Origin of the sequence: Scytonema hankhaensis NUACC26, from assembly GCF_045865695.1 — a bacterium.
GTDB lineage: Bacteria > Cyanobacteriota > Cyanobacteriia > Cyanobacteriales > Nostocaceae > Scytonema.
On the sequence record NZ_BAACAP010000234.1, the window covers coordinates 57672 to 110946 of the forward strand.

Genomic DNA, 53275 nt, shown 5'->3' on the forward strand with positions numbered 1-53275 from the left:
TGTAGATGACAACAATTTTCCAAAACTGATTCATCGAGTTACAGAAAGTGGAGAACGTATAGTAATTGAACAACAAGGAAAAGCAACAGCTGCAATTATTATCTATGATGATTTAAAACGACTTGAAGCATTAGAAGCTGCCATACTCAAAAAAGCAGAACTAGAAGAATATGAATTGCTAACAGTAGCAATGAAAAATTCAGCTTTTGATTTTCTTAAAGACCAAGAAGAAGATATTTACACCTTAGCTGATGGAAAACCATTTCACGATCTAGAATATACTCAATCGGTAGTAAGTGAACCAGATTTCTGTTCCATAACAGAGCCAGAAGAAGATATTTACACCTTAGCTGATGGAAAACCATTTCATGATAAAGGGTAAGCAATTTCGGATCTTCAGTCTTGTTTGTCACTTTCAGGTAATTTGGCATTATAGGTAAAAAATTATACTTTTAGAGAACTTAGTTTGTATTGATAATTTTCCTACTCTAGATAGATTTAAATAATATATTTTAGTTGAAGTGTTTTAAATTAGTTATAGTCAAGAGAATCCTTCCTTTGACTAAACGTAAAGTGGTAGAGTCGCAAAAATCCATTTGTTATAACGCTAAAAAACTACCATCATACTCAGATTGCCTACCTTTAAGTATCTACAGTGTACACAAAAATTGAATTTACCCCCCTTAGTCCCCCTTTGGTAAGGGGAGAAACAAGAAATTTAGTTCCTTCCTTTCCAAGGGAAAAAACAGACCTTTCCAAGGGAAGAAACAGAAAATCTAATTCCCTCCCCAATCCATCGGGGCTACGGTGTACACACAAGTTTCCTAAAGTGCCTTCTTGCAGTTTCGATCCCCCTAGCCCCCCTTAAAAAGGGGGGAAATCTTAAAAGTCCCCCTTTTTAAGGGGATTTAGGGGGATCTTGAAAGTGTGTACACCGCAGAATCCATCGGGGAGGGTTAGGGTGGGGTAAAACCAAGCTCAAATTCAGATTGACAAGCTATTTCCAACTCATACATACACATTAGTATTTAAGTATAATAACTCACTGGTCACTGTTCACTGCTCACTGCAATAATTATGGTTACAGAATTAACAACTAAAGAAAGCGATAACTTAGATCTCAGACAGCTATTGAAAACACTCTCGGCTGTTAAAAAAGGAGATTTTTCTGCTCGCATGCCCATAGATCAAACGGGTATAGCAGGAAAGATAGCTGATGCACTCAATGACATAATCGAACAAAACGAGCGATTAACGGAAGAATTACAACGTATTAGTAATGTTGTAGGGAAAGAAGGTAAAATTACCGAGCGAGCCACCCTTGGGAATGTACGGGGTTCTTGGTCAGCTTGTGTTGATTCTGTCAATACTCTAATTACAGATTTGGTTCAGCCAACGGCGGAAACTGCGCGTGTTATCCGGGCTGTGGCGAATGGTGACTTATCCCAAACGATCGCACCAGAAATTGAAGGTAGACCCCTGAAAGGAGAGTTCTTGCAAACTGCCCAAATGGTCAATACAATGGTGGGACAGTTAAACTCCTTTGCGTCTGAGGTGACGCGGGTTGCTCGTGAGGTGGGTACTGAAGGGAAACTAGGTGTTTTAGCTGAGGTCAAAGGTGTTGCGGGGACTTGGAAGGATTTAACCGAGTCTGTGAATATGATGGCGGGAAATCTAACCGCCCAGGTACGTAATATTGCGGAAGTGACAACGGCGGTGGCAAATGGCGATTTGTCGAAGAAAATCACCGTTAATGTAAAAGGGGAAATTTTAGAGTTGAAGAATACGGTTAACATTATGGTTGACCAACTCAACTCTTTTGCGTCGGAGGTGACTAGGGTTGCAAGGGAAGTCGGCGCTGAAGGAAAACTGGGGGGTCAAGCTCAAGTCCCTGGGGTTGCAGGGACTTGGAAGGATTTGACGGATAGCGTGAATTTTATGGCAGGAAGTTTAACCGCCCAGGTACGTAATATTGCGGAAGTAACAACGGCGGTGGCAAATGGCGACTTGTCAAAGAAAATTACTGTGGATGTAAAAGGGGAAATTTTAGAACTGAAGAACACTATCAACACGATGGTGGATCAATTGAATTCTTTTGCATCGGAGGTGACGCGGGTTGCGCGAGAAGTGGGTACGGAAGGGAAACTCGGCGTACAAGCAGAAGTACAGGGAGTTGCAGGGACTTGGAAGGATTTGACCGATAGCGTCAATATGATGGCAGGAAATTTGACAGGGCAGGTGCGTAATATTGCGGAGGTAGCAACTGCGATCGCAAACGGTGACTTGTCGAAGAAAATTACTGTGGATGTCAAAGGGGAGATTTATGAACTCAAAAACACCATCAACATTATGGTGGATCAACTCAGTTCTTTTGCATCGGAGGTCACGAGGGTGGCTCGTGAAGTGGGTTCGGAAGGAAAACTCGGCGTACAAGCAGATGTGAGGGGAGTTGCAGGTACGTGGAAGGACTTGACGGACAGCGTGAACTTTATGGCGGGAAGTTTAACCGCCCAAGTGCGGAATATTGCAGAAGTGACAACGGCGGTAGCAAACGGCGACCTGTCCAAGAAAATCACTGTGGATGTGAGAGGAGAAATTTTAGAGTTAAAAAATACCATCAACACCATGGTGGATCAACTCAACTCCTTTGCAGGTGAAGTCACGAGGGTGGCTCGTGAAGTGGGTGCTGAAGGAAAACTGGGCGTACAAGCTGAGGTCAAGGGTGTTGCGGGAACCTGGAAGGATTTGACCGATAGCGTGAATTTTATGGCTGGAAATTTGACAGCCCAGGTACGTAACATTGCGGAAGTCACAACGGCGGTGGCAAACGGTGACCTGTCGAAGAAAATTACCGTCGATGTGAAAGGGGAAATTTTGGAGTTGAAGAACACCATTAACATCATGGTGGATCAGTTGAGTTCCTTTGCTTCTGAAGTTACCAGGGTGGCTCGTGAGGTGGGTACGGAAGGGAAATTGGGCGTACAAGCGGAAGTGAAAGGCGTTGCAGGGACTTGGAAAGACCTGACGGGTGCGGTAAATATGATGGCAGGAAACCTGACAGACCAGGTACGTAATATTGCGGAAGTGGCAACTGCGATCGCAAACGGCGACCTTTCTAAGAAAATTACAGTACAGGTGAAAGGTGAGATATATGAACTTAAAAACACCATGAACATTATGGTGGATCAGTTGAACTCCTTTGCATCAGAAGTCACTAGGGTGGCGCGAGAAGTTGGTTCCGAAGGAAAACTCGGCGTACAAGCGGATGTGAGGGGAGTCGCCGGAACTTGGAAGGACTTGACCGACAGCGTAAACTTTATGGCGGGAAGCTTAACCGCTCAAGTACGAAACATCGCCGCAGTGACGACAGCCGTCGCAAACGGTGACTTGTCCAAGAAAATTACCGTTGATGTCAAAGGCGAGATCTTAGAACTCAAAAACACCATCAACACAATGGTGGATCAGTTAAACTCCTTTGCTTCTGAAGTTACCAGGGTGGCTCGTGAGGTGGGTACCGAAGGGAAACTCGGCGTACAAGCCAAAGTACCGGGAATTGCAGGGACGTGGAAGGATTTGACCGACTCGGTAAACTCAATGGCGGGAAGCTTAACTTCCCAAGTGAGGAACATTGCGGAAGTGACGACAGCAGTGGCAAATGGTGACTTATCGAAGAAAATCACCGTTGATGTGAAAGGCGAGATATTAGAACTCAAAGATACCATCAACACAATGGTGGATCAGTTAAACTCCTTTGCATCTGAAGTTACCAGGGTGGCTCGTGAAGTGGGTACGGAAGGTAAACTTGGCGCACAAGCTTACGTGAAAGGCGTTGCAGGAACTTGGAAGGACTTGACCGACAACGTAAACTCAATGGCGGGTAACTTGACAGCCCAGGTGCGAAATATTGCGGAAGTGACAAAAGCGGTGGCAAACGGTGACTTATCTAAGAAAATTACCGTTGATGTGAGAGGTGAAATTCTCGATTTGAAAAACACTATCAACACAATGGTGGATCAATTGAGTTCCTTTGCATCTGAGGTCACCAGGGTGGCTCGTGAAGTGGGTACGGAAGGTAAACTCGGAGGTCAAGCACAAGTCACTGGTGTTGCGGGAACTTGGAAAGACTTGACCGATAATGTGAACTCAATGGCGGGGAACTTAACAGCACAAGTGCGCGGGATTGCGCGAGTTGTGACAGCAGTTGCTAACGGTGACTTGAAACGCAAACTGATGCTTGATGCTAAGGGGGAAATTGAAACCCTAGCAGAAACCATTAACGAAATGATTGACACCCTAGCAACCTTTGCCAATCAGGTAACTACCGTAGCCCGTGAAGTGGGGATTGAAGGAAAATTGGGAGGTCAAGCGAAGGTACCTGGTGCGGCTGGTACGTGGAAAGATTTGACAGATAATGTCAATGAACTGGCTGCAACTCTGACAACTCAGTTAAGAGCGATCGCAGAAGTCGCAACAGCAGTAACGAAAGGTGACTTAACACGTTCGATTTCCGTGGAAGTACTGGGTGAGGTCGCAATCTTAAAGGACAACATCAACCAGATGATTGCTAACCTGAGAGAAACAACCCAGAAAAACACCGAACAAGACTGGTTGAAGACGAACCTTGCTAAGTTCACCCGAATGTTACAGGGTCAGCGAGACCTAGAGACAGTTTCCAAGTTAATTCTCTCAGAGTTAGCGCCACTGGTAGGAGCATCTCACGGCGTCTTCTATATTATGGATGGCATAGAAGACAATCCATTCTTAAAGCTATTAAGTAGTTATGCTTACCGGGAACGCAAGCACCTTGCCAACCGCTTCCACCTTGGTGAAGGTTTGGTAGGACAGTGCGCTTTGGAAAAAGAACGCATTCTGCTGACAGAAATACCTTACGATTATATTAAAATTGGTTCTGGGTTGGGAGAAGCAGTGCCACTCAACGTTGTGGTTTTGCCCGTCCTATTTGAAGGACAAGTCACAGCAGTGATTGAACTGGCATCATTCCGACGCTTCAATGAAATTCACCTGACTTTCTTTGACCAACTCACCGAAAGCATTGCAATTGTATTAAATACCATTGCAGCTAGTATGCGGACTGAAGAGTTACTCAAGCAATCGCAGTCCTTAGCACAGGAGTTACAAGCACAGCAAAACGAACTTAGAGAAACAAACAAGCGCTTGGAACAACAAGCCAAAACCCTAAAAGCTTCTGAAGAATTATTGAAGAAGCAGCAAGAAGAGTTACAACAAACTAACGCTGAACTCGAAGAAAAAGCAGAGTTGTTGGCGTTACAGAACAAAGAAGTCGAGCGTAAAAATCAAGAGATTGAATACGCGAGACGTTCTTTGGAAGAAAAAGCAGAACAACTCGCCCTTTCCTCAAAATACAAATCCGAGTTTTTAGCAAATATGTCCCATGAATTGCGGACGCCACTCAATAGCTTGTTAATTTTGGCGAAGCTACTATCAGATAATGTAGGAGGCAATTTAACTGACAAACAAGTCGAGTACAGCCGAACAATTTTCTCCTCTGGAAATGACTTGTTAGCGTTAATCAACGACATTTTGGATCTAGCGAAAATTGAATCCGGTACTATGTCAATTGATATAGACCAAATGTTGTTTACAGAATTGCACCAACATATCGATCGTACCTTCCGGCAAATTGCTGCTGACAAAAACCTTAGTTTCCACATCGAACTTGCTGCTGACCTTCCCAGAAGCATTCATACAGATGCCAAACGCTTGCAGCAAGTGCTAAAAAACCTGCTAGCCAACGCATTCAAGTTTACTGAACGTGGAGAAGTCCGCTTGCGGATGTTTGTCGCAACTCAGGGATGGTCTCACCACCACGAATCTTTAAATCGCGCCCTCACTGTTATCGGCTTTGCTGTTAGCGATACAGGTATTGGCATTGCTAACGAGAAACAAAAGATAATTTTTGAAGCGTTTCAACAAGCTGATGGCACAACTAGTCGTAAGTATGGCGGTACGGGATTGGGCTTGTCAATTAGCCGAGAAATCACCCGTTTGTTAGGTGGAGAAATTAAACTGGTTAGCCACTTAGGTGAAGGAAGCACCTTTACGCTTTACTTACCCCAAGCTAGAGGATATGAGGACTCGTTGATATGGCGACACGGAGACAGAGTTTCTTCATTGTCTCCTTCTGAAATGACTAGTCAATCTCATTCCTCACCGCAAAGCGACTTATCCCATCCTCCTCTCTCCCCATCCCCCACTCCCCCCATCCCCCCATCTCCCAACTCCACCCCTTGGGAACTCCCTGATATCCCAACTCCCACTTCTACTTTATCTACTAATCTCAACACTCATTCATTCCCAACTCCCAATACCCCAATTGCCAATCCCTTGATTGACGACCGGGGAAATATTGAACAAGGCGATCGCTTGCTGCTGATTATTGAAGATGACTTGAATTTTGGGCGCATTCTGTTAGACTTGGCACGGCAACAAGGATTTAAATGTATCGTTGCTACCAACGGTAGTACGGGGTTAGCTTTAGCACAGCAATTTCAGCCTGCTGCTGTCATTTTAGATATCCGCTTACCGGGTATGGATGGTTGGACGGTACTCGACCGCTTGAAGCATGACCTCAAAACCCGTCATATTCCAGTTCATATTATGACAGTTGAGGAAGGGCGGCAACGTGGTTTGCAATCAGGTGCAATTGCTTACTTACAAAAACCAGTTAGCAGCGAAGCGTTGCATCAAGCGTTAAACAAGATCAAAGGTTTCGTCGAACGTCGAGTCAAGAGTTTGTTGGTAGTAGAAGATGATGATACCCAACGACAGAGCATTGTAGAATTAATTGGTAACAGTGACGTTGCTACCACTGCCGTTAAAAGTGGTACTGAAGCGTTAGCAGCTATACAAGACAAACATTTTGATTGCCTCGTTCTCGATTTGGGATTACCCGATATGACTGGGTTTGAACTCATCGAAAAAATCAAGCAACATCCCAATGGTGAAGCACTGCCAATTATTGTTTATACAGCAAGAGAGTTAACGCGACCAGAAGAAACTCAACTTCGACGCTTGGCAGAGACAATTATTGTTAAAGATGTACGTTCTCCAGAACGTCTTCTGGATGAAACTGCTTTGTTCCTGCATAGAGTTCAAGCTGAATTGCCACCACCAACGCAACAAATACTGGAAAAATTGCAAAGTTCCGATCCGGTGCTTGTAAGCAAAAAAGTTCTCATTATAGATGACGATGTACGCAATATTTTTGCTCTTACCAGTATGTTAGAACGCTATGAGATGCAGGTTCTATATGCTGAAAATGGTAGAGATGGCATCGAACTTTTACAAAAAACACCAGATATTGATGTTGTGTTAATGGATGTCATGATGCCTGGGATGGATGGTTATGAAACAACTCGCTTGATTCGTCAAGACAGTAAATTTAAATCTCTACCCATTGTGGCGTTGACGGCTAAAGCAATGCAAGGTGACAGAGAAAAATGTATTGAAGCTGGTGCATCAGATTACATTACCAAACCAGTCGATACCGAGCAATTGCTCTCACTACTGCGCGTGTGGTTGTATAGGTAGCAGTGACCAGTGACTAGTGACCAGTTTTCCTCGTTCCCAGGCTCTGCCTGGGAACGAGAGGAATCCAAAATCTAAATTATTATTATTTGCTAAAAAATGTTTTCTAATCTAAGAATTGGCTACAAGATAGGCGCAAGTTTTGCATTAGGGTTAGCAATTCTCGGTACTGTTGGATTCATTGCATACCGCACTACAAATAATCTCATTGAAAATTCTCGCTGGCAAACCCATACTTATGAGGTGCTTGGAAAGTTAAATGATTTAGTTTCTCAGCTTAAAGATTCTGAAACAGGACAACGCGCTTACCTACTGACTGGGGACAGGCGTTATTTGGAGCCTTACAACACTTCACTTTCAGTTATTGACAAGACAGTCAAAAATCTTCGTGACTTAACAGCAGATAATCCCAATCAGCAGCGTAGGATAGATGCCTTAAAACCAGTAATTGACCGGAAATTAGTTAACATTCAAAACTCGATTTTCTTACAAGAAAAACAAGGGATTGAATCTGTAAGGCAATTCTTAAGAACAGATAATGGCAAAACGTTGATGGATGAAATCAGTCGCATAATTACTGAGATGGAAACTGAGGAGCGTAAATTATTAGAACAGCGTTCTCTCTCAACTCAATTAGCTACCAAACAAGCAATTGATACTCTTGTTTATGGTATTCCTTTATCTTTTCTATTTTTAACTTTAATTGCTATTTATCTCAATAGAAATATTTCTAAACCTTTGCAAGAAATCTCTCAAGTAACTCAAAAGTTGGCAACAGGAGATTTATCACTGAGTGTATCTACCGGAAAGCGCCAAGATGAAATTGGAGTGTTAGCGCAAGCGTTTAACCAAATGATTATCAATTTACGGGAGACAACTCTTAAAAATAATCAAGAAAATTGGCTGAAATCCAATCTAGCTAAATTTAGCCAAATATTGCAAGGTCAAAGAAGTCGGGAAACGGTTTCTGGAATGGTTCTTAGAGAGCTTGCACTGTTAGTAGGCGCACAACAAGGCGTTTTCTATGCGATGGATTCTGTTGATAAGCAGCCAATACTGAAGCTTCTAGGTAGTTATGCTTACCAGCAACGCAAGCACCTATCTAACCAATTCCGTCTAGGGGAAGGATTGGTTGGACAATGTGCTCTAGAAAAGCAAAAAATTATACTAACAGATGTACCGAGTGATTACATCAGTATTGTTTCTGGTTTGGGAGAAGCTAAACCGTTGAATATCATCGTACTACCTGTACTGTTTGAAAATCAAGTCATAGCAGCGATCGAGCTAGCCTCTTTTCAACGTTTTCAAGACATTCATCTAACATTCCTAGACCAAGTGACTGAAACTATTGGTGTCGTATTAAATACGATTAATTCTGATACTCGTACTCAACAACTGCTGCAACAGTCTCAAACTTTAGCGCAACAGTTGCAAACTCAGCAAGAAGAACTCAAGCAGAGTAACGAACGATTGGAACAACAAGCGGCTGAGTTACAAGCATCGGAAGAACTTCTGATTCAACAGCAGCATGAGTTACAGCAATCTAACGAAGAATTGCAGCAGTTAAACGCTGAACTTGAAGAAAAGACAGAGTTACTGTCCGCAGAAAAAAAAGAAGTCGAACGCAAGAATCAAGAAATTGAATACGCAAGATGGTCTTTGGAAGAAAAAGCAGGACAACTGGCGCTTTCGTCACAATACAAGTCTGAGTTTTTGGCAAATATGTCTCACGAATTGCGGACACCGCTAAACAGTTTGCTAATTCTGGCTAAATTGCTAGCAGATAACGTAGATGGTAATCTAACTGAGAAGCAAGTCCAATATTGTAGCACAATTTACTCGTCGGGTAAAGATCTTTTAGCATTAATCAATGACATTCTTAACTTAGCTAAAATCGAATCGGGAACGATGTCAATTGACATAGACAAAGTTTTGATTGGGGAATTATACGAGCAGATTGAACGTACCTTCAGACAAGTTGCTGTTGAGAAAGAACTCAATTTCGTCATTGAATTAGCTCCCGATCTCCCAAGAAGTCTTCAAACTGATGCCAAACGTTTGCAACAAGTGTTGAAAAATCTCCTTTCCAATGCTTTTAAATTTACAGAGCGTGGCGAAGTCCGCTTACGGATCTTTGTCGCAACACAGGGATGGAGTCTCGATCGCGAAACTTTAAATCGCGCTCAAATTGTCATTGGTTTTGCTGTCAGCGATACAGGTATTGGCATTGCACCTGAGAAACAGAAAATCATTTTTGAGGCGTTCCAACAAGCAGATGGTACGACTAGTCGTAAGTATGGTGGTACGGGCTTGGGTTTGTCCATTAGCCGCGAAATTACCCGCCTGCTAGGTGGAGAAATTAAGCTTGTCAGTCGCCTAGGTGAGGGTAGTACGTTTACACTTTACTTACCTCAATTCGGACAAGACAATTCAAAATTACCCCTTCAAAATTCAAAAATTCCAACTTCCCCCACTCTCCCCGTCTCCCCCTCCTCTCCTCTCCCACTCCCTCCCACTCCCCTTATTGATGACAGGGGTAACCTCGAAGAGGGCGATCGCGTACTTCTCATTGTGGAAGATGACTTAAATTTTGCCCGCATCCTTTTAGATCGGGCGCAACAGATGGAATTCAAGTGCATTGTTGCTCATAATGGTAGTACGGGTTTGGCACTCGCACAGCAATTTCAACCTTCAGCGATGGTTCTTGATATCCGTTTACCAGGAATGGATGGTTGGACGGTACTCGATCGCTTGAAGCACGATGCGAAGACCCGTCACATCCCAGTGCATATCATGACTGTGGAAGATGGAAGGCAACGCGGCTTGCAACTAGGTGCAATTGCTTACCAGAAAAAACCGCTCGGTAGTGAGGAGTTGCATCAAGCGTTGACTAAGATTAAAAGTTTTGTTGAGCGTCGGGTGAAAAATCTGCTGGTTGTAGAAGACGATGAGACTCAGAGGTATAGCATTGTAGAATTGATTGGCAATAGTGATGTTGTTACCACTGCTGTAAGTACTGGTGCTAAAGCCCTAGAAGCGATACGCAATCAGCGTTTTGATTGTGTAGTTCTGGATTTGGGCTTACCCGATATGAATGGGTTTGAACTCATCGAGCACATCAAGCAACATCCCAATGGTGAAGCACTGCCGATCGTTGTCTATACTGCAAGGGAGTTGACTAGAACAGAGGACATTCAACTGCAACGCTTAGCAGAAACAATTATTGTCAAAGGTGTACGTTCTCCAGAACGCCTCCTTGACGAAACAGCCTTGTTCTTACATAGAGTTCAAGCAGAATTACCCGCACCCAAGCGACAAATATTGGAACAGTTGCATACTACCGATCCCGTACTTGTGGGCAAAAAAGCTCTCATTATCGATGATGATGTACGTAATATCTTTGCTCTGACAAGTATGTTAGAGCGCTATCAAATACAGGTTTTATACGCAGAGAATGGTAAAGATGGCATTAATGTTTTGGAAAACACACCAGCTATTGATGTGGTTTTAATGGATGTGATGATGCCTGAAATGGATGGTTATGAAACAACACGTCAAATTCGCAAGCACAGTAAATTTAAATCTTTACCAATCATCGCATTAACTGCCAAGGCAATGCAAGGCGACAGAGAAAAATGCATTGAAGCTGGTGCATCAGATTACATTCCCAAACCAGTAGACACCGAGCAATTACTCTCACTGTTGCGGGTGTGGTTGTACAGGTAAGGGACTGGGGATTAGGGACTGGGGACTGGGTACAAGAAGGGGCGAGTCACAGTATACAATCCCCAATAGACATCTCCAGAAATTAATTATGCATTACCTGAGAGTCTTGGTAGGGGCGCAATGCCTTGCGCCCCTACATCTTTTTCACGCCTAGGTCTAATCGCTAATCGCCAATCCCCAATCTACTAAATCACGATCTTTCCAAAGCGCTTTAATGCTCTCAACACGTTGTACAGATCGTCACCACGATTTAACGATAATGTATAAGATAAAGCGTATTTTGGTTTATCTTGTTTGGTCAATTTAAGAAATTGGAATTCTCTGCCATTGGTTACAAAACCAAACACAGGTTTTTCAGAGTCAGGATTACCTAACATATATGCCAGTGCTTGAGGAATTGCAGCCTCTAGAGAGTATTGTGCTCGTTTTGCTTCAACTGTAATAATCCAGAAACGAGGATGAAATACCAAAATGTCAATTTGCCCGCGTACAATTGTACCCTCATCTTTGGATGCAATCTCTATCCCCTTTTCAGCAGCAATGTAAAAAGGTGGACGATAAAAACCTGCTAACCTTAATAAAGGTGACAGCACAACCATTTTGACGACAGGTTCCAGTATTTCATATTGTGATAAATGAAGAAACTCGTACCTAACTTCGTCGAGAAGTTGCTTCTCCAAGTCACTAAGTTCCGGCAAATTATCTTGCCATTCTCGAAAAAACTGCTCGTCCTCTATACGTTCTAACCCAAATATTTCTCCTAATTGAGCTAGATTAATATCTTTTGCCTGTATCGTTTGAACCATAATTTCTTTGATATATTTAGACTTTAGTACTATACTACTCAACGTAGTATAAAAATACTAGTTTGTAGCGATCGCAATCTTACCTCAATTAATGACTAATCCCCAATCGCTATTGCCCCTTATCCCCAGAGGGGACCCCGAGTTCCCCAATCGCCAATCCCCTACTTACGATTGGATTGTTGTTGGTGCTGGTATTGCGGGTGCTGCACTTGCTTACGAACTTGTGAAAAAGGGGTATGCAGTATTGCTGCTAGAACAACACGCAACGCCACAAAATGCCACTAAATATAGTTATGGTGGAATCGCGTTTTGGTCTGGTACAACTCCACTAACTAAACAATTATGTGCTGAAGGCATTGCACGCCATCAAATTCTGTCAGAAGAATTAGATTTTGATACTGAATTTCGAGAATTAGATTTACTTTTAACGATTCCTGCTGACACCAATCCTGAAGAGGTGGCGGCGTCTTACACTCGCTTTGCCATTCCTCCAACATTACTCAACGTTAAAGAAGCGTGCGAACTAGAACCTTTATTAAACCCAAATGCGATCGCAGGTGCTTTAACTGTCAAACACGGTCACATTCATCCAGAAAAAACAGCCCAAGCTTATATTACAGCTTTTTTGCGTGCTGGAGGCGAAATAAAGTTTGAGCGGGCGATAAATCTCCAATCTTTATACTTGGAGGGGCGCAAGGCATTGCGCCCCTACTCCTCAAATTCATCAAACTTTACTGAAGTACGGACTACTACAGAAACGTACTATGGTGGGAACACTGTTGTTTGCGTGGGTGGTTTCAGCCGACAATTATTTCAGTCATCTAACGTTTCTATTAAGCTGTATTTCACTCATGCGGAAATGCTCAAAACCCCACCTGTAGAGAATTTGCAGTTGCGTACATTAGTTATGCCCGCACATCTCAATCGGTTTCAATTGGAAACTGTATCTTCTAAAAGCGATCGAGTGTGGACGCAACCAGATTGTGAAGTTGTACCCCCTATTCTCGATACAGGTGCTGTTCAATTTAAGGATGGTAGCTTCCGATTCGGCCAAATCAGTCGCGCATTAACAAACCCCTTCGCTCATATTGATTCGGCAGAAAGCGAAACAACAATGCGCCAGGGGTTGAAAAAAATACTGCCAATTTTGGGCGATTTGCCGGGAACTTGGCATCGCTGTTTGGTGTCATTCAGTCATGATGCACTTCCTGTAATCGGTCTTATTTCAGGACATGAAGGTCTTTACGTTTTTTCTGGCTTCAGTAATCCCCTCGCGATCGTACCGCCCTCGGCTCAACGTTTTGCTAACTGGGTGTCTGGAGAAAAAGACGAAATAATTCTTAAATTGTGTCCCCAACGCTTGCAAAATTTTCGCTAAGAGGAGCTATAATAAAAACTAATAGCTTTCTTAGACAAAAGTATCCACATTAACAAGATATACCATTCTAGCATTCGCGGTTGTGAATGTAAACCCTATTAATGCCATTTGCCGGAACAATTTCTTGTTCCTCCAAAACAGCTTTAACAGCATCGGATGCAGCAAGAGCTTTCACTCCTGCAGCCGATATCTCAATAGGAATTGAACCCAAGGCGTCGGGTCTTTCCGCTAATTCCTGGCCGCCAAAATCCTGAATAATCTTCTTTATGTAACTGAGAGCTTGCGTGGCTGAGTTACGAATACCTTCCATTGTGGCTCGCCGTTCGGCTCTAGATAAGCGTGGATTAACTGGGTTGTCAGAACGATCGTCCAGTTTTAGAAACACAATCACGCTTACTTTTTGTTGGGGGGCCAGGTGGCCCAACCGATATGCGAACTCAGAACTGATTTTGTTTTTCTTTAAAGTCGTGTTATTTGAGTACATGATGCACTTTCCTGGAGGCCTTCAACTACTAAGAGCATTTAACGCTTCCACGGGTTGCACCACTCCCCATCCCCAACGGTTGTCAGGGCGACGGTCGTTTCCGTTTGGATGTTTTGCCGTCTCCTTCAGTGCAGTCATAATCTCCGTTACAGGTGCCGTTGGCTTAGCTGCCATTAATAGCGCTGCCGCACCCGCAATATGTGGGGTTGCCATAGAAGTGCCATCCATATAGTTATACTCGTAGGTTCCGTTTGGTGTTTTCGTCGGTGGTATGCAAGAGTAGACCTGAGCACCTGGGGCAACAACATCTGGCTTTGTTACCAAACTGTTTGATTCGTCTCCAGGAAACACAAGGCTTGCTCCGCTACTAAAGAAAGCGACATCAACCCTGTCGTCTGGCAGTTTTTCTATTGCACCCACACTGAAGGCATTGTATGCATTACCTGGTGAGCTAGTATTACCGTGGTTTTCGTTGCCGATCGCTACTACTGGTAAAATACCATACTGATTCAAGAGGATGTCAAGTACCTCCGCGAACAGAGGTTCGTAGTAGCTTAAACCCAAAGACATATTTATAATATCAGCCCCTCGTTCTATAGCCCAAGAGATACCTTCCAATAAAGTCCTGAGAGTGGTATCGCCAATTAACACCCCAGCAACTAGTAAATTCGCTTGCGGTGCAACGCCAATAGATAAACCTCTAGCAGTTTGTCCTCCGGCGATCGTTCCACAAACATGAGTTCCATGCTGTCCGCAATCAAAAGCAGGAGACGCATTAATTCGCCTCCCTAGGGGATCGATGACAACAAATTCTTTAACTCGTTTTTGGAGTGCTGGATGAGCCGCATACACGCCCGTATCTAAAACAGCGACGTTGATGTTTTCTCCAGTAGTCTTGTCCCATAAGCTGGGAATATCCAGATGTCTGAGTCCCCAGGTAAAGTTTTCTCTACTTTCCTCAGCGAATAACTCAGAATATTCAATTTTTCGTGGCTGAATCAGGTGGATTTTTTGATTTGGCAAAATAGCAACAACATTAGGTTGTTCTACCAAAGCCTCCAACGTTTTGGGAGTGACTTCAACCGTTGCTACTGGCAATGCACCGGAACCAATAGTAGAGAATTCCAGAGGTTCGTTGTGATATCCTTTGTCCAGAGTGGCTTCTTGGTAATCATCAAAGATTTCAGCCGCCACTTGAATAGTTGCTTGCTCTTGAACCTGGAGCAACCGCTTTTTTAGTTCGCGCAAACGCCCTCTTGGTGGTAAGCCCTCACTAGGCGGCGCTTCGTAGATCACAATCGCATCCCGTTTGTCATCTTCTCCCATTTCAGCAAGAAATGGTTCAAAAGCTGGTGAAATTTTGTTTTCTGGATTCATTGCGATCTACCTCTTACTTAATTAAGTGTTGTTAGCTTAGTAGTTGTCTATAGTAAAACTGCGGATTTTTCATTCTGAGTTCGGTATTGATTGACAGCAAATCAATCGACACCTTTATCATCTTGCTAAAGAATCATATTTACGTTTTTCTTTGGTAGAGCAATTCCCAATTTATATAGGTGGGTATCTTGATGGGGGACGAATTAAGCGTTTAAAAGTCCCCAGATGCTTTTAAAAATAGCAAAAAATTTAATTTATTATGAACTTTTTGCGTACCATTGGACATTCCGATAAAAAATGTGGTAATCCGTCTTGCCCAACAGGTTAAATAGACTCAGCATTTAATATATAAATCTAGCTTATATCATTTTCATTCTTTAAACCAATAGGATTATGTACTATTCAAATCCTTTTGATACTAAAGCAATAAAAATATACTTTACATACATTTCATATATTATTTGTTAAAAATACACATTAACCTTAAGTCTTTGTAAAGACGGGAACTTTTTAGATTTTGAATTGCTTACTAGTTACTGGTCACCGGTCACTGGTCACTGGTCACTGGTCACTGGTCACTGATTCCCAAAATTTCCGCGACTTCCTGTAAAAGCTTGTTCTGTTCTTTTTGAATTTCCTCTAAGCGAATGGAAATATCTGATAATCTTTGCTGCTTATCCTGGAAAACTGGTTTAGCCTTTTCAGGTAGTAAAGATGGTGTATAGTGACTCATTTGAGTACTTGTCATTTGTTTTGCACCCGAAGCCCTAATTTTGCCAAACGATTGAAGTCCCATTTTGACGAGAAGCTGAAGCCCTCTCCATGGGAGTTGTAAAAGTGACAGACATACAGTTTCAATAAACTTACTGATAGCTTTGACAAAACTAGAGAGTATGGAAACAGTGAAAAGCAGGAGAATTACACTGATAATTGGATGATGAGCCGCTACATCAAGAAGTTGTACTATCCTCGATAGTATTGGGTGTTGCTCAAACCAGTTATTTAGAGACGAAGATATAGCAGTTTGAACTGTTTGTGATGTTGTATTCTTGATTTGTTCTACAGACTGTAGTGTCTGTTCTAAGTTGAAAGTAGGTAGTGACGGTAAGGCGAGGGAAGGAGACATAGGAGACACAAGGGAGATCTACTAATAAATATTACTAATGCCCAATGCCCAATGCCCAATCCCTAATCCCCAATCTCATGCCAAGATTCCCTAACGTGGAGTCTAGAACGGTAACTCTACTAATATGAGTTAAGTCACACTTAACTCATACTTAAGGTTTCGCTCGCGATCGCCCCTAAGTAGGAAGAACATTGCCTGCTGAACTGTTCGGGAATACGCTGTCGCGATTAAGGGTTCACTAACTACTCCTATTGGTGGTGGCATTCGCTCCCTGAATGCAGTGTTGCATCAAGTTTTTGACCTCTATGCCTATGTACGCCCTTGCCAATATTACCTAGGGACAGTAATCCCAGTACCTAGGAGGGTAAATTCTCAATGCCCAATCCCTAATCCCCAACCTTATGCCAAGATTTCATAACAAGGATTGTTACAGACAAATAGTGAATCAGCATATATTTTCGGACTGATGTATGATGAATGTGTAAGCTTTTAATAAAAACAACACTCTGAAGGTTAGTAAACTACTATGAGGTTAATACTCAAATCGATGAGTGTAGGCTACGGCAGTGACTCTGCTGAGTGAGTTAAGGCATTTCCAACAAATAAATTATCTATCTTGTGGAACGGGCGTCCTCGCCCGTTCTATATCGGCTGCGGAGCGAGCTAACGAACGATCGGGCTATGTAAAATGCCTTCTCTCCACCCACTTTGAAGCAGTCATTAAGCAGAGTGTATCTACCTTTGCCTGTAGGTAAAGCCTAATTCTTGTGGGAGGTTATTAAAAATGTTTTGGCGATAGTATTCGTTCTCTTAACGTAGCATGGCGTTAAGCTTTCGACTTATATACCTGTGTACGCTCTTCTTGTCGATACACCTAGGGACAGCAATCCCAATCCCTGTTCAGAAGACCAGAAAGGAACTAAATAACCTCTGATTGATTGGTACTCAATCAAAGGTTACTAAAAAACACAAAAGATCGCTTTTTTGGCTGAATGCTAGTCAGCCAAGAAATTGTCACAACTCAACATTTAAATCATGACAAAACACAAACACAGCGCCTTAAATGTATTATCTTTTGGCGCACTCCCTTCTATTCTAATTATTTTGGTGTTAGGTTCTCTTGGTTTAGCAGTTATTGATGAAAAGAATCGACCTGCTTACTTTGATATCGTCAAGGTTGCAGTGGATTACTCCTTTGGTGCAATGAAGCTTCAAGACAATGAAAATTCAGAGGCTCTTAGTGAAGAGGACGCTGAAGATTCTTTAGAACAAGAGTAATTTGGGTAATGGGGGTAGGGTAAGGGAGGGAGACATAGGAAACATGGAGGTGCAGTACAGGTAATGTAGGGGTGCAGGGGAGATAACTACTCCCTGGGCGTGCTCTTATGATTACCTAAACACTTAGGGTGGGTACTGCTCACCATTTGCTCTTTGGTAGGCAGTACCCACCCTACAAAGATCGGTAATTTTAGAGATCGAAGGGAGTAAGTACTCGATGGTCGATCCCCAATCCCTAATCCCCAATCTCATGCCAAGATTCCCTAACATGGACTAGAACGGTAACTCTACTAATATGAGTTAAGTGTGACTTAACTCATACTTAAGGTTTCGATCGCGATCGCCCCTAAGTAGGAAGAACATTGCCTGCTGAACTGTTCGGGAATACGATCTCGCGATTAAGGGTTCACTAAATACTTCTATTGGTGGTGGCATTCGCTCCCTGAATGCAGTATTGCATCAAGTTTTTGACCTCTCTGCCTATGTACGTCCTTGCCGATATTACCTAAAGACAGTAATCCCAATACCTAGAAGGGTAAATTTTCAATGCCCAATCCCTAATCCCCAACCTTATGCCAAGATTTCATAACAAGGATTGTTACAGACAAATAATGAATCAGCATATATTTTCGGACTGATGTATGATGAGTATGTAAGAATTTTGTAAAAACAACACTCTGAGAACCAGTAAGTTACTGTAAAGCTAATATTCAGACTAATGAGTGTAGGCTAGAACGGTGACTCTACTAAATATGGGTTAAGTCATACTTAACTCATACTTAAGATTTCGATCGCAATCGCCCCTAAGTAGGAAGAACATTGCCTGCTGAACTGTTAAAAATAAGACAAAGCTCAAGCTAATTCAGCCTTCGAGCTATAAAACTAAAGTGCCTTCTCCCACCCATTATGAAGCAGGCATAAAGCAGAGTGCATCTACTTTACACCCTTTGGCAAAGCCTAATTCTCATGGGAGGTTAATTTTAAAAAACGTTGTGTAAAAAATAATTTAAGCAACAAACCCGTACCAACAGGACAACAAAAACAACGAACGATTTAGGAAAATTTTACCTGGTGGATTTCTAAAATCCTATGGCTAGGTTGGGCGATCGCATAAACCCGTTAAACATATTAAGTCGTAAGCTAGCTTTTTGTCAATACAAGAACTAGCTCGCGCAAACCTCTGACTTGATATCTCAACAGAGGAAAATCAACTCTTTCAAAACGGGCACGTCTACCCATCTGCCCCAGTTTGTTTGCCAAGTATAGAAACGTAAATCTTATGAATACACTCGCTCATTTATTAAGTGTATGTGCTCTCTCCGTATCTGCGTGGACTGTTATGTCTGCTGTCAGTAACGCACAGGATACACCATTACCTACAACTCCAACTAAGCCCACCAATACAAATACTACACCATTACCTGTAACTCCAACCAAGCCCACCAATACAAATACTACACCATTACCTGCAACTCCAACCAAGCCCACCAATACAAATACTGCACCATTACCTGCAACTCCAACTAAGCCCACCAATACAAATACTACAAGTCCCCAACAGCAGAATACAAATAGTACAAATGTGCAACAGATTTGCTCGTATAACACTGTTGAGGGTTTGTTACCTCCAGCATCAAATCAGCAGAAAAATTCTCCACTTTCCTACTTAGCACAGCAAGGTTTTGTGCAAAATGCAGAGGGAGCTTGGGTATGTTATGCCAATGACAAACAAAAACCAGGGCGCTACTATACCCTTTTCAAAGTACAACAAATCAATGGAGCGCTGGTAGCAACATCTTTTCTAGACCAAGGGACGCCGATCCAAGAACAAGGCGAGCGTACCGTTGATTTGTTTATGAAGCTCATCCAGAATCATACAAAAGCAAATACACAAAATCAACAAAGTATACAAAGATACTTATCATCCTTTGTTTCCTTAGTTGAGCAAGGTAAAGTACAGCCTTCCAGACGAGGTTATCTGTTCGATCAACCAAGTCGTGGACTCGTTTTATACCATCCTGTAACAGGAGGAGACCTCCAAGGTACGGGAATAACCATAAATATTAACGCACCGCAGAACTTAGTTGCGTCTCCTACGTCATAACACCTACGCACCGAGTTTTGTTCGTTAAAACCATATAAAAATCGCAAACCAGACTAAGGAAGAGTGGAGGTTGAGTTTGTTTAAATCCCGTATAGTAAAAACTACAATTGCGTTTATGTCTTATACGGCAGCGCTGATTACTGCACCACAGCAAGTATTAGCGCAACTGAATATAGGGCGTTATGGAATCCAACCAGGGTTAGAGCCAAATTATCTTCAATACCAATTGTCCGGGCGGGATTTAACCCAACTGCGCGGTATCCCCGCCTGTAGTGTAGGCTTTGGTGCGGGCTGTGATAAGTCTGCAACAATACTCCAACAAATAGTAGAATCCAATAACGGTCCAACTTACCAAGAGTTAATTATCCGTGCAGCAGGTGGGCAAGCAAACTATCAGAATTTTGCCGCTTTCTACGGCAATAACCCCAATCTTTCGTTAGTACCTTTATCCTCATTTTGGGCAAACGACGACCCAAATATTTTAGATGGATATAGATATACTCTAGGACAGCCAGTTAGTAGAACACCCGTGCAAGGTTTGGGACAGGTGACGAAAAACTTCTACTGGTCGCCAGAGAGAAGTGGAGCCTCCGAAAGCTTGCGCGACGGATTGCTCGATCTAAAATACTCCTACGGACGTTTGCTACTAGAAGAAGCTGCAAAAATTCCCAATGTTCGACAACAAATCCAGGCTTTAAATCTCCCGTCAGAAGTTAAACAATTTTATGCAGGTCAGTTTTCTGAAGGAGCGCGTTCATTAAAGAGTGGCAATCAAGCACAACTCCAAAGCGACGTTCTTGAGGTACTGTCACTGCCGTTCAACAATAGTAATGCAGAGTACAACCGTCCTCCGCTTGGTATTCCTGAAGAGTATGCTGCAATAACCGGGATCGATCTACAACCAGACTCTTTTCTTGCTGCTGTACCAGCAGATTTACCAGTTGGAGAATCTTCTAGCCTAGTTCCTCCTTTTTTACTTGAAGACAGCGCTGTATCCCAGACAGTTCCAGGGGGTGCTAGTCGTGGGGCTGGATTCCCCTTTTGGGTACTTGGTGCTATTCCCCTAGCAGTTTTACCTTTTGCCTTTGGTGGTGGTGGTGGAGATGATGATAATTCCTCAAGAGCACAAAATGTACCACCCGTAACTCCACCAGGAGAACAGCCACCCGGAACTCCTCCAGTGACTCCACCAGGAGAACAGCCACCCGGAACTCCTCCAGTGACTCCACCAGGAGAACAGCCACCCGGAACTCCTCCGGTAACTCCACCAGGAGAACAACCACCCGGAACTCCTCCGGTAACTCCACCAGGAGAACAACCACCCGGAACTCCTCCGGTAACTCCACCAGGAGAACAACCACCCGGAACTCCTCCGGTAACTCCACCAGGAGAACAGCCACCCGGAACTCCTCCCACTAAACCACCGGTAAAGATACCTGAGTCATCAACGTTAACACCTCTGTTGGTACTCTCACTGGTAATGTCTCTATTTGGTTATAAGAAGTGGCGCGTGCGTAAAAGTTAGAAAAAGCAACACGCGAGTCAGGGCGAAAAGTTAACGCCAACTCCTAGCTTCTGGCTAGGAGTGTGGCTCAAAATGAAACTTATTGGGTTTTACCAACCTATCGCAAATACTGATTATTACAGTATTCTTGCGTAGGTGTTACAGAAACCAGTTCTACTTCTACCGATTTTCCGGGTTCTGGATTAATGAGGAATTCACTAGCCCCTACGTGAGGTTTTTGAGGATTCCCCCAATCATAGGTGTAACCCAAACCCGTCCAAGGATAACGATCGCCATTACCTTCATAAGAATTTTTATATATCTTTTGTAAGTTAGAATGACTATCGGGTACGGGGACAGGTAATACTTGACAACTAGAGTCATTGATTTCTGGATCGATACAAGGTCTGCTTAAATCTTCAGCTTTGACCCACATTTCTACAAAATGTGTTTTATTAGAGTTTTTATTTAAAATCAATCCTAAATACTGTTGCAATCTCAGCGAAAGCATAATATTTCCAGGAATATTTATACCTAAACCTTTACAGGTATTACAAAATTCTTTAACTTGATTGGATACTGTTAACCAAGTCTGATTATTTATTTGTTTTAAACCGGGCTTCCAATCCTCATTTGGGTTTTTGACATATTTCCAACTTGCCATAAGAAACTCTAGTTTACCATTGTTTATTCTTGTCTTAATTCTAGAATTATTGATTGATAATTCCCAAAGGTTATTAACCACTTTTTCTCGATCTGGTCTTTTTGCATTTTCAATAGCTTCATTTAATTTATTTTTGAGAAAGTTGTAACTTCCAGGCTTATTGTTTTGTAAATATTTACTGACATCAAGATTGCTATCCGATTGCGCTAACAATCTTTGATTTAAGTTGAGTTGTTGAGAAGTTTCTTTAGCTAGTAAATTAGAAGAACTAAGGAATAAACAACTTCCTATTAAGGCTACTAAAAATTGACTATTCTGTGATTTCATTATCATATATAATTAATTGACAGCAAGACAATATTCTACCTAAAACTTGTGGGTAAAGCCCGCTTACGATCGCATTTTACGCTAATACTGTAGATTAAATTTAGAAATTATTTATCAAAATCTTAAGTCTTGTAATTATATAATAATTTAAGTAAATAGAGGATAATACTAATATTAACTTTGTAGTTACGACATCCTTAAAAGATAGCACAACTACGAACTATAGCATTTCTTAGTCTGTTGAGATATAAATTTATCTGAATCCATCTGCTACAGGCTGCGATTCATTCTTTCTTACTGTACCTTACAAATGTGGGAATCGCTAGAATGAATTTATAAGTTAGCTCTAAATACGCTCTGAAATCCTTCTATAAAATTAGATTAGACAAGCTGCAAGTTAAACAATTAACTTATCTCTCAATAGATTCACTGGTGATTTCTTGTAAAATTGCATCAACATCTGCTTTTTTTAACAAAATTCCATCGACTTCTTCAAAAATCCTAATAGCTTCTTGGTAGGAATCTCCAGAATCGTATTGATCCTCAAAGTATTCTCCATTTTTATAACCGTATAAAATTAAATTAGAATCAATTTTTTTAACAAAGTTTTGAGGTGAAATAATATCTTTCATAGTTTGAAAATATTCAGTTATATAACTATAAAAGTAATTTAAAAAGCAATTAATTTCTTGACGAGAAAACTCTAATTCAAACGGTTCTCGCAATCTTTGAGTTTCATAACCATATATACTATTTTCTATGATTCTATAAAGACTAAAATAAACAGAACCTCTCCGGTCATAAAGATTGATTAAGTAATATAGACGTCCTATCTCTTTCTTAACTACAAGTAATACAGGAAAACAGAAAGACCCTTTCCAGTCATCAAATAAACTACTACTCTCTCCAAAAATCCATTCTAAAATGACGAATGTTTCAGCTAAATTGAGTCTATCATCTCGCTTGCGATCGCTAAGATAAAGCTCCAGATAGAAGCGAAAATCATCTGCTATTGGGAGGCTATTGTCTCTTAACTTTTCATACTCTGACCGATCTAACCTCCAAAGCTGATACCCTATACCAGCATGGTATAGATCGAGCTTGCATCGCTTTTTGAGCTGCTTAATGACTTGCCTCATAAGTACCCTAAAATTGAGAGTTGACTTTCCGTATCAGATAGAATCTCCTGACTGTACAGGCAAAACCTGTAAGACGAGGGTTTCAAAATTCTCAACGTTGATTTTTATCCCTTCTTTCATAGTATATTAGTACTACGAAAGAAAACAATATTTCTTTCTTTATCTCTATGTATTTATGTCCCAAGGAAAGAAACAGCTTAGCCACGAACAACAAGCCCTAATGTCGATTATCCAAAATGAATGGATAAGAATTGCTTTGGACACTTCACCTACAGATAAACAACAAGCGGAAACTGCCATCGTGTTAGCCTATGAATCTGCCGAACTAGAACCGCCCCAACATATTATCTGGTTTGATAATCCACTAGTAGCAGTTTCTTGGATAGTTTTAAATAAAAATTTTGTAGGACGTTTTTTTTACTACCCAGTACTGAAGTTTAAGAAAGCTTTAAATGCTGCGAGCGAGAAACTTGTCGATCCTGCTGTTCTGGAAGACTTACAATTTGGATATTTTTATACAATCGGCGAACAATTAACAAGCATTTCTTCGATTTTAGATGCTACACAAGAAATCGTTGCTGAAGCACTGTTGAAGCGTTTTGGTGACAACTACAGTCCAGTATGGACAGACATTATCGAAGCTAAACATTGTGGCTTTTGGTGGTGTTTCAAAGATTTGGCTGTTGTCACTCCCAAACCTTCAGCAATTCATTTAGACACAGAGGACAGATTGCACGCTGAGGGAGTACCTGCTGTTGTTTACCGAGGTTTTGAAATATATGCCGAGCATGGGGTAAGACTTTCTGAAAAATATGATTAAGTACCCACAAATCAGCAGTCAATTGTATAGCTTTTGGAAAAAGATAACTGGTAAACAATAAGAAGTGTATATTTCATAATTCATAACTCTTGTGGAACGGGCGTCTCGCCCGTTTCTTGCGGGCAGGATGCCCGCACCACAAGAAATGTTAGCAGGACAAGGAAATGTTAGCAGGACAAGGAAATGTTAGCAGGACAAGGAAATGTTAGCAGGACAAGGAAATGTTAGCAGAACAAGAAAATGTTAGCAGGACAAGAAAATGTTAACAGATTTTTATTTGAATTTTTTATTTGAAAGTCTTTAGTACAAATGCAAAAGCAGCCCAACAAATATAGAGCGTTGACGCTTGGGCTGAAATTGATGACTTGGTTAGTTGTTAGTTGTTAGTGGTTAGTTGTCCTACCAACTACTAACCACTAACCACTAATAATCTATGAAGCTGATTCTCTGGTAGCTGCGCTAGAACCTAATTTCTTTGGCAGCCCGGAGGATTCGCGATTGGAAGATTCGCGACGCCCGCTACCACCTGTCCGAAGTTTGGGTTTGGGAGTCCGTCTGTCTCCATCTTGGTTACCACCTTCTGTCCAGGAAGAACGATGCCGATCGCGATCCCCACTACGATTTGACCGCAATCTGGGTTTGGGAGTTGGAGGTACGAGATCTTCTTCTGAAACATCTTCGGTTTGCAACCAAGCAGGACGAGTTTGATCGTAGGTGATTTGTAATGCAGCTGCTGCGATCGCTTGAGGATCGTATTTTTCGCTCAACTCATTGACAATTGGCAAGAATGATGCCAAACGCTCGCCTGCTAATGCTTCCCGTACTTGAACTTGCAGTTTATCTAACTGTTTTGCTTCAATTTGCGCCCGTGTTGGAATTGAGAGAACTTGCCAATTTTGCTTGATGTGACGTTCAAACAGTTGTTGCTTGCGACGTTCAAAAGGCTGCACTAAAGTAATCGCTGTTCCTTCTTTTCCTGCACGTCCTGTACGACCAATTCTGTGGACGTAAGTTTCTACGCTATCAGGTAAATCGAAGTTGATGACGTGAGACAACTGGTCAACGTCCAAACCTCGTGCAGCAATATCTGTTGCTACCACCCAACGGACTTGACGATTGCGGAATCTCGTTAACAACCGTTCCCGTGCTTGCTGGGACAAATCGCCATGATATTCATCTACACTATGACCTGCTGACTGAAGTTGGTTAGTCAGCTCGGCTGCAGTACGTCTAGTGCGAACAAAAATCAAAGCTGTTTCTGGATCTTCCATTTCCAGAATTGGTTGTAAAGCTTTTGCTTTTGTCCAGTGACGAGGAACTACATAAGCCACCTGATTAATTTTATTAGGAGCAGCTTTAGGTTGTTCAACAGTTATTGTCACTGGAGAATTCAAAAATCTATTTACCAGTTGACGGATTGATGGCGGCATTGTTGCTGAGAACAAAGCTGTTTGACGTTCTTCTGGAGCTTGGGACAGAATTTTTTCCACATCATCGATAAAGCCCATGCTCAACATTTCATCAGCTTCATCCAACACCATCCACTTAACTCTATCAAGTTTCAGGCATCCTCTTTCCAGCAAATCTATAACTCGACCTGGGGTTCCCACAACAATATGAACACCACGCTTGAGCTGTAAAATTTGACGGTCAATAGATTGACCTCCATAGATAGCTAGAGCTTTCAATCCTTGAGTGCCAATAAATTCACTCACAGCATCGTGAACCTGAATTGCCAATTCACGAGTTGGAGTCAAAATCAGAGCTTGCACTGCTTTTTGACTGATATCAATTCTTTCTAGAATCGGTAGTGAAAATGCAGCCGTTTTTCCCGTACCTGTTTGGGATTGACCGACAACATCACGACCCGACAAAAGATGTGGAATTGCTTGTGCTTGAATGTTAGTTGGTGCGGTAAAACCCAATTTTTCTAACTGCTCAATGCGCTCAGTGGAAAGCCCTAAATCTAGAAACGAAAGGTTCATTAATTCTCCTACTTTTTAGTTATTTGTCATTAGTTATTGGTCATTGGTCATTGGTCTTTAGTCATTAGTCATTAATCATTTGTATTAGAACAAAGGACAAATGACAAAGGACGAAGGACAAATGACAACTTAGTTATTGACAATTTGACCATAAAGGTCATAAGCATCAGCATTTTGGATAGTCACTGGTACGATTGACCCTAACCGGGCATTTCCTTTAACAAACACCTGTCCATCGACTTCCGGTGCAAATCTACCAGAACGACCCGCTAATTCTCCTGTTTGAGGATGTTCTTGCTCAATCAGAACGTCTACGACTTTGCCAATTTCTTGCTGATTTTTCTTGAGAGAAATTGGCTGCTGAAGTTCCATCACCGCGTTTCGTCGCTCATCCATGACTTCTTGAGAAATCTGATTTGGTAAGTTGTAAGCGGATGTTCCTTCCTCTGGCGAAAAAGTAAAGACACCTACATGATCGAATTCATGGCGTTTGACGAATTGCAACAGATGCTCAAAATGCTCATCACTTTCACCTGGAAACCCAACGATAAACGTTGTTCGCAGCACAGCTTCCGGCAGTTCATCCTTGATACGTTCAATAATCGCATCATTTACTCTTCCTTGCCAAGGACGATTCATGGCACGGAGAATTTCTGGATGGGAGTGTTGTAAAGGTAAATCCAGGTAGGGTAAGACATTATTGTTTTGTTTAATTACCGCTATCACATCGGGAGTGAGACCAGTAGGATAAGCATAGTGCATGCGTATCCATGGAACATCAACCTTCCCCAAAGCACGAAGTAGTTCGGCTAACTTCGGCTTGCCATAAATATCTGTACCGTAATTGGTGGTAATTTGGGAAATCAATATAATTTCCTGTACCCCTTGACTGGCTAATTGCTCAGCCTCGGTAACTATTGATTCTATAGATCGAGAACGTTGGTTTCCACGTAGATGAGGAATAATGCAAAACGCGCAGCGATAATCGCATCCTTCCGCAACTCGTAAATAAGCTACGCCCTCAGTTGTGGTACGGTAACGGGGTGTTGTTTCATCAGCAATATAGGTCGGTTGTTCGCTTACGAACTTAACCCGATGACCTTGTTCTACTTTCTGAATCACATCGACTATCTTATGATAATCTCCCGTTCCCACGACTGCTACGGCTTCTGGCAACTCTTCCAATAACTGTCCTTGGAAATGTTGCGCCATACAGCCTGTGATAACGATTTTTTTATCTGCTTCTGCCAATTCTACTAGAGTTCTGACAGATTCTTCTCTTGCTGCTTCAATAAAACTACACGTATTAACTATAACGTATTCTGCTAACTCTTCATTAGTATCTACGCTGTATCCTGCTTCTACAAGCAGTCCTAGCATATGTTCTGTGTCAATTCTATTTTTCTCGCATCCTAGGTGAGAAATGGCTATTGTTGGCTTATCACCCATATCATAAAAGAGCCTTGAGGTTTTCCTTCTATATCGTTAGTTTTTTCAAGCGAGTGCCAGCTTCTGATTCTCTGACACTTGCCTTTCTATTAAGTCATTACACGCAACAACCTGTTCGGTCATGCCTACCTAACAGGAGCAATGACCTAAAAACTGGAAGTTCATGCTATGATATCTTCGAGAAACTGTTTTCCGGAAAAAAACAAACAGTCTTTAGAAAATTTTGACAATATCGCTCAATCTTCCTTAACAAATGCCCTCTGGTATTTTACATTACCGCAACGCGCCTATAAATAGTTTACCTGTTGGGGAGCCGCCCTCTACTACGATTTTGATGAGAACGACAATTGATTTGCTCGATCTCGCCGCAACCAAGTAGGTGTGGCTTATTTCGAGAAGTCGCTACCCAAAGGAAACAGCGCATAACTACGCCATTATAACGGTAATGCGACCTCATGTGTTGAGGTTCAGCCTGCAATTTTGACAAGCAGACACTTCCCTAAGGGGAATATACCTCGCCTTTGCTGAGTGGCAAACTCCTCTGTATATAACTGTCATCTTAACATATCTTAGAGAACGTTTAACGCTAAGTTACATCTTCTGACAGAAGAAATATTATTTTTTTTTAAGGGAATAGGTCAGTGACCACCTGACCAGGAATCAGTGACCAATGACCAGTGACCACCTGACCAATGACCAGTGACCAGGAATCAGTGAATGGGGAAAAAGAATTTGGTGAATTCGCAAGCAGTTAATAGTCAACGGTCGATGGTCAATGGTAATAATAGCTAATGATTAGTTTCAGAGACTAGTTAACTCTCAGCCGGTTACTGGTTACTGCTCACTGGTCACTGGTTACTGGTCAGGTGGTCACTGATTACTGGTCACTGGTCACTGGTCAGGTGGTCACTGATTACTGGTCACTGATTAAGGTTAAGAACGTGGACTTATATCAGCTATTTAAAACCCGAACACCGATTATTGGCGTAGTTCACTTACTACCGTTACCGACTTCACCCCGTTGGGGCGGTAGCCTCAAAGCCGCGATCGACCGAGCCGAACAAGAAGCAACCGCTCTGGCAAGTGGAGGGGTTGACGGTATCATTGTGGAAAACTTTTTTGATGCTCCATTTACGAAACATCAGGTAGATCCGGCAGTCGTAAGTGCTATGACTGTGGTGACACAGCGAATACAAAATATGGTTACCATACCTGTAGGTATTAATGTTTTACGGAATGACGGCAGAAGTGCAATGGCGATCGCCACTTGTGTAAAAGCCCAGTTTATTCGCGTGAACGTGCTAACAGGCGTCATGGCAACCGATCAAGGTATCATTGAAGGAGACGCTTATCAACTCCTACGCTATCGGCGGGAGTTAGGTAGCGATGTCAAAATTTTCGCCGATGTGCTAGTCAAACACGCCAATCCATTAAGTGCGGTGAATCTCACCACTGCTGTTGAGGATACGATTGAACGTGGTTTGGCGGATGCTGTCATTTTGTCCGGCTGGTCTACGGGTAGCCCGACTAATTTAAAAGATTTAGAAGTAGCTAGTGCAGTTGCCAATGAAACCCCCGTATTCATAGGCAGTGGAGCTTCGTGGGAAAATATTGCTACACTGTTACAGGCAGCAGATGGTGTCATTGTTTCCAGTTCTCTCAAACGCCACGGTCGCCGCGAACAACCTATAGACCCAAATCGGGTGAGTCAGTTTGTGGAAGCCGCACGCAAAGGCTGGAACTCCAAAGGAGAATCTAAATCTATTTCAGATAAGGGATTGGGGATTGGCTACTAGGGAATGGGCAGTAATTCATAGAACAATTGTCTCACCTAAATTCCCAATACCCAGTCCCTAGTCCCTAGTCCCTATGTAATTACATTTTATGAATCGCCGCCGTTCTACTCCCTGGATTCACAGATGGTCGCGCGTACTCATAGGAGCGATCGCAATTCTTGGTGCAATAATAACAGCTTATTTGACTGTCGTAAAATTTACACAAGGAAGTACTGCCTGTCCCACCAAAAGTTGCGATTTAGTTCTGTCAAGCGAGTACGCTACAGTATTTGGTCTACCCCTCGCCTTGTTTGGCTTCATTGCTTATGCTGGTATGGCGACTTGTGCTCTAGCACCACTTGCATTCGCTCCAGCACAGAAGAAAGATATCCGTACCAAACTAGAAAGCACAACTTGGTTGCTATTGTTGGCTGGTGCGATCGCAATGTCTATTTTCAGTGGCTACTTAATGTACCTGCTGTTTTTCAAAATCCAAGCAGTTTGTATTTACTGCCTCGCTTCGGCATTGTTTTCTATTAGTATGTTAGTTCTGACCCTCATCGGTCGTAACTGGGAAGACATCGGGCAAATTTTCTTCACCGCCATTGTAGTTGGCATGGTGACCTTAATTGGAACCTTGGGTGTTTACGCTAATGTCAACAACCCTGTAGCTAACGCTAATTCAAATACTCCCACGATATCGCCAACAGGTCAACCAAAACCTGGTGTTGGTTGGGATATTACCACCACTTCTGGGGAAGCAGAAATTCAATTAGCACGTCACCTGGCTAAAGTTGGAACCAAGGAATACGTAGCTTGGTGGTGTCCCCACTGTCACGAACAGAAGCAACTCTTTGGTAAAGAAGCGTACAAGGAAATTAACGCCATAGAATGCGATCCCCAAGGGCAAAAAAATCCCCGTCCGGATTTATGCCAAGCAGCGGGGATTCAGGGTTTTCCGACTTGGCAAATCAACGGAAAGCTTTATCCCAACGTACAACCGTTAGAGAAATTAGCTCAAATTTCTGGTTACAAAGGTCCTCGAAATTTTAAAAACTTTCCCCAAGCTTTTCAAAAGTAGCTGAAAGGATAAATGATGAATTATGAGTTATGAATGATGAATTATGAAGGATATAATTCATAATTTATAATTCATAATTCATTAGTGATAGTAATGGACAAGCAGGTAAGCGAACATCTACTCAAGTCTGTATTAGCGGTAAAAAAAAGACTTTACAAGGCAGGCAAAAAATCGTTAACAGCCATCAGCGTGACAGCGTTTATTTTATTGTTACGCTCCCTTGGATTCTTGCAATCCTCAGAATGGACAGCATTAGACTATTTTTTTCAGTTGCGCCCCTCTGAATCATTACCAGAGCGCATTACGATTGTAGCGATTGATGAAGCTTCTCTACGAGAAGCTGATTCGTGGCCAATTCCGGATCGCGATCTTGCCGAACTCATACAAAAAATACAACAACACCGACCTCGAGCTATTGGCTTGGATATTTACCGCGATTTACCTGTAGAACCAGGTCATCAAGAATTACTCAATACGTTTAGATCGATATCAAATCTAGTTGGCATCGAACTCTTGTCAAATGATGATAAAAATACTAGCGTTGCACCCCCTCTAATACTCCATCAGCAGGACAAAGTAGGTTTTAATAACGTCTTATATGATGCGGATGGAAAAGTCCGTCGTAATATTTTATACTGGCACATTAAAGATGTACCACACGTAAGTTTTTCCTTAAAACTTGCTTTACTCTACTTAAAGCCTGAAGGTATTACTCCCAAAAAAGCGGACAGTGACGGTAAGTCTTTGCAGTTGGGCAATGCAGTATTTAACCGTTTTCAGTCTCACGATGGCGGGTACGTAGGGGCAGACGATCGCGGCTACCAAATTATATCAAACTTTCCCAAAGCTAAATGCAAAAATTCAAAAGAATATGATTGTCATTTTCCAACAGTATCAATGCGTGATGTCTTAAACAAGAACGTGTCAGAAAGTTTATTCAAAGACCGCATTGTACTGATTGGTTCCACAGCAGCTAGCGTCCCAGATTCGGCTTTAATTCCTTACTCTAGCCGTTTGATAGGTACGGCAAAACCAGTTGCAGGTGTTGAACTGCAAGCTTATTTTATCAGCGAGTTACTTTCGGCAGCACTCGATCGCCGACCTTTACTCAAAGTTTGGACTGACTTTGTAGAATATGCGTGGATTTTCGCTTGCGCTTACGTTGGCATCCTCACTAAACAGCGAATGCAACGTACAAGTATAAGTTTCTTAATGATTCTATTATCAGCAATTGTACTGACAGGCACTGCCGATCTTGCATTGTTTTTTGGTTGGTGGATACCAATAGTACCTGGATTGTTCGCTTTATGTGGTTCTGCTACTGCCATGACTTATCAGATGGCACATCGTCAAGAAGAGTTAAAACGTTCTAAAGAGTTTTTGCATCAAGTCATCAACACGATACCAGACCCGATTTTCGTCAAAAATGAAAAACATCAGTGGATTGTCCTCAACGAAGCATACTGTAAATTTATTGGTCATCCCAAAGAAGCATTATTAGAAAAGTCTGACTATGACTTTTTCCCCAAACATGAAGCTGATGTTTTTCGAGCCTCAGATGAGTTAATCTTTCAAAATCAGAAACCTCAAGAAAGCGAAGAAGAATTTACAGATGCCAGTGGAAATACCCATACCATTGCTACTAAACGCTCTCTTCACAAAGATGCGGCTGGTAATTTCTTTTTGGTAGGAGTGATTCGAGACATTACCAAGCGCAAACTCATCGAAGAAGAATTGCGACGGTCTGCTACAGAATTATTCCGTATCAACCAAGAATTAAAAGTGAAAGAAGACAGTTTGCGTTACATGGCATATCACGACCCTCTTACTGGTCTGCCAAATCGCAAGTTTTTTCTCGAACAGCTTCAGGAATCTTTAGAATGGGCGCGAAACAACAACTTATTACTGGGGCTGCTCTTTATCGATCTAGATGGTTTTAAGCAAATCAACGATACCTTGGGACATGACATGGGCGATCGTCTTTTAGTGACTGTAGCCCAACGGTTAAACAACACCCTACGCAGTGGCGATACTGTTGCTCGTTTGGGAGGAGATGAATTTACGGTTATTGTACGAGCCATCCCAAAAGTCCAGGCTACAGCAAGAGTTGCTGAAAAGATTTTGGCAATTCTCACCGAGCCAATTGTCTTGGAAGGTCATATCACCACAATTTCTGCCAGTATAGGTATCAGTATTTACCCTAATGACAGTCACGATAGTGAAACACTAATCGGACAAGCAGACACTGCCATGTATCGTGCCAAGCTTCTTGGAAAAAATCGTTATGAATTTGTGTAAATATACTGAATTAGAATTTGTGAAAGAAGTAAAAGACACATATTAACTTTATCGATTAAATCCAACATCAGACTTTAGATAGTTTTGTTCGTGGTACTTTTTAGTTATAAGTCACCCTTTTGGAGGATGTGAATAACTGCACTTAAGTAATAAAAATTAATTAAGAAATACAAAAATGAGAATTACTTCACCATCAGGTGCTAACTGCAAGCATCTGTCAGTGAGCTAAGTCTTTCTAATTATAAAAGAATAAGTTTTTATAAAGTCGAAAATCTGAGTCTAATTGACAGTATCAATTGAGGCTCAATAGACCAAACAGAAGAGGGATCTACTGAGACTTATGGGAAACAGCTTAAGACTCGCAAGCATTGCATTGATTTTAATTGTGTCGAATTTGACAATGCCTAAAATTGTCGAAACAGCAGCAGCCTTTAACACAGTCGAACTGAAAAGCTCTGAAATGGCAGTCGGAGACCGCCTTGTTGACGATGCTTCAGAAGCCTATGTTTCAGAAAACACTACATACAAAGTTGTCACAAACAATTATTACGAACCACCAAATTACGGTGGTCCAGACAGTAAATACGGTAGCGGAACTAGATAAGCAATTTTAGTGGTCACTGGTCACTGGTCACTGGTCACTGGTCACTGGTCACTGAATTACCGACGATTTCCACCATTTATCGTGCTGTACGAGTGTATGTACCTGCCAACTGGGGTCTGAGTGAGGATAATCGCAACGGTAATGTCCTCCCCGACTTTCAGTTCTAAAGGCAGCACTTTTAAGAATTAAATAGCCAATATCCAGTAGATTGTTAGTTTCTGCCCACAATCGTATTTGCCGCTCAACATCCGGTAAATTTAAGGTAGCTGATTGTGTCGGCTGTAAAGATTTTAAGAATTTACTGATTGATAAAGTAGCAATTTCCCTTTGCCAAGATTCAACAGTAGCGATCGCAGCCTCCATCCCAGACTGTTCCCGACATATGCCAGCATTTTCCCATACCAAACGCGGCAGTTTTTGTCGCACTTCTTCCAAACATTCTTGCTGAGACACCCATTCACTGTTGGAAGGGGTAAAGGATAAAGAGTGAAGGATAAAATCGGATTCTTGAAGTTCATTCTTTTTGATGTCATTCTTCACTTGACCCATTTGTGCGCCAAACACTATACATTCCAACAGGGAATTACTAGCAAGACGATTTGCTCCATGAACTCCGGTACTTGCAGTTTCTCCTACAGCAAACAAACCTGGAATATTTGTTCGGTTCGCCAAATCAGTGACAATACCACCCATCCAATAATGAGCAGCAGGAGCAACGGGGACTGGTTCTGAGAAAACATCAATGCCCCAATGCTGGCAAACCTTAATAATATTTGGGAAACGATGGCGAATCTTTTCAGCAGGAATTGGACGCATATCTAACCACACGCTAGCCGTTGCCAAATCCTCTGAAGTGCGTTGCAAGTGAGTAAAAATTGCACGACTGACAACATCTCTAGGAGCCAGTTCGCCAGATGGGTGATAGTCAAATGCAAAACGGCGTCCTTCACGATCGATTAGATATGCGCCTTCACCACGAACAGCTTCGCTGATGAGAAAGCGTCCGGGTTTGGTAAGGGCGGTGGGATGAAACTGGACAAACTCTAAATCTCGAAGAATAGCCCCAACCCGCCACGCCATTGCTACCCCATCTCCCGTGCTGACAGCAGGATTTGTCGTTTGAGCAAAAACCTGACCCCCACCACCTGTGGCTAAAACCACAGCAGATGCTTTCACCCAAGTCACTCTACCTTGATAAAAAAGACTAATTCCCTGACACCGTTTTGTCTCGGGTTCCAGCCACAAATTCAAAGCCAAAGCTTGTTGAATAACTTGAATGTTTGGGCGTTGCAGAACTTGGTTTGTCAGAGTTGTAATAACTTCTCTACCTGTTGTATCCGCAGAATGAAGAACGCGATTGTGGGAATGGGCAGCTTCCAAAGTCAATGCTAGTTCGTTACCACGACGATCGAACGCAACACCTAATTCGATCAGAGATTGGATGCAGCTAGAGGCTTTGTTAGCAAGAAATTCTACAGCTTCGCGATCGCACAAACCCACACCCGCCCACATGGTATCCTCAACGTGAAAAGAAGGAGAATCTTGGGGTGAGATGGCTGCAGCAATACCTCCTTGCGCCCAATCACTAGCTGATAGAGACAGTGTTTCTTTAGTAATTAAACCTATTTTCAAATCGGCAGGTATACAAAGTGCTGTATATAATCCAGCAGCGCCAGCACCGACCACTATAATATCAAATTCGCTCTTTGAGTTAGTCGTCACAAATTGTCATTTGTCATTGGTCATTTGTCATTGGTCATTTGTCATTAGTGAGTCCAGTCCTGTAGGAGGGTCTCCCGAGACCACAGGAACTGGCGAACCCGAACGCGAGTGCGTCTGGGCGCTTGAGATAGGGTCATTTGTCATCGCTCTAGAAAGTAGAGTGGGCAATGCCTACCATTATCAAACGGTGGAGAATGCCCACCCTACTAACTTCCCAGTCGCCAATCCCTAGTCCCCTGTCCCTTTTTTATCTGTAGATACCGTTGTTATAGCGATCGTCTCCCTCTGTGAATACAGCGTCAGCCTCAGTCACAGTGAAGTTATCAAAATTAGCTTGTAGGATTTGTTTTTGGCGATCGCTCAATCCCTCGATGCTCAAAATATCCTCTACCCTTTGATAAGGAGCATTTTTGATAATTTTCTTGGCAAGAGTAGGATATAACCCTGGATACTTTTGGAAAGCTCGAACGTTGGTATTATTCAGATCGATTCTTTTCCCATACACATCTGCCAGCTTAGCGTCTGCGCGGTTGCGTAAACTTTGAGTTCCCTCTACTGCCAAAACTGGAGTGGAATGAAAACTAACACCATTAAAACTAGCGGCTTGGGCTATTTGTGGCATTCCCAACCATCCCCAGCATCCCAACAACAAGCTAAAAACAGTTAATAAACGCACCAATCCTTTCACGATTTTTTTACCTCTTTCCATCCAATAACATAAGAACTTTAAGCCAAAGAGACTTCATTGGTTATTTGTCAAGAGCTATTTGCCTCAAATTTAGGAGAGCAAAGAACTAAGAACAAAAACACCAGAGCCAATAGCTTAATCAACACAGCACTATCAGAAACTAATATACCGCTTATTAACACCCACAAGATTTGCGGATACTAGTACTCGATCGCATTAATTGTAAAGATCTGCAACATCCCCTGGTCACTGGTCACTGGTCACTGGTCACTGGTCAGGTGACTACGCAAGAACAGCAGCAACCAGAAATAAGCAATCTACCAAGATTGTACTTAACACAGCTCCGCTAAAAGCGTACCAATGTCGTTGCTTTTGAGGTAAAGGCAAAACACCAACAGACAGTAGAACTAAAGCCAGTGCGATCGCCCACACTTGTCCCCAAGGAGTTTTTACCTGAGCCACAGCACTTTGCAGAATTAGCGATACATCAGTAGGCTCTACCTGCATAATTTGACGCCAAAAAGGTATTAAATCTACTAAATAAAAATATACATCTGTTAAAACCGTACCAAATAGAGAGCCTAAGTAAAAAAAGTTTCCTACTTTACCCCAATTCCGGCTCAGACACCATAGGGCAAAAGGTAAACCAATAGACTCTACAGGCAAATGCCATAGGGGTTCCCAACGCAACCAACCCCAGTAGATTGAGCCTGCTAGCCAACTCCAACTAAACCCTAATAACAGATCGCCCCAAACATATGTTGCGGAGCGTGACATTAATTTAAGACTCAGCCAAACCCAACCACCCGTTAAAGCTAAGCTCAACCAAGGTAGCATTCGTACCAATGGGGCTTCGATAAAAACTGGTACAGACACTAAAAAGACTGCAGCCGCAAAGACTGAGGATGCTGGTTGAGTGACAACTTTCCACATCAACGGAATCTCAGCATTTTTATTTTGCTGTGCGGCTTGAACTGAGGCAGTAGAAGCAGCGTAGTATGACAAAGTATTATTAACCAACGTTTTTAATAATTGTTACTTAACTTTATTTTACTTAAGATACCACAATCTTTATCCCCCCTAGGGGCATTTAAATTGTAAACTATAGGGAAGATGAAGTGTAAAGTATAAAGTGTACTTAACTGGTCACTGGTCAGGTGTCACTTGTCACTGAATTATGACGATCGCTATTCAACTCAATACCGAGTGTATTAACTCCCTAAATCTCTCTCCCGCCGTGTCAGTCATTGAAAAACTAGTGCAAGAGGGAGCGATCGCGACTCAGGAGCAGCAGTTGTGCTTTGATATTAATTACCCCCTAGAACAAGGAGATCCGAGGGAACTATCTGAAGTTCCAGAAATTCGATTATGGTTTATCCGATTGGATACTCGCTATCCCTGGTTACCTTTTTTACTAGATTGGAAAGCAGGAGAATTAGTCCGTTACACAGCCATGCTCGTACCGCATCAATTCAGTAGGAGAGAAGGAATTCAATATAATCCTGAAGCATTAGAAATTTTTCTCATGCACAAACTGTTTTTTCTAACTGATTGGCTGAAAGAACAAGGTATCCCCAGTAAAGCTCGTTTACAGTCTATGGCTCAACTTTTAGGTTATGAGCTAGATGATACTTTATTTGAATTTGTTAGTAGTTAGTGGTAACTGGTCACTGTTTAACCACTAACAATCAAAGTAAGTGCTTTCTGAAAAGCGTATTCAACAGCTTTGGATTGGCTAGGTAATGCTGATTGCCAAATCCGATAATCGTTATATTCTAGAATTAAATTTGCAATATCATCGCTCTTTATTTTTTTCAAGACTTCGTGTTGAGCTAATTCAAAATCTTGGAGAGTACCACCTCGTTCTAAGATTTTGTAGGCAACTTCAATAAAGCCATCTAAAACGGCTTTCATGTATTCTACACCTGTACGTTCTGCAAAAATCGATGATAACTCAAACGCTTTCTGCTCCTCCAATATTAGATTTGCGATCGCTTGTCCTTTGCGAGTTCTCCACTTTTCAGGTAATTGTACTTCTATGTATTCATCTTGATGAGATTGATATATAAGATACTCATTTATATTAATTGTTTCTTGAACTAGTTTGTGTCCTGTCAATAGTTGTAACAGAGGGATTGCACTTGTATTAATTGAGGAATCGAGAAAGACTTGTTCTTCGTCTTCCGGACATTGATAGACAAGATAAGTCCAAATTCCCGATTGGGCCAATTCAGAAGTTGTGGCGGCTTCGTAGAAAGTTATTGTGCCATCTTCCTCACACTCGAAACATACATTTTTGACATCTCTAGCATTTTTTAAATGTATGAGTCTTTTAAAAATATTAGTGATGTGTGATGGTTGGCTCTCTACTTGGATGTAACGCTTACCACTACTAACGTAGCTATGTAACCGAATCGCCATTTGTTTTTCCTTTGAATATTTTCGTCACACTCTGTTTCGATGCACCAGCCTGACAGCAATAGGGAAGTTGAGGAACACATATATGTAGCCTAGTAAACCAACTGTAAAAATAAAAATTCAGCAAAAGTTACAGCTAATACTCATATGGAAAAGCTGAGTGAATGTTTGCTAGATTACATATATAAATAGCTGCTCTAAACAAATTTACCTAAAATTTTTAATTTCTGCCAACTTTTACCGAAAAATATTTTTTTCTCTAAATGCCTAACATATACGAATTTCGTACTCTTTTGTAATATAAGACAATAAAATCCGCCTTTAGTTAGAAAATGTCTGAAAAGTTTTGGGCGAACAGAATTCACCCAGGGGTGAATTCTGTTCGCTAGGTAGCGAACCTCAACCTCCCCAAATCTTCTCTAAGATAACTGAGTGAGAAATGTCCTCCATTTTCCCGGTAGGAGATTTAATGGCAAGGAACTTTTCGCTTTTAGGAAGCAGCTTAGAAGGATCTGTTGAACCAAATAAGGCAATGGTATAAGTCTGAACAGCCACACTTAAGTGCATTGGCGCACTATCAGTACATAACATTAAATTAGACCCAGCAATCATAGCTGCTAGCTTGCCGATGTCATCGGGAGAACTGATTTTAATGTCAGGTGCAGACTCTTTCAGACGGCGTACAAACTGTTCGTCTTCGGAACCTCGGATCGCAACCACAGGCATATCGGGTTGTTTTTGTTGGAAATCTTGAATAATTTTCAGCCAGTTCTCAACAGGGTAAATTTTATCAAAACCTTTAGCTTGTGATAATTCGCTAGCACCTCCATGAATTAAAACGTAGCCAGTTTCCTTGACTCCCAACCGTTGTTGTTCTGCATTTGCCCAATCAATATCTTGTTTTGGGACATTGACTGACAACTCCGGGCATGGAGATTTAATATTTAAACCTTGTAACAAATCGTGGTACATATAAGCAGCATACTGCCCTGTTTTAAGAGCAACTGGGTTGGTGAGAAAAACAGACCCTTTGCCGCGATAACCAACACGAGTAGGAATTCCAGTCAACCAAAGCAAAAGACCCACCAACCAGCTTTGCCCGAGAGCAATAGCTATATCGTATTCGCGATCGCGAATTGTACCAACCAAGTTACCCCAATCTGCCAGACTGTTACGGTCTTTGAAATCAAAAGCCAGGACATCACTCACTGACTTACTGACTCGGTAAGCAGTCTTTGACCGAGGTTCCACGACGACATCTATTTGAGCTTTCGGTAAATTCCGCTTTAGATCGTCTAAAGTCGGAAAGAAAAGAATTTGATCGCCAATTCCGCCAGGAACAAGGGCTACTATTCGCATAAGATATTTTGACGCTCATTCGCTCCTTATTTTAGGGGAATATAGGGGTTAGGGATTAGGGATTGGGGATTGGGGATTAGGAATGTTACTAATTCCCAGTCCCTAGTTCCCAGTCGCCAGTCCCTAGATTGAGGAATCTCATGCATTTATTAATTCCAGCAGCAGGTTCGGGAAAAAGAATGGGAAGTCCCCGTAATAAACTCCTTTTGACGGTGCAGTCTCGTCCGATCGTTGCTTGGACTCTCCTAGCGGCAGAGGCTGCGGATCGAATTGAGTGGATGGGAATTATTTCTCAGCCTCATGATTGGCAAGATTTTAAAACGATTATTGCCAGTTTAAAGCTGACTAAGCCTGTGGAACTGATTCAAGGAGGGGCAACCCGTCAAGAATCAGTTCATAATGGGTTGCTAGCGTTACCAAGCTCTGCAAAACAAGTTTTGATTCATGATGGAGCTCGATGTTTGGCAACGCCAGATTTATTCAACAGGTGTGCTGAAGTTATTCGCCATTGCCCTGGTTTGATTGCTGCCGTACCAGTTAAGGACACCATTAAGGTTGTCGGCACGAATGGCATAATTCAAAGTACTCCCAACCGCGAGCAACTGTGGGCAGCACAAACTCCCCAAGGTTTTGATGTTAATTTATTAAAACAGTGTCATGCTGAAGGTGTTCGTCAAGGTTGGGAAGTCACCGACGATGCAGCTCTGTTTGAGAGGTGTGGCATTGAAGTCAGGATTGTTCAAGGAGAAGAAACCAATTTGAAGCTAACAACCCCACAGGATTTGGCAATTGCGGAATTTATTCTTAAAACTAGACAGAGCGAGAGCTGAAGTAAGCTATAACAGGAAATTGGATAATCTCATACCAATTCAAAAAATGTTTGCGATATGTAGTTGAGTAGAATCCAGTTCGAGTGAGGCTTTTTCAATCTAAAATCTAAAATCCAAAATCTAAAATGGTATTGAGATATAATATTCCGGGCTTAGTAAAAAAGTCTTGACTTGTTCTAAATATTATGGTAGTCTCCCAAACACTTGTTATTTGTTCTTTGTCGTTTGTCCTTTGTCAATGACTAATGACCAATGACTAATGACCAATGACTAAATGACTAACAAATTTTGACCGATGAATGCAGCGACGAAAATAGAAGCAATTCTCTATTTAAAGGGTAAGCCCCTGTCTATCAGCGAACTTTCCGAGTATGCCGCATGCGATCGCGCTACAGTAGAGGAAGGCATAATCGATCTGATCGACGAATATGCCCGAAGAGATAGCGCCTTGGAAATCGTAGAAACTTCAGATGGTTATAGTTTGCAACTGCGATCTGATTTTCACGATTTGGTGCAAACTCTCATTCCAGTAGAATTGGGAGTAGGGGCGTTGCGGACTCTGGCAGCAATTGCCTTACACAGCCCAATCCTTCAAAGCGACTTGATAAACTTGCGCGGTTCGGGCGCGTATCAACAAGTCCAAGAACTGGTTGAACTCGGTTTTGTGAAAAAACGCCGAGATAGCGAGTCGCGATCGTACTCTCTACAAGTTACTTCAAAATTTCACCAGTATTTTCAAATTGAGCAACTCCCCCAACCATTCTCTAACGGTCAAGAGCAAAGACAACTAGAGTTAGAACTGCAAGCGGAAGCTTAAATCAATGGAGTTCTACCTTCAGAATTAATGCTCTTTACTCCTGACAGAGGGCTGTCCTTTCTAGTATGGTTTAGAGTAGAATAAGCAACTCAGCTAAAAAATTTGCCAATGGTGTTTGATCCAAACTTTTTGAACGACTACCCTGAGGAACACCCCAGCCAACTTCTGAATGAGGGCTTAGAGGATAATCCCAATAAGTTGCTCAAGTATCTGCAGCATCAGCCGCCCGAAGTTTTGGCACGTGTCGCCCAATCAGTGAGCCCTGAAATTAAACAAATTATTTCTCAGAACGTCCAAGGGCTTGTTGGGATGTTACCATCCGAGAATTTTAACGTGCAAATCACAACGGACAGGGATAATCTGGCTGGACTGTTGGCATCTGCCATGATGACTGGGTATTTCCTCCGTCAAATGGAACAGAGAATGCAGTTAGATCATTTATCCAACGGTCATTAGTCACCTAACCAGTGACCACCTGACCACCTGACCAGTGACCACCTGACCATTGACAAATGACTTCTAACGGGGATAAGTACCCAATTGTACTTTCAGATTTTGATTCTTCCCGTTACGGTTGACCTCTATTTCTAAAATGTCGCCAACAACACTGGATTCTACCTGTCTCTGTAATTGAGCAGCTATTTTGACTGATTTTCCGTTGATTTTTTGAATCAAATCACCAGGGCGAAGTCCTCCCCGTTGTGCTGGAGAGTTTTCTACAATGCCCTTAATTGCAACGCCAGCGCTTTGTTTAATGCTCAAGTTGTACTCTTGATTGAGCTGCTGTTGTTTGGCAGGAGTTAAATCCACCATTTCAATTCCCAAGAAGGGGTGTTGCACTCGTCCTTTGGTGAAAAGTTCATTTGCAATACGAGCAGCAGTTTCGATAGGAATGGCAAAACCTAATCCTTGTGCATCGGCGCGAATAGCAGTATTTACACCGATAACTTCTCCTTGAGCATTTAGTAAGGGACCACCTGAATTACCAGGGTTAATCGCAGCATCAGTTTGGATGAAACTCACTCGCTTGTCAGGAACACCAACTTGAGCGCTAGTACGATCTGTGGCACTGATAATGCCGATGGTAACTGTATTATCTAATCCTAGAGGATTGCCAATTGCGATCGCCCATTGCCCTGGTATTAAATTTTGTGAATGACCCAGTGTCACTGTTGGCAGTTCGTTTGCAGAAATTTTGACAACAGCTACATCTGTCACTCCATCAACTCCCATCACATGTCCTTCATAAGTTCTACCGTCTTTAAGAGTGACTAGTACGGTATCTGTATCCGAAACGACGTGAGCATTCGTTAAAATTTGTCCGTTCTTGCTCAAAATAAATCCAGATCCCGTACCTCTCTCTATTCGCTGACTAGGGAATGGTTGTTCTTCTTCTCCAAAAAAGCGCCGCAGGAGAGGATTTTTTAAAGCATTTGAAATGGGATTTGCGACTTTACGGGTGGCATTAATTCGCACGACTGCTGGTCCAGTTCTTTGAACAGCAGATGCAATAAAATTCACATTATCGCTATTAGGCACTCCAACCGGCGTTCCAACAGGATTTGAAACAGAGGTTTCTGAGGGCATAGAAACTGTAACATTTCTTAACTCGCGAAATAAGCGATTTTGCGACGGGAGATATAAACTACCTAATAAACCTGCACCGCCACCAACACATAGAAGGGATAAATAAATAGTTAGTTGCTTTAAGGATAATTTCATAAATGAATAGGGACTGGGGATTAGGGACTGGGGAACTCGGGGTTCCCTCTGGGGATAAGGGGTAGGCAATGGGGATTAGTAGTTTGGGCAAATGACAAATGACAAATGACAAACAACCTTTCCTCTGCTTTTGCCGTCTAAAATTTAAAGTTGAGTGCCTCCTTTATATACATGACTTTTCCTTATCGTCTACTGGTTTTCAGTACAATAATCGCTAACATTTTTGGAGCAGTGTCGATCCACTCATACCCATCATTAGCACAGACACAAGGAACGGGTTGCCAAACCCCAGCATTAGAACGCTTTAGGCGTCATACTGTGGTTGCAGGAGAAACTTTGGCAAGTATAGCTCAACGCTACAATCTCACCCCAACAACTATTATTGCCATGAATCCAGCCTTACAGAACAGCAAGGTGAGTGTTGGAAGTGAAATTCAAATTCCTCCCTATAACGGAATTGTAGTTGAAGTTCCTCGCGGACAAACTTGGCGACAAATTGCAGCAAGATATAAAATTCGTCCCGATGCGCTGTTTGAAGCTAACGGTTGTCAGAAAAATCCTAGAGTTGTGTTTGTTCCGTCCAAGCGATCGCCTGATTCTGTGATAACGGACACTCCAAATTCTAATTTAACTCCAAGTAAATTACTCGGTTATCCACTACCGGAACCGGCAAAAGTTCTAGTCTCTTACGGTTGGCAAACAAGTCCTACCAACGGTGACGTATTTTTTCACAGTGGGATAGATTTGTCAGCAGAAAAAGGAACTCCCGTGCAAGCCATTGGCGATGGCACTGTTGCCTTTGCCAAAGAACAAGGTACTTATGGTAATTTAGTCATTATTAATCACAGTGGTGGGTTGCAAAGCCGTTATGCCCATCTCGACAGCATCAAAGTTTCTGTAGGTCAGTCTGTGAAAAAAGGAGATTTAGTGGGGACTGTGGGTACAACTGGAAAACCTACACTCAACCAATCTCACCTTCATTTTGAAGTGCGTTCCAGTTCTTCCTTGGGTTGGAAGGCTCAAGATCCCCAAGCGTATTTACAAAGGTAATTGCGCCAGAAGCTAAGGGACTTCCAAATAAAAAAATATCTAACTTTCTCTTGTGGTGCGGGCGTCTCGCCCGCCACTCAGATAGGACGGGCGAGGACGCCCGTTCCACAAAATGGATAATTTATTTCTTGGATATCCCTAATTCAATTGCATCGGGTTGTAGATAAAGTTCAATCGCTTCTTTCACATTTTCCAACGCTTCTTCTTGCGTCTCACCGGCTGAAGTACAACCAGGTAGCTCGGGACACCAAGCAGCCCAATCGTTTGTTTCTGGATCTTGTTTAAGGATGACTCGCCATTTCATCACAAAAAACCTCTGAGTAGAAATGTTTATGAGATACCAGATCTTCGACTTTTTAAAGAAGTCAAAGATCTAAACCAAATTAAAAGATAACATCAGTTGATTGAATCCGATGCATACCAGCAGCAGCAAACCGTTCAAATGCAGCATTAGCTACTTCCGTATAATCGACTACATGAGGAACGACAACAGAGGAAGTACAATCTTCTAGAAGATAAACTTTTTTTGCTAAATTAGGATCTATCTGCTGAATTTCTGTTAATAAGTCCGTAATTGTCCAAGCTACACAATGGCTTTTCGCTTGACCAGTAATAATTACAGTATCAAATTTTAATAATTGCTGAACTAAACGAGTATTTTTTTTAGCAATAGGGTGTTTATCAAAACCTTCTAAAACTTCTGGGCTTAAAACAGAATAATTTTCTGTTAAAGGATTATCACCTTTTAATTCAAATTGAGTCTGACTGTTACGAGCAACACAATGGAAAAAGATTGCTTCTTCTACAGATGAAACTAAAGCATGCCCGATACCACCTAACATGGAGTGATAAGACCAAACTGTAAGTGGATACTTACCGCCTTGACTTAACTGTTGAACGTAGTGATAGGCGTGTTTTTCCAGTAATTCATATTCGTATCCAAGGCTGTAAGCTACTCCAGGGTTAACTTTCCAAATTCCTTTCTTTAGATCGGTAGGAGTGATATGAGTAGCAGTAGGGATGGGATGTTCTCCTTCTTGGTTAACCCAGAAAATAGGATGGAAAATTTGCATTGCCGTGTGAGTGTCCATAGTCGGTATAATTGTTGCGATCGCACCCAAATTCCGATATATAAACTCACACAAACGGATATTATCATCAATAGCTCCCTTCCCAGATTTGCCACCTACAAATAATTCAAAATTAGGTAGGCAAAAAGTATTTTGCACATCGATTAAAAGTAGGCAAATTCTATTTTTGTCTTCAAAAGCAGGTTGTATGTTGTGTTTTTTTGACCAATCTCTCGCTTCTTCTGCACGTTGTTGGTAGGGAACTCGCCAGACTTCACTGACTTTTTGTGGATTAAAGTGAGGTGGAATTGGTAATTGGGTTGAGGTTGAGGTGTTCATGATTATATTTTTTTAGTTTTGAGTACTTGTTACTGTTACATAAGTTGGAACTTTTATGCGATACTTACGGGTAGAGCGCTCAAACTCAAGGAAATCCATACCTTGGTCGAAAAGAAATTTATAGCGTTTACTACCTTCAGATTTAACTTCTAGTAACCGTGCGTGGTCAAAATAGTCTTGACAACGAGAAGATTGAACTTCAATATTTAAAGCGACTCCTAAATTTTCAAGTTTTCTAAAAGCTCTTTTTAATTCTTCTCTACGTATGGTAGCAGGTTGATGATTCCGTTTTTCTAAAACTTTAATTTTGATGTTAGAGGATGGTGTTATCCAATTCACCTCTAATATCTCAGCAAGTACCCTTGCTCCTCTACTATTTAAATAGCGATTGCTATAGGAAACACTTGTAGCGTTACCTAATTTTACAAGATGTTCAAATCCCAACTCTTTTCGTAAATCTACAAGAGCGAATTCTCGACCATCAGGTTCTAAGGATAAGAAAAAAGCATTTAAACTATCTATTTGTAACGATTGCTGTTCTAAAATTCTGACTCTTTGAATATTGTTTTCTAACTCTTCATTCAATGTAATAAGAGACGAGTTAAGATGATTTACTCGCTCGCGAGCTTGTGATTCTCTTGTTTCAGATTTCACTAGTTCTGTATTATTCCAGTAGCTTTTATATTGGAACCAGTTAGAGAAAGTCGCTGTAGAGCAAGCTACTGATACCGTAATCGTAAACCTGATAATAACACCAACACGTTTTTGTAGTTTTTGTACAGTTGATAAAAAGTCAAATCTTCGACGCACTGATAATCCTCAAACAATCTCCATGTATACATTTTGTTAGTTTGGGATTCTTGAAGCTAGGGAGAATTTGCGGATATTAATTTTACTTATTTAAAAATATCAAAAAGTTTGAATATGATTTTTATTTCTTATAGTTCTTTCTAGTCTGAGAAGGTACAGATTTATCTGCGTCCATCTGCGTTCATCTGCGGTTAGTTATTTTTTCTTACAACCAATCTTTGATACCATAATCAAATGGCATAAAATCTATTATGTAAAAGTAGGCAAAAAAGCTAGCAACTATGCAACTTTGACAGGTTCATAATGTAAAACCATCAAATGTTCAGCTTTTAGAGTTAGCATTGCGTAGGTATTTCCTGAGTTATCACTAAATTCCACCTCAAAAACATTCGGTGCTAATAATTCCACTACAGTACCTACTTGACCTCGATATACACCTTCTTCGGGTAAATCCTCTAATAAAGCTACAACATCAAGCATTTTAATATCATTCATGCTTGTAATTTCATCTAGTAATAACTCTATTTTAGCGATTCATCTCAAATTTTAAAATATGTTCTACGAGGCTATTTATAAAGTCAAGGTTAAGTATCTAAATATAATAATATATTGCATGAATTGAGTAACAACACTGAACCTTGAATTAAATTGTTGGGTTTCGTTCCTCAACCCAACCTACCATGTCTCTCGAATAAGCCATTTATAAAGACAATCTTAAATCCCCAATTCCCAATCGCCAATCACCAATCCCCTAGCCCCAAAAATTTTTTCTAAATCTGTCACACAATTTGCACCTCCTATGGCAATCTGAAAAGCAGAGTCTTTTGAAATTTGATACCCTCGCTACAAAAGTTACTTTTATTAACTTATGCAAACTTTGCCAATAGTTACAGAATCCAACACAGTTGACAGTCAACCAACCTTTGACACCACAATCAAACGGCGTAAAACCCGTCCTGTAAAAGTTGGCAATGTCACCATCGGTGGTGGCTACCCAGTTGTCGTGCAGTCGATGATTAACGAAGATACCTTAGATATAAATGGTTCTGTCGCCGCAATTCGTCGCCTGCATGAAATTGGCTGTGAAATCGTGCGCGTTACCGTCCCTAGCATGGCTCATGCTAAAGCACTTTCTGAGATTAAACAAAAGTTAATCCAGACATATCAGGATGTACCAATTGTTGCTGACGTACATCACAATGGGATGAAAATTGCTCTAGAAGTTGCCCAACATATAGAGAAAGTACGGATCAATCCGGGGTTATATGTTTTTGAAAAGCCCAACCCCAATAGAACTGAGTACACTCCCAAAGAATTTGACGAAATTGGAGAAAAAATTCGTGAAACCCTCGCACCACTGGTAATTTCTCTCCGAGATCAAGGTAAAGCCATGCGAATCGGGGTAAATCACGGTTCTTTAGCTGAGAGAATGCTGTTTACTTATGGCGATACTCCCGAAGGTATGGTGCAATCAGCCATAGAGTTTATTCGCATTTGTGAATCTTTAGACTTTCATAATATTGTTATCTCCATGAAAGCCTCTCGCGTACCAGTGATGGTAGCAGCTTATCGTCTCATGGCAAAGCAGATGGATGAACTGGGTATGGATTATCCCCTTCATTTGGGCGTGACGGAAGCAGGAGACGGAGAATACGGGCGCATTAAATCAACAGCAGGAATTGCTACACTCCTAGCTGATGGTATTGGCGATACAATCCGCGTATCTCTAACAGAAGCACCAGAAAAAGAAATTCCCGTCTGCTATAGTATTTTACAAGCTTTGGGATTGCGGAAGACAATGGTGGAGTACGTCGCTTGTCCTTCTTGCGGGCGTACATTGTTTAACTTAGAGGAAGTTCTCCATCAAGTGCGGGAAGCAACCAAACATTTAACCGGGCTAGACATAGCAGTTATGGGATGTATTGTCAATGGACCCGGAGAAATGGCTGATGCTGACTATGGTTATGTCGGTAAGACACCTGGATATATTTCTCTCTATAGAGGGAGAGAAGAAATCAAGAAAGTTCCCGAAGATAAGGGAGTCGAAGAATTGATTAACTTAATTAAGTCTGATGGACTCTGGGTAGATCCTTAAAGTTTTCAACAATTTTTGTACCGGCGATCGCCTCCGTCGCCGGATTACAAAGGATTTTTCTGAAATAAGCAATTATGTTCACTCTGTACAGAGGAACCCTGTGTTAGATTGAGCATACTGAAATATACAAAATTTTCCGTCTGGCGCAGCTGCATTATGGTAATTACAAGAAGTGGGCTTGTTTTGGGAGCTACGGCGGTGACATTAGCTACAATTGCTGTCACTAGTCTGGGTATTCACTCGCAGGGACAGGCTTTATTTAAAGAAAGTCCAAAGGAGTTAGTAGATGAAGTCTGGCAAATTATTCAACGCCAATATGTAGATGGTACTTTCAATCAAGTAGATTGGCAGGCTGTTCGTAAAGAGTACTTAAACAAGTCCTATACCAATAAGCAAGAAGCTTACAAGTCTATCCGGGAAATGCTGAAGAAGCTAGACGATCCCTACACCCGGTTTATGGACCCAGAAGAATTCAAAAATATGCAGGTGGATACCTCTGGAGAACTGACAGGTATTGGTATCCAAATTGGTATGGATGAAAAAACCAAAAAACTGACTGTCATTGCCCCAATTGAAGATACACCCGCAGCTAAAGCAGGTATTTTGGCAAAAGATATTATTACCAAAATTAACGGGAAAAGCACGGAGGGTATGGATACTAATGAAGCTGTATCCTTAATCCGAGGCGAACCGGGAACATTTGTTAGTTTGACAATTCTGCGGAACAATCAGTCGAAAGAGTTTAAAATTACACGGGCGAAAATTGAAATCCATCCTGTAGAAGCAAGTACTAAACAAACGCCGGTAGGTAATGTTGGTTATATTCGTCTGAAGCAGTTCAGCGCCAACGCCTCTAAGGAAATGCAACAGGCAATTAGAACTTTAGAAAACAAACAAGTCGCTGGGTATATTCTAGATTTACGAAATAATCCCGGTGGATTGCTTTTTTCAAGTGTGGAAATTGCTCGGATGTGGTTGAATAACGGCACAATCGTCTCTACTAAGGATCGCTATGCAGAAGTAGAACGAGAAACCGCTAATGGACGTGCTTTAACTAACAAACCAATGGTGATTTTGGTTGATAAGGGTTCGGCTAGTGCTAGTGAAATTCTTTCAGGCGCTTTACAAGACAACAAGCGTGCTGTACTAGTTGGCAGTCAAACCTTTGGTAAAGGCTTGGTACAATCTGTTCGTCCTCTGGATGATGGGTCGGGAATTGCTGTTACGATCGCTAAGTATTTTACCCCTAGTGGTAAGGATATTAATAAGGCAGGAATTCACCCAGATGTGGTTATAGATTTAAATGATAAACAACGACAAGATCTGTGGCTTGGCGAACGTGAAAAAGTAGGAACTCTACAAGATCCTCAGTTTGCTAAAGCCGTAGAAGTATTGGGTAAGGAAATTGCTCAAAAAGGTAATCCTAGAGCAGGAACTTGAAAATTATGAATTATGAATTATGAATTATGAATTATGAAAGAGAAAAAAATTCATAATTCATAATTTATAATTCATAATTTCTAGATTGGTTGGCATTTCCCCGCTCTAATGAGTCCTACACGACGAGCGAGCGCTTCCCCTTGAGATTCAAACGGTCCCCATTTTTCCAGAATTTCTGAATTGTTTTCTTCATCGGCTTGACTATTAGGGATTATTTCGCAATTGCCTGTATTACACTTGACTATATACCAAGTTTGTGTATCTTGACTCATAGTAGCTCTTAAAATTAGGTTAGTAGAGAAATTTTATCCAATATTGTAGTACGGGCATCCTGCCCGTCCTTATTTCAATAGCAAATCTTGTGGTACGGGCAGGATGCCCGTCCTTATTTCAATAGCAGGCAAGATGCCTGCACCACAGGAATTATAAATTCATCATTCATCATTCATCATTCATAATTCCTAATAGTAGCTTAATGGTAAAAGTAGCGCCTTGTCCGACACCGGGACTGGTAACTTCTATTGTTCCATTGTGTAGTTCTACCAAGTGACGAGCGATCGCTAACCCTAACCCCAAGCCATCTCTTTGGCGATCGCCTTTAGCTTGTTGGTAGCGCTCGAACACGTAAGGAAGAAAATCCGCACTAATACCGCAACCCGTATCGCTCACCTTAATTTGAGCAGAGCGAGCGACTCGCTCCAACCGCACTTCAATTCTGCCTCCCTTTGGAGTAAATTTAATAGCATTAGAGAGTAAATTGCCCAAAACTTGCTGTAAGCGCTTAGAATCGCCTGAAATAGCTTCAATAGAAGTGTCAAGTCTTGATTCTAAGCATAAATTTTTATCGTAAATGAGGGGGTAAGCAGTTTCAAGTGCTACTTGGATAACATCCACCAAATTGACTTCACTGACTTGAAGCTTCAACTGCCCTTGGATAATACGTGTAATATCCTGCAAATCTTCGAGCAATTTTTCTTGAAACTTAGCACTCTGCTCAATGGATTCCAACCCACGATCGGTCCCCGCTTCATCTAATTTTAGCTTACGCAACAGTTGAGTCCAACCCAAGATGGCGTTTAAAGGAGTGCGTAAGTCATGAGTAACCATTGCGACAAACTCATCTTTAGCACGGTTCGCAGCTTCAGCACGTTCGAGAAGTGTAGCTTGGTGGATAGCTATTCCCACCTGAGTTGCCAATTGTTTGAGTAAATCAATTTCTACTTGTTGCCACTGTCGCGGAGCTTCACAGTGATGAGCAATCAGCAATCCCCATAATTCCTCCTTTTTAAGAACGGGAACGACTAAGTTAGCTCTTACTTGAAACCGCTCGAGTAACTCAACATGACACGGATCGATTCCTGAGTTGTAAATATCCGTTTTTGCAACCACAAGTCCTAGCCGATAGGGTTCAGCCCAAGTATCCCGAAAACAGGGATCGAAAATATTAGTTGATAGAATTGGAGTCCACTTAGGGCTGACAGATTCCATAACCACAGTACCGCTTCCGTCAGGTTCCAAGCGAAAAAGAAGCACGCGATCTGTTTGAAGAAACTGCCGCACTTCATCTACAGTTGTTCTAAAAATTTCTTCAAGCTTGAGAGATTGGCGAATGTGTTGAGCAATCTTTGTGACAAGTTGTTCCCTTAACAACTGCTGTTTCAGAGTAATTTCCGCCCGTTTGTACTTGGTAATATCCAGCGCCGCACCTAAAATCTGCTGCACCAAACCCTGGGAATTCCTTCTAAATACAGTTTCCTGACTGCAAAACCAACGCCATTCGCCATTGGCGTGTCGCATCCGATATTCAAATTCTACAATCTTGCCATGTTCAATTAAGTTAAAACATTGAAAATGTTCGGGAATTCGAGCCAAATCTTCAGGATGCATCAACTCCTCAAGTACAGTCTGTCCTTTATCTTGAATTTGTTGGGGTGTGTAACCAATAGCTTCAATTGTCTGACGATTAATATAGATATTGTGGCGTTCGATGATATCGTGAACGTATAAAATACCAGGGGTTGTATTGGTGATTTCTTGAAGTAACTTTTGACTTTCCAGCAAGCGGGAATATTCTACGGCTATATTTAGGGCAAACAGTAGATCGCTCGCCGTCATTTGCTCCTTTACCAAATAATCCCGCAAGCCCCTCTTCATCGCTTGTAGGACAATAGATTCATTATCTCGTTCGACAAGAGCGATCGCAGGCGGAGCATTTCCTTGTGTTTGTTGTTGCAGTTGCGCCAGAAATTCTAGCCCATCGAGATCGGGCAACACATAATTTATCAAAATACTATCAGGATTGAACTGCTGACACAACATCAATCCTTCTTCGCCCGATTCTGCTTCTAAAATCCTGTAGAGGTGCTCATGGTCTTGAAGTAAGTAACGACGATAAACCTCCCTATCCTCGGCACAAATATCAATAATTAAAACTGTTCTTTGTTCCATAATGGCACTCTTTGCTACTTGCTCACCTAGTTACGCAAATAGAACGCTGCTATAATTACTACCATAGAATATTATTTAAAAATTAAACACTCTTATTTTGTTTGCTTTTCAATCCATTCTCGAAACTTTCTTAATGTTAAACCTCTACCGAGCGTTTTGCTTTCTTCAACAAACTGAGGAATGACTTCAGAAATTGGCAAATCGGGACAAATCTGGCTGATTTCAGACTCTACGTATTTCCCATCCTGCAAGATATTAATTTGTAACTTGCCATCTTCATACCGCCATAGTTCGGGAAAACGACCGCCGCCTCAACAGCAGGAGATGGAATTTCAAGTGTTACAACTCCAAGAGAATCTTTCACAGGAGAACCTGTATCCTGATGCTGTCAATCCGTGTTGCATAACGAGCACGCTCGTACACTCCATTAAAAACGTCTTGTAAATGCACGTCAGGTTTTTTTTCGTCTAGCTTTAAGGGCATTACCTTGCGCCAGTGCGATACGGCAGTATAGCAGTATCGCACTACGGGAGATCGAAGAGCGCACTTATTACAATAGCTTAAAGGTCCTGCTAAAACGGACTCATATCGATTATGATTAAATCCGTGACTATTTCATGGTAATTTAAATCGCTTTCTCGGTAGCTCTAAGCATGCCACCGTAGATTAGCGCTTTTCCAAAGACAGGAGATAATATGAGCAGCGAAAGCGGATGCCCGTTTACAGGCGGGTCTCAGAAACTTACGGCTCGTCATATGCCGTCGAACCGAGACTGGTGGCCGAAATATTTGAATCTGAACATCCTCCACCAGCACTCACCCCAAGCCAATCCCATGGGTGAGGCGTTCAACTACGCTCTTGAGTTCAAGAGCCTCGACTTAGCTGCCCTCAGGGCAGATATCTTCGACCTGATGACCACCTCTCAGGACTGGTGGCCAGCCGACTACGGTCATTATGGACCGCTCTTCATCCG

The 53275-nt window shown here is 41.8% G+C and carries 43 protein-coding genes and 3 pseudogenes (1 of these 46 running past the window's edge); 25 read left to right on the forward strand and 21 right to left on the reverse strand.

Translation table 11 applies throughout. The features are described from left to right. From ACKTT2_RS36930 to ACKTT2_RS36940, 3 genes are all read left to right on the forward strand, one after another. A protein-coding gene (locus ACKTT2_RS36930) for a type II toxin-antitoxin system Phd/YefM family antitoxin (protein WP_407895950.1) crosses the window boundary here: on the forward strand, positions 1–382 show its 3' portion. Its footprint begins 20 nt before the window's first position; 382 of the gene's 402 nt are visible here — the last part of the coding sequence; its start codon lies off the left edge, out of view; the stop codon is at positions 380–382. Positions 383–1077: 695 nt separating this feature from the next. Then, positions 1078–7572, forward strand: coding sequence for a HAMP domain-containing protein (locus tag ACKTT2_RS36935; RefSeq protein ID WP_407895951.1), 6495 nt, complete (start codon positions 1078–1080; stop codon positions 7570–7572). 96 nt (positions 7573–7668) lie between these two features. Beyond that, on the forward strand, positions 7669–11295 hold the full coding sequence (locus tag ACKTT2_RS36940) for a response regulator (protein ID WP_407895952.1): 3627 nt from the start codon (positions 7669–7671) through the stop codon (positions 11293–11295). Positions 11296–11480: 185 nt separating this feature from the next. Here ACKTT2_RS36940 and ACKTT2_RS36945 read toward each other — a convergent pair whose 3' ends face one another. After that, entirely contained in the window at positions 11481–12101 is a 621-nt protein-coding gene (locus ACKTT2_RS36945; protein WP_407895953.1) for a type I restriction endonuclease, read from the reverse strand. 91 nt (positions 12102–12192) lie between these two features. Between ACKTT2_RS36945 and ACKTT2_RS36950 the strand changes: the two genes are divergently transcribed. Next, a complete protein-coding gene (locus ACKTT2_RS36950; protein ID WP_407895954.1) occupies positions 12193–13479 on the forward strand; it encodes an NAD(P)/FAD-dependent oxidoreductase in 1287 nt (428 codons plus the stop codon). A 67-nt stretch (positions 13480–13546) separates the two neighbouring features. Here ACKTT2_RS36950 and ACKTT2_RS36955 read toward each other — a convergent pair whose 3' ends face one another. The 4 genes from ACKTT2_RS36955 to ACKTT2_RS36970 all read right to left on the reverse strand — a co-directional run bounded on the left by ACKTT2_RS36955 (position 13547) and on the right by ACKTT2_RS36970 (position 16730). Next, a complete protein-coding gene (locus tag ACKTT2_RS36955; protein WP_407895955.1) occupies positions 13547–13864 on the reverse strand; it encodes a hypothetical protein in 318 nt (105 codons plus the stop codon). A gap of 120 nt (positions 13865–13984) precedes the next feature. Continuing rightward, positions 13985–15340, reverse strand: a complete 1356-nt coding sequence (locus tag ACKTT2_RS36960) for a S8 family serine peptidase (RefSeq protein WP_407895956.1) — start codon at positions 15338–15340, stop codon at positions 13985–13987. Between the two features lie 568 nt (positions 15341–15908). Continuing rightward, positions 15909–16466, reverse strand: coding sequence for a hypothetical protein (locus ACKTT2_RS36965; protein ID WP_407895957.1), 558 nt, complete (start codon positions 16464–16466; stop codon positions 15909–15911). A 129-nt stretch (positions 16467–16595) separates the two neighbouring features. Further along, a complete protein-coding gene (locus tag ACKTT2_RS36970; RefSeq protein ID WP_407895958.1) occupies positions 16596–16730 on the reverse strand; it encodes a hypothetical protein in 135 nt (44 codons plus the stop codon). Between ACKTT2_RS36970 and ACKTT2_RS36975 the strand changes: the two are divergent. The 6 genes and pseudogenes from ACKTT2_RS36975 to ACKTT2_RS37000 all read left to right on the forward strand — a co-directional run. Continuing rightward, positions 16672–16818: pseudogene (locus ACKTT2_RS36975) on the forward strand (NADP-dependent isocitrate dehydrogenase); the annotation flags it as partial. The gene ACKTT2_RS36970 and the pseudogene ACKTT2_RS36975 overlap by 59 nt on opposite strands. Before the next feature lie 214 nt (positions 16819–17032). After that, positions 17033–17221, forward strand: a complete 189-nt coding sequence (locus ACKTT2_RS36980; protein ID WP_407895959.1) for a hypothetical protein — start codon at positions 17033–17035, stop codon at positions 17219–17221. 280 nt (positions 17222–17501) lie between these two features. Beyond that, positions 17502–17744 (forward strand): hypothetical protein, encoded by a 243-nt coding sequence (locus ACKTT2_RS36985; RefSeq protein WP_407895960.1) that lies wholly within the window; start codon positions 17502–17504, stop codon positions 17742–17744. A 376-nt stretch (positions 17745–18120) separates the two neighbouring features. Then, a pseudogene (locus ACKTT2_RS36990) lies at positions 18121–18267 on the forward strand (NADP-dependent isocitrate dehydrogenase); the annotation flags it as partial. Positions 18268–19023: 756 nt separating this feature from the next. Next, complete coding sequence (locus tag ACKTT2_RS36995; protein WP_407895961.1) at positions 19024–19848, forward strand: hypothetical protein; 825 nt, start codon at positions 19024–19026, stop codon at positions 19846–19848. Positions 19849–19963: 115 nt separating this feature from the next. Continuing rightward, a complete protein-coding gene (locus ACKTT2_RS37000) occupies positions 19964–21373 on the forward strand; it encodes a hypothetical protein (protein WP_407895962.1) in 1410 nt (469 codons plus the stop codon). A 97-nt stretch (positions 21374–21470) separates the two neighbouring features. Here ACKTT2_RS37000 and ACKTT2_RS37005 read toward each other — a convergent pair whose 3' ends face one another. Further along, on the reverse strand, positions 21471–22343 hold the full coding sequence (locus tag ACKTT2_RS37005; protein WP_407895963.1) for a hypothetical protein: 873 nt from the start codon (positions 22341–22343) through the stop codon (positions 21471–21473). Positions 22344–22753: 410 nt separating this feature from the next. Beyond that, positions 22754–23482 (reverse strand): hypothetical protein, encoded by a 729-nt coding sequence (locus ACKTT2_RS37010; RefSeq protein ID WP_407895964.1) that lies wholly within the window; start codon positions 23480–23482, stop codon positions 22754–22756. Between the two features lie 175 nt (positions 23483–23657). On the opposite strand from ACKTT2_RS37010, the gene ACKTT2_RS37015 reads away from it, so the two are divergent. Continuing rightward, a complete protein-coding gene (locus ACKTT2_RS37015) occupies positions 23658–24302 on the forward strand; it encodes a DUF6745 domain-containing protein (RefSeq protein ID WP_407895965.1) in 645 nt (214 codons plus the stop codon). A 431-nt stretch (positions 24303–24733) separates the two neighbouring features. Here ACKTT2_RS37015 and ACKTT2_RS37020 read toward each other — a convergent pair whose 3' ends face one another. Both ACKTT2_RS37020 and rimO read right to left on the reverse strand, forming a co-directional pair. Then, on the reverse strand, positions 24734–26287 hold the full coding sequence (locus tag ACKTT2_RS37020) for a DEAD/DEAH box helicase (RefSeq protein WP_407895966.1): 1554 nt from the start codon (positions 26285–26287) through the stop codon (positions 24734–24736). Positions 26288–26416: 129 nt separating this feature from the next. After that, a complete protein-coding gene (gene rimO / locus ACKTT2_RS37025; RefSeq protein ID WP_407895967.1) occupies positions 26417–27736 on the reverse strand; it encodes a 30S ribosomal protein S12 methylthiotransferase RimO in 1320 nt (439 codons plus the stop codon). 941 nt (positions 27737–28677) lie between these two features. Between rimO and btpA the strand changes: the two genes are divergently transcribed. From btpA to ACKTT2_RS37045, 4 genes are all read left to right on the forward strand, one after another. Then, positions 28678–29532, forward strand: coding sequence for a photosystem I biogenesis protein BtpA (gene btpA, locus ACKTT2_RS37030; RefSeq protein ID WP_407895968.1), 855 nt, complete (start codon positions 28678–28680; stop codon positions 29530–29532). Between the two features lie 88 nt (positions 29533–29620). Then, positions 29621–30592: a vitamin K epoxide reductase family protein gene (locus ACKTT2_RS37035; RefSeq protein WP_407895969.1), complete on the forward strand. Its 972-nt coding sequence runs from the start codon at positions 29621–29623 to the stop codon at positions 30590–30592. A 93-nt stretch (positions 30593–30685) separates the two neighbouring features. Further along, positions 30686–32890 (forward strand): CHASE2 domain-containing protein, encoded by a 2205-nt coding sequence (locus ACKTT2_RS37040; protein ID WP_407895970.1) that lies wholly within the window; start codon positions 30686–30688, stop codon positions 32888–32890. 400 nt (positions 32891–33290) lie between these two features. After that, positions 33291–33494, forward strand: a complete 204-nt coding sequence (locus ACKTT2_RS37045; protein ID WP_407895971.1) for a hypothetical protein — start codon at positions 33291–33293, stop codon at positions 33492–33494. A gap of 48 nt (positions 33495–33542) precedes the next feature. On the opposite strand, the gene nadB is transcribed toward ACKTT2_RS37045, so the two are convergent. Then, the gene (gene nadB / locus ACKTT2_RS37050) at positions 33543–35216 is read right to left on the reverse strand and encodes an L-aspartate oxidase (protein WP_407895972.1); all 1674 of its coding nucleotides are present in this window, start codon (positions 35214–35216) and stop codon (positions 33543–33545) included. 10 nt (positions 35217–35226) lie between these two features. On the opposite strand from nadB, the gene ACKTT2_RS37055 reads away from it, so the two are divergent. Continuing rightward, positions 35227–35448, forward strand: a complete 222-nt coding sequence (locus ACKTT2_RS37055) for a hypothetical protein (RefSeq protein ID WP_407895973.1) — start codon at positions 35227–35229, stop codon at positions 35446–35448. Between the two features lie 15 nt (positions 35449–35463). On the opposite strand, the gene psbU is transcribed toward ACKTT2_RS37055, so the two are convergent. After that, on the reverse strand, positions 35464–35925 hold the full coding sequence (psbU, locus tag ACKTT2_RS37060) for a photosystem II complex extrinsic protein PsbU (RefSeq protein WP_407895974.1): 462 nt from the start codon (positions 35923–35925) through the stop codon (positions 35464–35466). Between the two features lie 261 nt (positions 35926–36186). Beyond that, entirely contained in the window at positions 36187–36837 is a 651-nt protein-coding gene (locus ACKTT2_RS37065; protein WP_407895993.1) for a DUF3120 domain-containing protein, read from the reverse strand. A 244-nt stretch (positions 36838–37081) separates the two neighbouring features. Here ACKTT2_RS37065 and ACKTT2_RS37070 point away from each other — a divergent pair, with 244 nt between their 5' ends. Beyond that, positions 37082–37561, forward strand: coding sequence for a CRR6 family NdhI maturation factor (locus ACKTT2_RS37070; protein WP_407895975.1), 480 nt, complete (start codon positions 37082–37084; stop codon positions 37559–37561). Positions 37562–37578: 17 nt separating this feature from the next. On the opposite strand, the gene ACKTT2_RS37075 is transcribed toward ACKTT2_RS37070, so the two are convergent. Next, the gene (locus tag ACKTT2_RS37075) at positions 37579–38325 is read right to left on the reverse strand and encodes a hypothetical protein (protein WP_407895976.1); all 747 of its coding nucleotides are present in this window, start codon (positions 38323–38325) and stop codon (positions 37579–37581) included. Between the two features lie 396 nt (positions 38326–38721). After that, complete coding sequence (locus ACKTT2_RS37080; RefSeq protein WP_407895977.1) at positions 38722–39681, reverse strand: glycosyltransferase family 9 protein; 960 nt, start codon at positions 39679–39681, stop codon at positions 38722–38724. A 140-nt stretch (positions 39682–39821) separates the two neighbouring features. Here ACKTT2_RS37080 and ispD point away from each other — a divergent pair, with 140 nt between their 5' ends. From ispD to ACKTT2_RS37095, 3 genes are all read left to right on the forward strand, one after another. Next, on the forward strand, positions 39822–40511 hold the full coding sequence (gene ispD, locus ACKTT2_RS37085) for a 2-C-methyl-D-erythritol 4-phosphate cytidylyltransferase (protein WP_407895978.1): 690 nt from the start codon (positions 39822–39824) through the stop codon (positions 40509–40511). Positions 40512–40806: 295 nt separating this feature from the next. Next, the gene (scpB, locus tag ACKTT2_RS37090; protein WP_407895979.1) at positions 40807–41328 is read left to right on the forward strand and encodes an SMC-Scp complex subunit ScpB; all 522 of its coding nucleotides are present in this window, start codon (positions 40807–40809) and stop codon (positions 41326–41328) included. A gap of 108 nt (positions 41329–41436) precedes the next feature. Continuing rightward, entirely contained in the window at positions 41437–41784 is a 348-nt protein-coding gene (locus ACKTT2_RS37095; RefSeq protein WP_017746814.1) for a DUF760 domain-containing protein, read from the forward strand. Positions 41785–41847: 63 nt separating this feature from the next. On the opposite strand, the gene ACKTT2_RS37100 is transcribed toward ACKTT2_RS37095, so the two are convergent. After that, on the reverse strand, positions 41848–43050 hold the full coding sequence (locus ACKTT2_RS37100) for an HhoA/HhoB/HtrA family serine endopeptidase (RefSeq protein WP_407895980.1): 1203 nt from the start codon (positions 43048–43050) through the stop codon (positions 41848–41850). A 171-nt stretch (positions 43051–43221) separates the two neighbouring features. On the opposite strand from ACKTT2_RS37100, the gene ACKTT2_RS37105 reads away from it, so the two are divergent. Beyond that, positions 43222–44100, forward strand: a complete 879-nt coding sequence (locus ACKTT2_RS37105) for a peptidoglycan DD-metalloendopeptidase family protein (protein ID WP_407895981.1) — start codon at positions 43222–43224, stop codon at positions 44098–44100. 121 nt (positions 44101–44221) lie between these two features. On the opposite strand, the gene ACKTT2_RS37110 is transcribed toward ACKTT2_RS37105, so the two are convergent. The 4 genes from ACKTT2_RS37110 to ACKTT2_RS37125 form a co-directional block, all read right to left on the reverse strand. Beyond that, complete coding sequence (locus ACKTT2_RS37110; protein ID WP_407895994.1) at positions 44222–44404, reverse strand: type II toxin-antitoxin system HicB family antitoxin; 183 nt, start codon at positions 44402–44404, stop codon at positions 44222–44224. Between the two features lie 79 nt (positions 44405–44483). Continuing rightward, a complete protein-coding gene (locus ACKTT2_RS37115) occupies positions 44484–45509 on the reverse strand; it encodes an isochorismatase (protein ID WP_407895982.1) in 1026 nt (341 codons plus the stop codon). 12 nt (positions 45510–45521) lie between these two features. Next, positions 45522–46319, reverse strand: a complete 798-nt coding sequence (locus ACKTT2_RS37120; protein WP_407895983.1) for a hypothetical protein — start codon at positions 46317–46319, stop codon at positions 45522–45524. A 279-nt stretch (positions 46320–46598) separates the two neighbouring features. Further along, positions 46599–46799 carry a DUF4926 domain-containing protein gene (locus ACKTT2_RS37125; RefSeq protein ID WP_407895984.1) on the reverse strand — a complete coding sequence of 67 codons (201 nt, stop codon included), beginning with the start codon at positions 46797–46799 and terminating at the stop codon, positions 46599–46601. A 388-nt stretch (positions 46800–47187) separates the two neighbouring features. On the opposite strand from ACKTT2_RS37125, the gene ispG reads away from it, so the two are divergent. Together ispG and ctpC are read left to right on the forward strand one after the other, a co-directional pair. Then, complete coding sequence (gene ispG / locus ACKTT2_RS37130; protein WP_407895985.1) at positions 47188–48414, forward strand: (E)-4-hydroxy-3-methylbut-2-enyl-diphosphate synthase; 1227 nt, start codon at positions 47188–47190, stop codon at positions 48412–48414. 156 nt (positions 48415–48570) lie between these two features. Beyond that, entirely contained in the window at positions 48571–49854 is a 1284-nt protein-coding gene (gene ctpC, locus ACKTT2_RS37135; RefSeq protein ID WP_407895986.1) for a carboxyl-terminal processing protease CtpC, read from the forward strand. Between the two features lie 80 nt (positions 49855–49934). Here the strand turns inward: ctpC and ACKTT2_RS37140 are convergent, their stop codons facing one another. Together ACKTT2_RS37140 and ACKTT2_RS37145 are read right to left on the reverse strand one after the other, a co-directional pair. Then, a complete protein-coding gene (locus ACKTT2_RS37140; RefSeq protein ID WP_407895987.1) occupies positions 49935–50126 on the reverse strand; it encodes a DDE transposase family protein in 192 nt (63 codons plus the stop codon). Between the two features lie 169 nt (positions 50127–50295). Further along, the gene (locus tag ACKTT2_RS37145) at positions 50296–52302 is read right to left on the reverse strand and encodes an ATP-binding protein (protein WP_407895988.1); all 2007 of its coding nucleotides are present in this window, start codon (positions 52300–52302) and stop codon (positions 50296–50298) included. Positions 52303–52482: 180 nt separating this feature from the next. Here ACKTT2_RS37145 and ACKTT2_RS37150 point away from each other — a divergent pair, with 180 nt between their 5' ends. Then, on the forward strand, positions 52483–52746 hold the full coding sequence (locus ACKTT2_RS37150; RefSeq protein ID WP_407895989.1) for a hypothetical protein: 264 nt from the start codon (positions 52483–52485) through the stop codon (positions 52744–52746). Between the two features lie 251 nt (positions 52747–52997). Beyond that, positions 52998–53275, forward strand: a pseudogene (locus tag ACKTT2_RS37155) (catalase/peroxidase HPI); the annotation flags it as partial.

Bases quoted from the DNA above. Each gene is read 5' to 3' on its own strand.
- ACKTT2_RS36935 (WP_407895951.1), top strand. From the start codon at position 1,078: ATGGTTACAGAATTAACAACTAAAGAAAGCGATAACTTAGATCTCAGA.
- ACKTT2_RS36940 (WP_407895952.1), top strand. From the start codon at position 7,669: ATGTTTTCTAATCTAAGAATTGGCTACAAGATAGGCGCAAGTTTTGCA.
- ACKTT2_RS36945 (WP_407895953.1), bottom strand. From the start codon at position 12,101: ATGGTTCAAACGATACAGGCAAAAGATATTAATCTAGCTCAATTAGGA.
- ACKTT2_RS36950 (WP_407895954.1), top strand. From the start codon at position 12,193: ATGACTAATCCCCAATCGCTATTGCCCCTTATCCCCAGAGGGGACCCC.
- ACKTT2_RS36960 (WP_407895956.1), bottom strand. From the start codon at position 15,340: ATGAATCCAGAAAACAAAATTTCACCAGCTTTTGAACCATTTCTTGCT.
- ACKTT2_RS36965 (WP_407895957.1), bottom strand. From the start codon at position 16,466: ATGTCTCCTTCCCTCGCCTTACCGTCACTACCTACTTTCAACTTAGAA.
- ACKTT2_RS36970 (WP_407895958.1), bottom strand. From the start codon at position 16,730: ATGCCACCACCAATAGGAGTAGTTAGTGAACCCTTAATCGCGACAGCG.
- ACKTT2_RS36985 (WP_407895960.1), top strand. From the start codon at position 17,502: ATGACAAAACACAAACACAGCGCCTTAAATGTATTATCTTTTGGCGCA.
- ACKTT2_RS36995 (WP_407895961.1), top strand. From the start codon at position 19,024: ATGAATACACTCGCTCATTTATTAAGTGTATGTGCTCTCTCCGTATCT.
- ACKTT2_RS37000 (WP_407895962.1), top strand. From the start codon at position 19,964: ATGTCTTATACGGCAGCGCTGATTACTGCACCACAGCAAGTATTAGCG.
- ACKTT2_RS37005 (WP_407895963.1), bottom strand. From the start codon at position 22,343: ATGAAATCACAGAATAGTCAATTTTTAGTAGCCTTAATAGGAAGTTGT.
- ACKTT2_RS37010 (WP_407895964.1), bottom strand. From the start codon at position 23,482: ATGAGGCAAGTCATTAAGCAGCTCAAAAAGCGATGCAAGCTCGATCTA.
- ACKTT2_RS37015 (WP_407895965.1), top strand. From the start codon at position 23,658: ATGTCCCAAGGAAAGAAACAGCTTAGCCACGAACAACAAGCCCTAATG.
- ACKTT2_RS37020 (WP_407895966.1), bottom strand. From the start codon at position 26,287: ATGAACCTTTCGTTTCTAGATTTAGGGCTTTCCACTGAGCGCATTGAG.
- rimO (WP_407895967.1), bottom strand. From the start codon at position 27,736: ATGGGTGATAAGCCAACAATAGCCATTTCTCACCTAGGATGCGAGAAA.
- ACKTT2_RS37035 (WP_407895969.1), top strand. From the start codon at position 29,621: ATGAATCGCCGCCGTTCTACTCCCTGGATTCACAGATGGTCGCGCGTA.
- ACKTT2_RS37040 (WP_407895970.1), top strand. From the start codon at position 30,686: ATGGACAAGCAGGTAAGCGAACATCTACTCAAGTCTGTATTAGCGGTA.
- ACKTT2_RS37045 (WP_407895971.1), top strand. From the start codon at position 33,291: ATGCCTAAAATTGTCGAAACAGCAGCAGCCTTTAACACAGTCGAACTG.
- psbU (WP_407895974.1), bottom strand. From the start codon at position 35,925: ATGGAAAGAGGTAAAAAAATCGTGAAAGGATTGGTGCGTTTATTAACT.
- ACKTT2_RS37065 (WP_407895993.1), bottom strand. From the start codon at position 36,837: ATGTGGAAAGTTGTCACTCAACCAGCATCCTCAGTCTTTGCGGCTGCA.
- ACKTT2_RS37070 (WP_407895975.1), top strand. From the start codon at position 37,082: ATGACGATCGCTATTCAACTCAATACCGAGTGTATTAACTCCCTAAAT.
- ACKTT2_RS37075 (WP_407895976.1), bottom strand. From the start codon at position 38,325: ATGGCGATTCGGTTACATAGCTACGTTAGTAGTGGTAAGCGTTACATC.
- ACKTT2_RS37080 (WP_407895977.1), bottom strand. From the start codon at position 39,681: ATGCGAATAGTAGCCCTTGTTCCTGGCGGAATTGGCGATCAAATTCTT.
- ispD (WP_407895978.1), top strand. From the start codon at position 39,822: ATGCATTTATTAATTCCAGCAGCAGGTTCGGGAAAAAGAATGGGAAGT.
- scpB (WP_407895979.1), top strand. From the start codon at position 40,807: ATGAATGCAGCGACGAAAATAGAAGCAATTCTCTATTTAAAGGGTAAG.
- ACKTT2_RS37095 (WP_017746814.1), top strand. From the start codon at position 41,437: ATGGTGTTTGATCCAAACTTTTTGAACGACTACCCTGAGGAACACCCC.
- ACKTT2_RS37100 (WP_407895980.1), bottom strand. From the start codon at position 43,050: ATGAAATTATCCTTAAAGCAACTAACTATTTATTTATCCCTTCTATGT.
- ACKTT2_RS37105 (WP_407895981.1), top strand. From the start codon at position 43,222: ATGACTTTTCCTTATCGTCTACTGGTTTTCAGTACAATAATCGCTAAC.
- ACKTT2_RS37110 (WP_407895994.1), bottom strand. From the start codon at position 44,404: ATGAAATGGCGAGTCATCCTTAAACAAGATCCAGAAACAAACGATTGG.
- ACKTT2_RS37115 (WP_407895982.1), bottom strand. From the start codon at position 45,509: ATGAACACCTCAACCTCAACCCAATTACCAATTCCACCTCACTTTAAT.
- ACKTT2_RS37125 (WP_407895984.1), bottom strand. From the start codon at position 46,799: ATGCTTGATGTTGTAGCTTTATTAGAGGATTTACCCGAAGAAGGTGTA.
- ispG (WP_407895985.1), top strand. From the start codon at position 47,188: ATGCAAACTTTGCCAATAGTTACAGAATCCAACACAGTTGACAGTCAA.
- ctpC (WP_407895986.1), top strand. From the start codon at position 48,571: ATGGTAATTACAAGAAGTGGGCTTGTTTTGGGAGCTACGGCGGTGACA.
- ACKTT2_RS37140 (WP_407895987.1), bottom strand. From the start codon at position 50,126: ATGAGTCAAGATACACAAACTTGGTATATAGTCAAGTGTAATACAGGC.
- ACKTT2_RS37145 (WP_407895988.1), bottom strand. From the start codon at position 52,302: ATGGAACAAAGAACAGTTTTAATTATTGATATTTGTGCCGAGGATAGG.
- ACKTT2_RS37150 (WP_407895989.1), top strand. From the start codon at position 52,483: ATGACTTCAGAAATTGGCAAATCGGGACAAATCTGGCTGATTTCAGAC.